The 57,671-nt window shown below is 39.2% G+C and carries 46 protein-coding genes (2 of these 46 only partly in view); 20 read left to right on the forward strand and 26 right to left on the reverse strand.

Annotated elements, in window-relative coordinates; all coding sequences use genetic code 11:
- Positions 1-215, forward strand: the 3' portion of a protein-coding gene (locus FAX86_RS17170) for a serine hydrolase domain-containing protein (RefSeq protein ID WP_144394711.1). It extends 1,198 nt beyond the left edge of the window; 215 of the gene's 1,413 nt are visible here — the last part of the coding sequence; its start codon lies beyond the left edge, outside the window; its stop codon occupies positions 213-215.
- A 322-nt stretch (positions 216-537) separates the two neighbouring features.
- On the opposite strand, the gene FAX86_RS17175 is transcribed toward FAX86_RS17170, so the two are convergent.
- Positions 538-1,689, reverse strand: a complete 1,152-nt coding sequence (locus FAX86_RS17175) for an alpha/beta hydrolase family protein (protein ID WP_144394712.1) — start codon at positions 1,687-1,689, stop codon at positions 538-540.
- 566 nt (positions 1,690-2,255) lie between these two features.
- On the opposite strand from FAX86_RS17175, the gene FAX86_RS17180 reads away from it, so the two are divergent.
- Positions 2,256-3,110 (forward strand): hypothetical protein, encoded by an 855-nt coding sequence (locus tag FAX86_RS17180; protein ID WP_144394713.1) that lies wholly within the window; start codon positions 2,256-2,258, stop codon positions 3,108-3,110.
- Positions 3,111-3,253: 143 nt separating this feature from the next.
- Entirely contained in the window at positions 3,254-3,703 is a 450-nt protein-coding gene (locus tag FAX86_RS17185) for a hypothetical protein (protein WP_144394714.1), read from the forward strand.
- 50 nt (positions 3,704-3,753) lie between these two features.
- Here the strand turns inward: FAX86_RS17185 and FAX86_RS17190 are convergent, their stop codons facing one another.
- A complete protein-coding gene (locus tag FAX86_RS17190; RefSeq protein ID WP_144394715.1) occupies positions 3,754-3,942 on the reverse strand; it encodes a transposase in 189 nt (62 codons plus the stop codon).
- Positions 3,943-4,325: 383 nt separating this feature from the next.
- Here FAX86_RS17190 and FAX86_RS17195 point away from each other — a divergent pair, with 383 nt between their 5' ends.
- Positions 4,326-7,088 carry a TonB-dependent receptor plug domain-containing protein gene (locus FAX86_RS17195; protein ID WP_164503647.1) on the forward strand — a complete coding sequence of 921 codons (2,763 nt, stop codon included), beginning with the start codon at positions 4,326-4,328 and terminating at the stop codon, positions 7,086-7,088.
- 142 nt (positions 7,089-7,230) lie between these two features.
- Here FAX86_RS17195 and FAX86_RS17200 read toward each other — a convergent pair whose 3' ends face one another.
- A complete protein-coding gene (locus tag FAX86_RS17200; protein ID WP_144394717.1) occupies positions 7,231-9,195 on the reverse strand; it encodes a trypsin-like peptidase domain-containing protein in 1,965 nt (654 codons plus the stop codon).
- A 514-nt stretch (positions 9,196-9,709) separates the two neighbouring features.
- On the opposite strand from FAX86_RS17200, the gene FAX86_RS17205 reads away from it, so the two are divergent.
- Positions 9,710-10,267 (forward strand): hypothetical protein, encoded by a 558-nt coding sequence (locus tag FAX86_RS17205; protein WP_144394718.1) that lies wholly within the window; start codon positions 9,710-9,712, stop codon positions 10,265-10,267.
- Between the two features lie 201 nt (positions 10,268-10,468).
- On the opposite strand, the gene FAX86_RS17210 is transcribed toward FAX86_RS17205, so the two are convergent.
- On the reverse strand, positions 10,469-11,941 hold the full coding sequence (locus FAX86_RS17210) for a Ca2+-dependent phosphoinositide-specific phospholipase C (RefSeq protein WP_144394719.1): 1,473 nt from the start codon (positions 11,939-11,941) through the stop codon (positions 10,469-10,471).
- A gap of 371 nt (positions 11,942-12,312) precedes the next feature.
- Here FAX86_RS17210 and FAX86_RS22795 point away from each other — a divergent pair, with 371 nt between their 5' ends.
- Positions 12,313-12,858, forward strand: a complete 546-nt coding sequence (locus tag FAX86_RS22795; RefSeq protein ID WP_144394720.1) for a DUF805 domain-containing protein — start codon at positions 12,313-12,315, stop codon at positions 12,856-12,858.
- A 212-nt stretch (positions 12,859-13,070) separates the two neighbouring features.
- On the opposite strand, the gene FAX86_RS17220 is transcribed toward FAX86_RS22795, so the two are convergent.
- Positions 13,071-14,120, reverse strand: coding sequence for a M23 family metallopeptidase (locus FAX86_RS17220; RefSeq protein ID WP_144394721.1), 1,050 nt, complete (start codon positions 14,118-14,120; stop codon positions 13,071-13,073).
- Positions 14,121-14,305: 185 nt separating this feature from the next.
- On the opposite strand from FAX86_RS17220, the gene FAX86_RS17225 reads away from it, so the two are divergent.
- The 3 genes from FAX86_RS17225 (at position 14,306) to FAX86_RS17235 (ending at position 17,168) form a co-directional block, all read left to right on the forward strand.
- A complete protein-coding gene (locus FAX86_RS17225; RefSeq protein WP_144394722.1) occupies positions 14,306-15,109 on the forward strand; it encodes a helix-turn-helix domain-containing protein in 804 nt (267 codons plus the stop codon).
- A gap of 102 nt (positions 15,110-15,211) precedes the next feature.
- Positions 15,212-16,477 carry a hypothetical protein gene (locus FAX86_RS17230; protein ID WP_144394723.1) on the forward strand — a complete coding sequence of 422 codons (1,266 nt, stop codon included), beginning with the start codon at positions 15,212-15,214 and terminating at the stop codon, positions 16,475-16,477.
- Positions 16,478-16,598: 121 nt separating this feature from the next.
- Positions 16,599-17,168: a hypothetical protein gene (locus FAX86_RS17235; protein WP_144394724.1), complete on the forward strand. Its 570-nt coding sequence runs from the start codon at positions 16,599-16,601 to the stop codon at positions 17,166-17,168.
- Positions 17,169-17,272: 104 nt separating this feature from the next.
- Here FAX86_RS17235 and FAX86_RS17240 read toward each other — a convergent pair whose 3' ends face one another.
- Positions 17,273-18,763: a DUF3466 family protein gene (locus FAX86_RS17240; protein WP_144394725.1), complete on the reverse strand. Its 1,491-nt coding sequence runs from the start codon at positions 18,761-18,763 to the stop codon at positions 17,273-17,275.
- A gap of 952 nt (positions 18,764-19,715) precedes the next feature.
- Positions 19,716-21,539 carry an aryl-sulfate sulfotransferase gene (locus tag FAX86_RS17245; RefSeq protein WP_164503648.1) on the reverse strand — a complete coding sequence of 608 codons (1,824 nt, stop codon included), beginning with the start codon at positions 21,537-21,539 and terminating at the stop codon, positions 19,716-19,718.
- Positions 21,540-22,119: 580 nt separating this feature from the next.
- On the opposite strand from FAX86_RS17245, the gene FAX86_RS17250 reads away from it, so the two are divergent.
- The gene (locus FAX86_RS17250) at positions 22,120-22,680 is read left to right on the forward strand and encodes an inner membrane-spanning protein YciB (RefSeq protein WP_144394727.1); all 561 of its coding nucleotides are present in this window, start codon (positions 22,120-22,122) and stop codon (positions 22,678-22,680) included.
- A gap of 99 nt (positions 22,681-22,779) precedes the next feature.
- Here the strand turns inward: FAX86_RS17250 and FAX86_RS17255 are convergent, their stop codons facing one another.
- Complete coding sequence (locus tag FAX86_RS17255; RefSeq protein WP_144394728.1) at positions 22,780-23,268, reverse strand: outer membrane beta-barrel protein; 489 nt, start codon at positions 23,266-23,268, stop codon at positions 22,780-22,782.
- Between the two features lie 183 nt (positions 23,269-23,451).
- Here FAX86_RS17255 and FAX86_RS22305 point away from each other — a divergent pair, with 183 nt between their 5' ends.
- The gene (locus FAX86_RS22305) at positions 23,452-23,622 is read left to right on the forward strand and encodes a hypothetical protein (RefSeq protein ID WP_164503649.1); all 171 of its coding nucleotides are present in this window, start codon (positions 23,452-23,454) and stop codon (positions 23,620-23,622) included.
- Between the two features lie 163 nt (positions 23,623-23,785).
- Positions 23,786-26,026, forward strand: coding sequence for a fibronectin type III domain-containing protein (locus FAX86_RS17260; RefSeq protein ID WP_144394729.1), 2,241 nt, complete (start codon positions 23,786-23,788; stop codon positions 26,024-26,026).
- A gap of 206 nt (positions 26,027-26,232) precedes the next feature.
- Here the strand turns inward: FAX86_RS17260 and FAX86_RS17265 are convergent, their stop codons facing one another.
- Positions 26,233-27,111 (reverse strand): AraC family transcriptional regulator, encoded by an 879-nt coding sequence (locus FAX86_RS17265; protein WP_164503650.1) that lies wholly within the window; start codon positions 27,109-27,111, stop codon positions 26,233-26,235.
- 158 nt (positions 27,112-27,269) lie between these two features.
- Between FAX86_RS17265 and FAX86_RS17270 the strand changes: the two genes are divergently transcribed.
- The 4 genes from FAX86_RS17270 (at position 27,270) to FAX86_RS17285 (ending at position 30,395) form a co-directional block, all read left to right on the forward strand.
- Positions 27,270-28,184, forward strand: a complete 915-nt coding sequence (locus FAX86_RS17270) for an aldo/keto reductase (RefSeq protein ID WP_205859242.1) — start codon at positions 27,270-27,272, stop codon at positions 28,182-28,184.
- A 51-nt stretch (positions 28,185-28,235) separates the two neighbouring features.
- Positions 28,236-29,213 (forward strand): SDR family NAD(P)-dependent oxidoreductase, encoded by a 978-nt coding sequence (locus FAX86_RS17275; RefSeq protein WP_144394731.1) that lies wholly within the window; start codon positions 28,236-28,238, stop codon positions 29,211-29,213.
- A 242-nt stretch (positions 29,214-29,455) separates the two neighbouring features.
- On the forward strand, positions 29,456-29,899 hold the full coding sequence (locus FAX86_RS17280) for a DUF3592 domain-containing protein (protein WP_144394732.1): 444 nt from the start codon (positions 29,456-29,458) through the stop codon (positions 29,897-29,899).
- Between the two features lie 64 nt (positions 29,900-29,963).
- Positions 29,964-30,395, forward strand: coding sequence for a hypothetical protein (locus FAX86_RS17285; RefSeq protein ID WP_144394733.1), 432 nt, complete (start codon positions 29,964-29,966; stop codon positions 30,393-30,395).
- A gap of 94 nt (positions 30,396-30,489) precedes the next feature.
- On the opposite strand, the gene FAX86_RS17290 is transcribed toward FAX86_RS17285, so the two are convergent.
- A complete protein-coding gene (locus tag FAX86_RS17290) occupies positions 30,490-30,792 on the reverse strand; it encodes a hypothetical protein (RefSeq protein WP_144394734.1) in 303 nt (100 codons plus the stop codon).
- Positions 30,793-31,380: 588 nt separating this feature from the next.
- Here FAX86_RS17290 and FAX86_RS17295 point away from each other — a divergent pair.
- Together FAX86_RS17295 and FAX86_RS17300 are read left to right on the forward strand one after the other, a co-directional pair.
- Positions 31,381-35,679: a hybrid sensor histidine kinase/response regulator transcription factor gene (locus FAX86_RS17295; protein ID WP_144394735.1), complete on the forward strand. Its 4,299-nt coding sequence runs from the start codon at positions 31,381-31,383 to the stop codon at positions 35,677-35,679.
- Between the two features lie 277 nt (positions 35,680-35,956).
- The gene (locus FAX86_RS17300; protein WP_144394736.1) at positions 35,957-39,634 is read left to right on the forward strand and encodes an amino acid adenylation domain-containing protein; all 3,678 of its coding nucleotides are present in this window, start codon (positions 35,957-35,959) and stop codon (positions 39,632-39,634) included.
- 75 nt (positions 39,635-39,709) lie between these two features.
- Here the strand turns inward: FAX86_RS17300 and FAX86_RS17305 are convergent, their stop codons facing one another.
- The 4 genes from FAX86_RS17305 to FAX86_RS22680 all read right to left on the reverse strand — a co-directional run bounded on the left by FAX86_RS17305 (position 39,710) and on the right by FAX86_RS22680 (position 42,969).
- The gene (locus FAX86_RS17305; protein ID WP_144394737.1) at positions 39,710-40,351 is read right to left on the reverse strand and encodes a hypothetical protein; all 642 of its coding nucleotides are present in this window, start codon (positions 40,349-40,351) and stop codon (positions 39,710-39,712) included.
- Between the two features lie 141 nt (positions 40,352-40,492).
- Positions 40,493-41,077 carry a hypothetical protein gene (locus FAX86_RS17310; protein WP_144394738.1) on the reverse strand — a complete coding sequence of 195 codons (585 nt, stop codon included), beginning with the start codon at positions 41,075-41,077 and terminating at the stop codon, positions 40,493-40,495.
- A gap of 68 nt (positions 41,078-41,145) precedes the next feature.
- Entirely contained in the window at positions 41,146-42,393 is a 1,248-nt protein-coding gene (locus tag FAX86_RS17315) for a hypothetical protein (RefSeq protein ID WP_246128647.1), read from the reverse strand.
- A gap of 9 nt (positions 42,394-42,402) precedes the next feature.
- The gene (locus tag FAX86_RS22680) at positions 42,403-42,969 is read right to left on the reverse strand and encodes a hypothetical protein (protein WP_246128648.1); all 567 of its coding nucleotides are present in this window, start codon (positions 42,967-42,969) and stop codon (positions 42,403-42,405) included.
- Positions 42,970-43,226: 257 nt separating this feature from the next.
- Here FAX86_RS22680 and FAX86_RS17320 point away from each other — a divergent pair, with 257 nt between their 5' ends.
- Positions 43,227-43,568 (forward strand): hypothetical protein, encoded by a 342-nt coding sequence (locus FAX86_RS17320; protein ID WP_144394739.1) that lies wholly within the window; start codon positions 43,227-43,229, stop codon positions 43,566-43,568.
- A 202-nt stretch (positions 43,569-43,770) separates the two neighbouring features.
- Here FAX86_RS17320 and FAX86_RS17325 read toward each other — a convergent pair whose 3' ends face one another.
- From FAX86_RS17325 to FAX86_RS17340, 4 genes are read right to left on the reverse strand one after another with little or no spacing between them, the layout of a single operon-like run.
- Positions 43,771-44,262, reverse strand: a complete 492-nt coding sequence (locus FAX86_RS17325; RefSeq protein ID WP_164503651.1) for a hypothetical protein — start codon at positions 44,260-44,262, stop codon at positions 43,771-43,773.
- A 44-nt stretch (positions 44,263-44,306) separates the two neighbouring features.
- Positions 44,307-45,395, reverse strand: a complete 1,089-nt coding sequence (locus FAX86_RS17330; protein WP_144394741.1) for an aromatic ring-hydroxylating oxygenase subunit alpha — start codon at positions 45,393-45,395, stop codon at positions 44,307-44,309.
- A gap of 51 nt (positions 45,396-45,446) precedes the next feature.
- Positions 45,447-46,325: a dimethylarginine dimethylaminohydrolase family protein gene (locus FAX86_RS17335; RefSeq protein WP_205859243.1), complete on the reverse strand. Its 879-nt coding sequence runs from the start codon at positions 46,323-46,325 to the stop codon at positions 45,447-45,449.
- On the reverse strand, positions 46,306-47,682 hold the full coding sequence (locus tag FAX86_RS17340) for an amino acid permease (protein ID WP_144394743.1): 1,377 nt from the start codon (positions 47,680-47,682) through the stop codon (positions 46,306-46,308). Before FAX86_RS17340 ends, FAX86_RS17335 begins: the two co-directional genes overlap by 20 nt.
- A 120-nt stretch (positions 47,683-47,802) precedes the next feature.
- On the opposite strand from FAX86_RS17340, the gene FAX86_RS17345 reads away from it, so the two are divergent.
- The gene (locus FAX86_RS17345) at positions 47,803-48,162 is read left to right on the forward strand and encodes a hypothetical protein (RefSeq protein ID WP_164503652.1); all 360 of its coding nucleotides are present in this window, start codon (positions 47,803-47,805) and stop codon (positions 48,160-48,162) included.
- Positions 48,163-48,430: 268 nt separating this feature from the next.
- Here the strand turns inward: FAX86_RS17345 and FAX86_RS17350 are convergent, their stop codons facing one another.
- The 8 genes from FAX86_RS17350 to FAX86_RS17385 form a co-directional block, all read right to left on the reverse strand.
- Positions 48,431-48,934, reverse strand: a complete 504-nt coding sequence (locus FAX86_RS17350; RefSeq protein ID WP_144394745.1) for a porin family protein — start codon at positions 48,932-48,934, stop codon at positions 48,431-48,433.
- Positions 48,935-49,202: 268 nt separating this feature from the next.
- A complete protein-coding gene (locus tag FAX86_RS17355) occupies positions 49,203-49,817 on the reverse strand; it encodes a class I SAM-dependent methyltransferase (protein ID WP_144394746.1) in 615 nt (204 codons plus the stop codon).
- 160 nt (positions 49,818-49,977) lie between these two features.
- Positions 49,978-51,207 carry a M12 family metallopeptidase gene (locus FAX86_RS17360; protein ID WP_164503653.1) on the reverse strand — a complete coding sequence of 410 codons (1,230 nt, stop codon included), beginning with the start codon at positions 51,205-51,207 and terminating at the stop codon, positions 49,978-49,980.
- Between the two features lie 503 nt (positions 51,208-51,710).
- A complete protein-coding gene (locus FAX86_RS17365; protein ID WP_164503654.1) occupies positions 51,711-52,910 on the reverse strand; it encodes a DUF3570 domain-containing protein in 1,200 nt (399 codons plus the stop codon).
- Positions 52,897-53,103: a DUF4266 domain-containing protein gene (locus FAX86_RS17370; protein ID WP_144394749.1), complete on the reverse strand. Its 207-nt coding sequence runs from the start codon at positions 53,101-53,103 to the stop codon at positions 52,897-52,899. Before FAX86_RS17370 ends, FAX86_RS17365 begins: the two co-directional genes overlap by 14 nt.
- Positions 53,104-53,137: 34 nt before the next feature.
- Entirely contained in the window at positions 53,138-54,466 is a 1,329-nt protein-coding gene (locus FAX86_RS17375; protein ID WP_144394750.1) for a hypothetical protein, read from the reverse strand.
- Positions 54,467-54,469: 3 nt separating this feature from the next.
- Positions 54,470-56,878 carry a hypothetical protein gene (locus FAX86_RS17380; RefSeq protein ID WP_144394751.1) on the reverse strand — a complete coding sequence of 803 codons (2,409 nt, stop codon included), beginning with the start codon at positions 56,876-56,878 and terminating at the stop codon, positions 54,470-54,472.
- 429 nt (positions 56,879-57,307) lie between these two features.
- Positions 57,308-57,671: the end of a hybrid sensor histidine kinase/response regulator transcription factor gene (locus tag FAX86_RS17385; RefSeq protein WP_144394752.1), read on the reverse strand. The gene runs 2,795 nt beyond the window's last position; the window shows 364 of its 3,159 coding nt (coding positions 2,796-3,159); its start codon lies beyond the right edge, outside the window; the stop codon is at positions 57,308-57,310.

The raw sequence follows: 57,671 nt of genomic DNA on the forward strand, positions 1-57,671 counted from the left end.
AGGAACGAGAATGGGGCGATGCTATAAATATTATCGAAACTCTAGATACTTACTTCCCGAAAAATCACCAAGTGCTCGATAGTATGGCTTATATTTATTTCCTCAAAGGCGATAATCAAAAAGCCAAGAAAATATTTAAGCAGGCTCTAATTTATAAACCGGGCTTTAAAAGCAGTTACAATCATTCTGGATATGGTGTTTACAAAGCGAATTAAAAAAAGTTAGACGAAAATACTTTCAATATTTTCAGTCTATTGTTCAAAGGAAATACTGGAAAGCCTAATCGATTTTAAAGAAAGCTTAACTTGTCAGTCTGCTAGAACGGTGAAGTTATGGCCCTTGAGAAAGAAAAGTTAATGCAATTATTTAAGCAATCTATAGTTCAATCTATAATTTAGATTTGGGTCGTAGTGGATTGTGTTCCATCATTAAGTGTATTCGTGAATATAAAAGACTTATAGCAACGTTAGTGAGAAAATTCGAAGACACTGCAGGTTGTTGTAAATTCAAACCTGCAGTGCAAAAACGCTAGTACAATTACTCTTGCTCAAAACTTATAAGTTGTGGGAATCTAACTTCAATATCATCAAACGCTCTTGCTGAATCAGCGTTGCATTGAAGTACTTCCTCAAACGCTGCAGTAGTCGCGTAGTTTATTAATTCCCAACCTTTTTCAGACGGCAAGAATTGATTACCACAACCATCAGTACCTAAACGTTTGAACACGCCGTTAACATCGACACCGTAGCTTTCAACTAATGGAATTAAGCCACCTTGCTCTGCCCCGAGAGAACAAAGTTCGGAGTAAATTAAGTGACCTGTGTTACCAATAGCAACGAATCTTTTTGGCGCTGGTGAAGAAGCGTACCCATCGATTTGTCGTCGATGATTGACGACACCATCCAATTCAGAACCAACGATCATTGACGATTTTAAGTATTCTCCTTCCGAAGAACCGCCAGCAGCTAATGGAATGACTGTTCGAACGCCAGGAACAAACCCAAAAGAACCTGCGACGTTTCCGCCTGCACTATGACCCGATACCCCAATTCTATTGATGTCGATATAACCTTTGAGAAACTCAAGGGGTGCGCGAGTTTCTTGCAGGACATCAATAATGTCAATGGTATCTTGCGGTTGATTTGCATTTTGTACGCTAAGGAAATTCTCTTTTACATCTTTCAATTGAATGTTTGGATTGTCTGCGCTTAAAACAACAAAGCCACGGCTTGCCCAGTGAGTAACAATAGGAAGAGATGCCGTTCTAAATGCGGCTGTACCATGAACCAAAATAATAACCGGATAAGGTCCGTGTGCTGTGTCGAGGGGCAAATCTTCATAGCAATCACAAACCTGATCCAAACCACCATCATCAGGTATCAAAGCCGCGTCTGCATCGGGCAAGAATTGTCTTAAGTCATAAACTGTTGGTTCTTGATTCGCTTCACTACCTGCTGCTGCAGGGTACCAAACTTCAGTTATTAAACCGTCAATTTGGACGGTCTTTGAACCAACAGCCCAAGGCCCTCTTTGGCCAGGATTACTTGGAACATCTAGGAGCTGTGTCTCATCACAATCAAACTCAATCGGAACCGGATCAAGAGCACTAATGTCCGGTGGAGGTTGTGTACAACCAACAAGAAGTCCGCTAATGGATAGTGCCGCAACGGTGTAAAAATGTTTATTCATTATTAGTTAACCTTTTATCTCTAGTTAATATTTTTAAGGTTTAAGATTTATTTCACTAGGCAATTTACAGCAAGATAAAAAACTAAAGTAATGCAAACTCAGGGAAATCACGTGGCCTGGTAAATCTCATTTGTTTTTATTTTATTTGCCCGACTACGGAAAAGGGTGTGGATAATACAAGATTGTTTTTTACCCAACGCTTCAGGAGTAAAGATCGAATTAGCTTTCGGATCAAGCTTTTTTATTCTAATACCTTTGAGAGCAGAAATGATTCACCTCTAGAAGCAAAAGATAATATTTTGCGATTAGAAAATCATAAAAAAATGAGGCAGATAATGTTGAGAAATCGTCTGAAACTAAGAAGAAAATAACTAGAATACCCACACCTTTCTCGCGGTGATATCCTCTAAACTTAAAATTTTTGACTTAATTTTATGGAGTTCTGGATTTTCTTCATCAGAAATAAAGATCATAATTTCTGGTTTGGCCAAACGTTACATTTTGACTGGGTTTTAAACTATCGACTAGTATTTATTTTACAGAAATTTTATGTCTAGAGGTTATCAGTGAAATTAGTAAAGATATTTATACTCTTTCTTATCTTATATGCTCAAGTAGGTGTAGCAAAAGATGCTTTCATAATTTTGTATGGAAATGAAATACAACCTAGAGAAGGGCAGGATGTTTCGTTGGTTTGTTATGATAACAAGGAGTACAAAGTAGAAAAGCTTGAAGCCAAAGGTAAAGTCATTGAAAAAATCGATGTTGAACGATATCGTCCGTGGCTAAAGTTGGCCTATGCTGGAAAGTGTACTGGATTGAAAGCAATTAATGCGAAAGAAGCAGAGTTGGATCCGGATTCACCTTTAAACTCTGGTTATCTTGAGCAAGGGATAAGTCTATATACAAAGGCGATTGATAAATATTCCAGATACGATAAAAGAATGAATGACTTTTATAATGAAGTTAAGTCCGATAAATTTAATCCGAAGTTCGAGTCAGTTACAAATAAGTGGCCTTTAGGAGGTGGTGCGTATTTGATTGAACAGTGTTTTAGTGTTTCTGCAAAAACTAAAAGCGAACCAAGTTGGGGAAGGGATTTTGTCTTTGGTCAGAAGTACAAACGAACCATTCTCGATGGTGATTATCAAAAAGTAATAATGGATACTGACTTAAATTTCACTCCGTACTTTTGCGAGTGTGATGAAAATCCACGTCCTACATGTGAGTATATTGATCGGGTCACTGATATAAATGGTAACGGAAAATACGAAATTCGAGAAGGCTATGAAGTACATGAAGGTATGGCTCTCGATTTACTGGAGTTTAATGGAGAAGACTTATCGTCTATATTTCAAATGTGTACAGGAGACTTTGCTTACCCAAAAAACGACTTTAGCTGTAACCAATCGGCTAACTAAAAAGGTATCTGGAGATCTATATTTTAAATTATGAATATTGTTTTGTTTATTGAGTTGTTTTTTCTATCTATGAGTAGAACTGGTATTTATGAGTTTTTTGGGTTCTTCGCGTTAGTGATTGCAGTATAGTTGAGGAAGAAGCTATGGGATTTATACTAGGCGGGTTTGCAGTAGTCGTTATCGAAAGCTTGGTTATATGCTTAATGTTTATGAACTTAAGAAGAGATGGATTATCACCTTTAATTTTAACGCTCTTATGTGCTCCTCTGATTTCTGTTTTAGCGGCATTAATTGTACTTTTAATACTAAGCTTCGGTGTTAACTCATACGCAGCAGCCTTTGGTGCTGGATTTGCTATTCTAGCTGTAGCCTCAATTTTTACTTTAGTAATTAATGCGTTTTTGACGGTATTTGTATATAAGTCACTGAGCAAACAAGTTGGTAATAAAAAGGAGGCTGGTCCAGGATACAATTGGGTTTGTCAGGCATGTGAGACAGTCAATCCGGGTAATGTTGAAAGATGTAATAATTGTAATTGCCCTGCAGAAGCGACACAAAGAGAAATAGCTCGCTATGCATCATCAAATAATTGATAGGGGTATAAAGATAATCATTGGGACACCAATGTCTGGAACTAAGATGTTTACAATGGATGTTCAAAAGTAATACTAGAACGTCCAAAGTTTTTATTCTCAAGCTCTAATTGCTTTATTCTTTGCTCTGCAGTCAGTGGGCTATCCTTTGTTGGCTTCAACTCTGATGCTTCATATTTCCTTCTCCAGTTATAAAGCATTGTTGAAGTGATATCTAACTCTCGAGCTATCTGCTCCATCGAATTTTCGCGAACTCCCAGTTAACTTAACCGTTTCTAATTTAAACTCTTGAGTAAACTTTCGTCATTGTTTCTTTTTCATTAACACAACCTCTGTAGGATATTCTATCCCATCAATTAATGTGTCCGTTAAATCGGCGAAAGATCAGGCATTAAGTTATTTGAAATGTGAAAAGTTATCCTGACCCTAAAGCCCCGAGTATCTAAGTTGTTTATATATTAATCGCTATTAACTGTGAGAAATGTCACAGAATGTGAATATTCAACAAAGCCATTTAAAAAGTTGTATCACGAGCTCTGATTATGTTCACATAAGCCGATTTATATCGTCTTGGGATTCCAGTTTACTTTTAAAGCACCATATCTCTGGGGAGGGGAAAATAGTGGTCAAAAAAAGACCTTTGCCAGCGGCAACGCATAAAGTTGTACTCGCAACTACAATTGCTTGCTTTACAGTAAGTCATCAAGCGTGGTCATCCGACACAGACGGCGAGCAATTAGACAAGAGCACGTCTGTTATCGTTACTGGTCCGCAGCTTAAACGAACTGAAGACGAACGCTCCACCGCAATCATTTCCTTGACCCGTATGGATATGGAAATCAAAGGACACGCCAATCTTTATGAAGCACTCCAAGGCCTAACTATTGCGACTGGTGAAGCTCAAGGGGAGCTATTTGCCAACAGCTATACCCCCAATGCACAAAGTTTGAACTTGCGAGGGTTTGGACCCGGACGTCAGCTCGTCTTGATCAATGGTCGGCGGATGGCCAACTATCCCACTCCCTATAATAATACCGACAGCTTTTTTAATTTTGCTGCCGTACCCACCAGCGCCGTAGAACGAGTTGATATATTAACTGATGGTGCATCTGCGATTTATGGTTCTGATGCGATTGCAGGAGTTATCAATATTGTTCTGCGTAAAGATATTGATGGCTTTGAAATATCCGCACGAGTAGGCGATACCAAAGATGGCGGTGGAGAATCTTTCCAGTTAAATGGTGCAACCGGTTGGTTAAAACGAGGCTTCAACGCCAATATTGGTTTTGAGTGGGATCGGAGAGAACCACTATTTGGTAAAGACCGTAAAGAACTCGATTCAGTCTTCGATGGTCCCAATCCCTCTGGATTGTTCGAGCGAACCATTCTTAATTATGATAACTTCACCGGCAATTATATCGCCCCCCCCAGTTCAACTTCGTGTGATGCACATCCTGAACTTTCTTATGAGTATCATGAAAATAGAGGATATTATTGCGGTCGCGATGCCGCGGGTGATGAAACTATAAGAAATTATCGAGATAGTAAATCCATTTTTGGACATGTTGATTTAGATATCGGCAACACGACCTTGAGTGCTGATTTAATGTATTTAACGATGCGGGCTAAATCGAATAATTTCCGCATGTGGTGGGGCGCAGATTATTTGGGTAATGATGGTGCGGGCAATTGGAACGGCGAATTTAATTATTTCCAACGAGTATTTAGTCCGAAGGAAACTGGACCTCAAGATGTAAGATATGACGAAAATAACTTGGTATTTTTAGTTTCATTAAATGGAGCATTCAGCCGCTTTGATTATCAAGCCGCTATAAATTATAACCGCTATACCTATGACCGTTACACCCCTCAGTTCATATTTGAAGAGATCAATAACTTTTTCCTCGGGACTAATCTTAACTATCAATTTGGCTACCCTGTCATTGGGTCAGGTGATGTCCCAGCTGGAAATATTTATACTTATTTTACTCCCAATCAATTATCCCCTTTAATTGGTAATCAAGTTGAAAAAAATACTTCAAATGTTTTCTCATCGAGCTTTGAGCTATCGGGAGAATTAATGACACTGAGCACCGGTCCTGTACAGTTTTTCAGTGTGGTTGAATTCAACTCCCAGAGCTATGCGATAAATCCTGATGCTCGCTCACTCAATAATGAATGGTTTGGTGGGGGATTTTCCGGAGGTCGTGGTGATCGTGATCAATTCGCACTTGGCGCAGAATTCTATGTACCGTTAATAAAAGAAAGCCAACTTGGTAATTTAGATTTAACCTTTGCAACTCGCTTCGATGATTATCGTGATGACTCAAACGTCGGCGATGCAAAAACATTTATGCTTGGGTTAGAGTGGAGGCCGCAAGATAACCTTTTACTCAGATCGAGTGCAGGAACCAGCTTCAGAGCCCCCGGTTTACATATGTTATTCGCAGATGAAAGCATATCAACTAGTATAGGTGTTGATTTTGACCAATGTGTCAATGTAGATGGTAACTCTTATGAAGATTGTAATAATACATTAGGTTATTCTGAATATAGTGAATTTTTTAACAGTGAATTTCAAGGCAACTTAGATCTCAAAGAAGAAGACGGTGCAAGTTATAACTTTGGTATCGTGTATGAGCCCACCGAAAATCTTTATTTATCACTAGATTATCACTACATCAAATTAAAAAATATTACAAAACGATTATCTGGCACAGAAATGTTACGATGGGAAGCAGAATGTAATCGCGGCGAGAACTTTTCTACCGGCGCAATCGTTGATCCCAACAGTGAGTTTTGTCAATGGGTATTCAACTCAATAATACGTGGAAGCAGCGATACAAACTCCGACTTCGATGGCGATGTTATTTCGATACAAACACCGCCTTTTAATCTTGCTTTGCGTCGTCAAGCCAGCATTGACTCTACCCTAAAATACCGTTTAAAGACGGATAATTTTGGCCTGTTTTTATTTGATGTTGGCTACACTCATATCTTGAAAACAGAAGTTCAAGACGATAAAACCGATCCAGACACCCTGGATAGAAATTATCGCGATAGCCCGTTAAATCCAGAAATTAGAACCCGCACGAATGCCTCTGTTGCCTGGAACTCTGATTCTTGGTTTTCGTCTTTAGCAATGTTCAGAAAAGGCACTTCCATTAACTTTGCAGGAACTGCTCGTATTCATCCGTGGGTGGTTTGGAATGCGACTCTAGGATATCGGCTCGATCGATTCACCAATATCAGAATGGTTGTCAATAATATCGATAATGAGAAACCTCCGTATGATTCAACCTACGGTGTTTGGCCATTTTTCGATCGAGGTCAATATGATGCTGTGGGTACTGAGTTTTTCTTACAGGTAGATCACAAATTTTAGTTGATGAATTTCTTCAATAAAAGGCCACGTTCTAATAATGTGGTCTTGTTTGTAGTGGTCTAATAATTCTGTAGCAAGAGATGCGTGGTAAACTTTAAAGAAAAAATACCGGGAAATCCATGCCATTTTTTCGAAGAAAATCTTATTGATTAATGTTTTCTAAAACCTCTCGAATCCATTTTTGATGAGCGCCACCAAGTGACATAGCTACATTGTGACTGTTACTTTCGCCTCGAACGTGGACGCCAACAATATTGTCTCCCTGAAATATTGGACTCCCACTGTTACCATCAACCGCATCCATTCCATGCCTGAATGAAAGATCGTTAGCTGAATTCTCATCAAATTCTCTTGAACTATGGAATAATAGTTTGTTCGTACCGTTATTTTGAAGGGACTCTCGAAATGCTACTTGATAGGTCGCTTTTGTCAGTGCTTCCATAATTTTATCTTTATTTTGTACTATTGAAGTAAAGATAGTTCCTGCTTTATCTTCCTCATATTTAGTGATTATTCTAGAGTTATTAATCCTGTCTTTATTGATGATTTCGCGCTCAATATTTTCGATATTTGCACTATCGAATGACTTAATAGTCAATCTGGAGATTATATTATTTTTGGTCTCGACGCCTGTAATCTCGCCCCAAGTTCCATCATTTAAACGAATAGCCATACCTTTCAATTCGCTACCAATGTATTCTTCGTCTATGTATTCTTCTATCGTCATATCCTTTTTTATGATACCCATTGATTCGGGATCTTTGAAAGCTCGACTTTCAACCTGGGATAAAAGTTTAGAGATACTCAGGTTTTCGCCTTGCGGTAAAAAATCACTTAAAGCCTCCGTTATGTCAGTACCGAAACTTTCGTCTAATGCTTTTCTAGCCACATCGATAATGGAATTCCAGGTGCTTAAGTTAATTTCTCGGTTAAGATCGAGTGCATCGAGTCTTTTAGCAAGTTCTTGTACGCGATCACCGGCATCTCCAAATTGCCCTACAATAGATGCGGAGGCTAAGGATGGAAAACCAATCAATTCTAATTTTTTATTTCCGCTCGGTGCACTAAAGCTGATATCTTCAACACCATCTACTGGCGTTTCAAGGAACATGATTGCTAAATCATTATCACCTCTAGTTTCCTCAATTGAGCGTCCTTCTGGTTTGACAGAGCGGGCTACTATATAGGTTTTATCGCCAATAAAAACCTTATCGCTAATATTGCCCTCAATGTTGTGAGCACAAGTTAGAATTGCATTAGGCCTAATTAAGTAACCAGAACCATGACTTGATCGACCATCCGCTAGTTTAATGTCAATTAGGACAGATTGACTGGCGCGGTCTTTTCCTTGCGCTCGATAAGGCTTAAGTCTGTTGCTGATTGGATCATTCGCATTAGTGTCGGCATTCTGACCAGATAGAATGACGCCGCCATAATCACCAAGATTACCTGTTCGAAGTGACGTAGCGATAGCATTGCGGCTGTTTGGGGAGAGAGACTTACTCCTGTATCTCTCTGCTGTTCTGAGAATATTGTTTTTGTCATTAGCGTAAGTTTGAGCGAGTAATAATGCTTTTTCTTTAGAAATACCTTTATTTAATTCTTCCTGATAGGCATCGTGAAATGCAATAGTTTGATAATAGCAGTGCAAATCGAAGCTAAAATTGTTGTTAACTAAAATAACATTAGAAAAGTCTTTACCGGCCAATGAAAAGTGACCTGGCTTACCAATTGTACCAGGAGAGAACTTTTGAAAAGGCAATAATTCTGTACGATGCACCAATGTATTACGTTTCGCTAAAATAAGATCCGCAATATCGCTACGATCATTAATAGTAATGGTACTTCTAGTTGAAGAGCGAGAAACCTGGCTTTGTGAGCGAGTTCGAGTCTTATTATTCACTTGTACAATTGTTTGAGTATCGGACTGTTCGACTTTTGTATTAAGTTTGGGCTGGCGAATAACTTGAGTATTCTCTCTTAGCGAATCTTGCGACCGATTTTTGTCTTGAGTGTCGAGTGCTTGATTTTGACTATCTGACTTTTGTGAATCAGGAATTTTTTTGAGGGGTAGAGTGCGTTTTGTTTTACCTTTTAATGCTAGCATGTAAATAGCTTCCTTATAGTTCATAATTGGAAATTACAACTCTTGACTAGGCAGTTCCGCTGATATCACATATAAGAAAATTCAGGCAAAAAAAAACCGACAATGAAGTCGGTTTTTCTATAAAATAGGCTAATTGTTTTCTTATAACTGTGCTAGTTTGCATTTATTAAGCACTAAATTGTTTCATCTGTCAACATCACAATAAAACACCGCAACACCCATGTCTTAAATTCAGGAGATTGATTTATTTGTAGGCCTGCATTTTTTCTACCTTTAAAATGAACTCCTTTAAGCGAAGATTGATATATATGGGCGTCCTGAAATTGTCGCTAAATAAAGCAAGCTTAATATAGTTCAATATTAATATTCCTACATTCCTGAACGAGTCCTTAACAAAGCCGTCTATTTGGTACGCACGATTCACATCGATTGTATGTATTATTACCAAGATTAAATTACATCAAGTAAATGATAATGCTCGCGAATTTTTAGTTAATCTTGTATAGGGAAACGAATGAAAAAATTATCTATAGCTTCTGTATTAGCCGCTAGTATTGTTGTTGCTGGTTGTTCAGATTCAAATAACAATAATGGATCGACTGATCCATGGTCAAAAATAGCAGGCTCATGGGAATCTTCAATATCTATTGAAGGAATGACATTTACATTGTACGCCTATATTTCAGAAGGTTTAATTAAAAGCTATTCTTTTGAGTCATTTGAAAATTGTTATGAGTATGATGAAGCTGAGCTTACTCATATTTCTGGTAAAGAGTACAGTATTGGCGTTGAGTATGAGTATTTGGATTACTTAGATTTAGCAGAAGATTCAAACATGCCAGTTACTCTTCAGGAAGAAGACTTTCCTCTGATAGGACAAGATAGATATGATTTTACAAAAGAAAATAAAAAGCTCAATGTTGTATGGCACTCCACACTAATCAATGATACGACTTATGATTTAGCTGTGGAAAACGAAATAGTGAGTAATTTCACTAAATCTAGCGTTAAAGAACAAGATTTAGTACCTCTGTGTGACTCGATTGCTAGTAAAAAAGTTAAGTTGAAATAGGCAGGGTGTAAATCTAATCAATATTTATACTTGATTGAATATTGAATTACAATCTGTAGAAATGCTGCTATCCGATATAAATAGGATAGCAGTGCTTTAATACTCTTTGCTTCTTTCTGTTTTGATTGCAAACATCTCTGTAAATTGCTTTATGATTTATTGCTCTAATTGAGCACTACTATTAAAGACAATAACCTTCCCTTAAAAATCGCTTTGCTCCCAGTCCGAAACGGCTTCCAAAATCCATTTTTGATTGGAAGCATTGTTACATGGATAGGTTTGTAATTGTGTACCAATCGTGGTGCTGTACGCAGGAATATCAATGCAATACCCACCGCCATTAGAGAGATTTTTAAAGTCACCTTCTAATCGTATACGCCACTTCTCGGAATCTCCACCATCACAATCCCAGAGGTGTGTTTTCTCCCATTTGTCGGCCTTGCCGCCGTCAACATCAATACAATATTGGTTTGCTTGTCTGGGACGTAGTTGTCCTTCAGCGGTGTAGACAAACTGTTGGTTTTGCTGACCATTACAGGTCCATTGGCTTATGGTGCCGCCATTAGAATAGTTATAGGCATGTACGTCGATACACATTCCATTGAAAACTGATTTCATCATAAAGTAACCCGGTAAACTACGACGTTCGCCTACCAGAGGAATATATTCACTGGCCCACCAGGGTGTATCGTTGGGTTCATCAAGATCCCAACTCAATACAGACGTACCATGCGCAACGCCAATGTAGGTAGCGGCATAATCCGTATTATTAAAATCTCCCGCGCCACCCCATACATGCATGAGTTGTTTGTATTCATTCGCACGATTTGCAGTGACTTGGTAGTGATCGCCGAGTTCGACATTTCCACAGAAGAAATTTTTTGAGTTGGATGAAGAAATACTATCTATTTTTTCTGAGAACCCGTCGGGATCGGCGGTGCCAATATAGGGGCAGAAGAAAGTTGCTTGATCATATTTATCGCGAGACTCCAAAGCCTTTCCCATACGATTGTTTGCATCACTGTAATGACCTCCTGTGAGAATCACAATAATCTTTCCTCTTAGCTCTTCAACTGTTGGCCACCCCATATTTTTCAGGGTTGTACGATAGTCAGAACTAAAGCCGGTATCCAAGTGTTGTATTAAGTCACCGTATGTGTATAACTTGTCGCCGAGGTAGCCTTTAATAAAATCGTCTAACAAAACGAGTTCATCAGATTTCCAGGCAGAGGCGGGGTCCCAGCTGGCTTTCATATCAACCACTATGGCTAAGGGTTCCGAGTTTGGATTTTCATCAAGCCAATTCAAGATATCTGTAAAACAGTGTCCCAGTCGATCATCATCCGCAGCGCTACAATTTTTATTGCCCGCATACATACCGTGACTAACAGAAGGACCTTCATCGTTGTCTTCCCAATCTCCTTTATCGATCACATCGAGCTCTACAGATCGATAACCTTTTTCTAGCCAACTTTTAAGACTACTGCCATAGTCGTAGGTATTATGCGGTTGGATATAATATACCTGGTCAAAACGAAGGTCGTTAGTGACACCATTTGCTTTCCATCCTGGTGAATAAGTATCTGCATAAGTTGGCAACAAGAATATCAATGTGCATATAGAAAAAAATAGATGGCCGAAAGTTTGAATTGTCTTTTGTATTTTTATTTTCATTCGTCAACCTTTTTTAAACGTTAGTGAAATGAATTAAAGCCAATTAAGTTTCAATTGACGTTTTTAGTAAAAAGATCACTCTTGAACTGCCCTCCGGAAAAAGTTGGACTGCCGAAAGGAGGTTCGAAATTACTCTAAAGTTGAAATGTGCAAAAACTATGAAAATTTTGAGCTAAATTATTGACTTAATGAGATTTTAGATATTGATGAAACACTCATTGGGATATCTTTTTGGGATTAAGAGAATTTCTTTTAGCTTTCTCTTTGTTGAACTCTTTAGTACTTAAGTAATTTAGTGTGATGAAGCTTTGAGTAATGTCGACTTTTAGTCTACTTTTTCTAAACGAAGTATAAAATTTATAGTGGGCTCTATGTCTGACGCAAATCCTTACCAATCACCTGATTCAAACCCCAAGTTAAATGGCGACGTGTGTGAAAAAATGGAGTTCTTTAACGTTAGTCAAAGAATTGGTCGGGTGAGATATTTGGCTTATGCCGGTGGTTACTATGGTATTTTCATCATTCCATTCGGGTTAAGCGGCGGTTTTTTGGCGATTCCGAGTTTGGAGATTGTTGGAATGATACTTGCTGTTATTACTTATATAGGTTTGATTGTTGCCTTAGTCATCGTTCAAATACGGCGCTTACATGATCTAGATAAATCTGGTTGGTATTGGCTTATCAATTTGATTCCTGTGATTAATATTATTTTTGCATTATACGTATTATTTGCGCCGGGCACTCAAGGCTCTAATCAATTTGGACCTAAACCATTACCCAATAATGGAGGTACTTGGGCTGCGGCTTTCGTGATTCCTGTCATTACGATAATCGGTATTTTGGCTGCTATTGCTTTACCTGCATACCAGGATTATGCAGATAGAGAAAACACGACTCAAATGGAAAGACAGAGTTAAAAGGACTGGGTCACTTATATTTTAAGTCGCGCCACTTCATATTGATATTTTATTATCAATAGCGTATTTCTGCTCACGCTTTTGGGCTCTGCGAAGTATGTTTAAGATTAGAGTGTAAAGTGACGTATATGCACCCTAATAAAAGATAATTTGAACGAAGACTTAAATTTCTATGGGTGCTCTTTTTTCTAGGGTGTCAAGCTTAAAAGCTATTATACCGGAGAGTATTCGACACGACTTCCTCGAGTAATAATCGCATTTTTATCGACGTATGTATTATCGATTCGTATATTATCAAACTTGATTGGTAAGCCCATAGCGCTGAAAAAGTCTGATGTGTCTTGTAGGTGAAAGTGCAAATGAGGTTCACTTGAATTTCCAGAGTGACCACACAAGCCAATAAGCTCTCCTTGTTTAACTTTATCGCCTTTTTTAAGTGGAATACTTCCTTTAATTAAATGAGCGTAAAAGCCAAACTCTCCCTCTGCATGTTTAATTACGATATGATTTCCTGCAATGCCTCGCGTAAGAAAGTCCATGACCATGTAACCAACAAAAGGCGCATCGCCAATATTGTTGACTACCGAGATGACTTCTCCATCCGCTGCTGCTCGGATCGGTTGCTGATAACAGTAGTAGTCTGATAGTTGATTTCCTTTGCCAGAATGTCGATTGTATTCAGAGTCAGCTTTGACAAAGTCATACGCATAGCGTTGATTTAATACGTCCCAGGAATGTGATGTATTAGGTGTGTGACCACCATGATAGACAAGCCATTCTCCATCGACAGGCAGCCGATAGTTTACTTTAGTCTTATAGTTAGATATTTCTGCGCGCATCGCACTGACTCGGACACTTGTTTTGCTTTGCCCCAAAATCATCCGAAATTGTTGAACCAGTAGGAAAGGGTTGAATAATGTCAATAAAGTTGAACCATAGAAAGTGATGTAAGGTATGGTTTTTCCCAATATTCCCCAGTTCTTATAAGGGCCAGGCAGGGGCCAGCTGTAGGCTGGATGAGGTTCTACACTTCCTTTCTCTGTGCTTTTTTTAATGAATAAGTATTGATACGTTTTTAAAATAACGACATACAACGCACATGCGACAAGCATATCTATCCGCAAAGACCAGTTCTCACCAATGGTTCTTTCTAAAACCATGAATAATCCCACGGATAAGACGACAGGAATTAGCCAATTGAATACTGAAGAACTAACAGGCTTATTACTGTTACTCTGGTCTTTGGGATTGACTTCGGACATTGGTCATCGCTCATTTTCTGGCAGGCGCCTATGGCCACGCTGCTCGGAGGTCATCGTTGAATTAAATTACTGCTTCCTCCTTAAAAAGACAATGATTCGACAGTGGGTATTACCTAGGTATCATGAAGTGATACCTTTGTGGACAAATATATGTCCTTTTTCAAAATATTCGACTAGAATTGAGGATGTTTAAATTCAAATGGGCAAAGACTGTGTCCAGCATTAACCAGAAAACTGTTGAACGATGTCTGAAAGAGATAAAAGTCGCCTTAAAAAATAAAGGGATTAAGTATTCTGATATTGCGGAACGACTTAATCTGTCCAATGTAACGGTGAAGCGCATTTTAAATCAAAGCGATATTGGTTTGGATAGACTAATTACGTTAGCTGATATTGCTGGATTAGATGTTGTACAGTTGATAAAAAACGCCAGAGTATCGCCACAAAAACATTACCTATTTAACGATGTTCAAGATAAAGCATTTTTTGATAATGAACATTTGCTTCATTATTTTTCTGAGCTTTTCTATTTCAAGAAAACACCGGAGCAAATTCAGAGGGAAAATAATCTGACTGATATTTCTACCTATCGTTATTTAAGAAAACTTGAAGATATTGAATTGATTAAGTTACTTCCAGAAAACAAGCTTCATTTTCTATGTAAAGCGCCGCTTGGGTTTTCTGCCAACAGTCTTGTGCTAAAACAAAAAATAACGAATCATATTAAATCTACTTGCGATGCTGTTTTGTCGAAAAATGAAAATGAATATTATTTTATGAGAGTCAAACCTTTGCGTGTGCCGGAGGGATTTTATTTGCAGATGATTGAAGAGCTAAAAAAAGTTGTTGACCGGTATGCAGAGATAGCAGAAGTGGCTTACATATCACAATCTAACCTACCTGAATTTCAAGTAACCATTGTTGGTCATCCTTACAATGCGGAAGGCTCTGAATTTGAACCGATTGTCAATGTTGACTCGTTCAAATAGCGAATGTATTTCGACAATACTATAATAGTACCAAAAGCTATTCTGCTAGTATTTTTGTTAAACAAATCGTATTTCTGGTCAATATACTGAGGATACTAATTAATGTTTAATTCAATAAGGATATCTGTCCTGATAGGACTTATCTTGATTTCTGGATGTGGACCAGAGCAAACCGATGATGAAAGAATATTAGAAGAGATTGATGCGACTTCGGTTCATTTGATGCTTGGTGCAAAAATATTAATCGTTAATCCCAATAATGACGAAGATATTGCTCAGTTAAAGCAAGACCTCATCGAAATACTGGCAACGCAAGAGGGTAACAAGCCTCCTGAACTTTCCGTTACAGAAGTCATTCAACTCGCAAAGATCGCTTTTAAATTAAAAGGCTATGGCGAAGATGAATTAGCCTTGGGTCGAGACTCGACATTAATTTTTATGCCGGCTGCGGGCGATAAAGATGATGCAACGAAACTGACTCCGAAACAGGATCATGGGCTATTTTTAATATTGCTAAACTTGATGAAGCTAAATCCAGCGACTCCCATGCTCATCACGAAAGAACAAATGCTCTATGAGGCATGGATGGCAGACGATGTGAGCTTTGATAACAAAACATTAGACTCAATGCTACGCGCGGCTCAAGTTTCAGCTTTCGCCTCTAATGAGTTTTGTGACTTTGCCAGCCAGCAGGCGCAGTGGTTTAAAGAGAGTAAATTAGGTGTTACCGATGCGAAGCGTGTTATTGCTGAGCTAGCCATTTTTACGACGGCGCTTGGCAGGGCAACAGCACATGCTCCGGCCGCTGCCGCGCAAGTTTTAGCCGTTGTCATGGCGCCAAAAATTATCGAAATATTACCTAATGCCTTACGACTTCTTGCTCATGTTAATACAGCTAAGTGCTATGAGAGTAAAGGTAACGAATCAGCGGCTATGCAACAAAAGGTCTATGCGATTGATACGCTTGAAGCTTTGGGAGCGCCTAACGCGGAGCTTGCTTTATATCGTGCGAGTTTGGCTTACAAATCAGATGATCTAGATGGTGCCGCTAGTCATTTAAAAACAGCAGCGAAGAGCAAGTTAATTGATGAGAGAACTCGACAGGATATGAATAAGCTTGCAGAAAATATCCATGATCCTGAAGATGGGTTAGTCAATAAATACCTCAATAAGTTCGATATAACCTTGGCACTCGTATCTATCGTCAATCAGCGTTTATCCGATGAAGGCGCCTATGATAAATTGAAAAGTTCGAGACAATACCAAAAGCTGAAGTTGATTATTGAGAAGCTCTCATCCAGCTCGAATAATGATGAAGATGAACCGTCGTTGTTAGATCGAGGAAAAAAGCTAATGGACGGTATATAAAGAAAGGAGAGTCGGTAAGTAACGGAATATTGAATCACCACTAACTCTGCATTTAGTGACATGGATTTAAACCCTTAAACAAAAACAATTCGTTAGAGTCTATTTTTAGTTGGAGTTATGTGTGAGGTACAAAGTAGTCATCTTTCTCGGACTGATTTTTTATCAATGTACATTGAGTGCAGATGTCGTCCTTAAGGAAGATCTTTATTATAGAGATGGCGTTACGAAATTTATCAAAGCTAAGCCCAGAAGTTTGAGTCAATTTAGGGCTGAATTAATTCAAAAGTCCAAATCTATTTATTTAGGAGAAGTAACCGCTATCATTGAAGAGCCAGAAAGATTGCCTACAGGAGATCTTAGACTCATAAAACGAGCCTATGTCGAAATCGATAGAGGGTGGAAGAAACCAAAGAAGAAGACCATAAAAATCGATGCAGTGATTAACTTAGAAGGAAAAACAGTCGCAAGTTATGACTATGCATTGAAAGTTAGTCACACTTACCTGTTCTTTGAAAACAGTGTAGGAGTATATTGGATTGTACTGTTAGATAATCCGAAAGATCCCGCCTTGGGTTATAGTTATGACTTCAGGAACACAAGTACATACCAACTAAATGTAAAATATATCAACGATCTAGGAAAGCCTCATTGGTTATATGCTGGTGGAAATTTTATTCTCTCCAAAGATTAATGGAGCTGAATGTTTTCAGTTCAATGCATGCAGCTTAAAATCACCCTCAATCGTTATTGAGGGTGATTTTATCCATATTATGTTTAGTAATTCACAGAGAAAACTTAACTCTGACTTTTTAATTTGATTCTGGCATATCCTATAGTTAAAAGAACAGTGATGAGCCAAAAGAGACTTCCGCCACTTCTTCTTTTGGGCTTTTCGCAACTTTGATTGGCTGGACTGCTTTTGGGGGTTAGTAGTATCGCTCTAGTCGTTGGAAAACCTGTCTCATTCATTTTTATTCCCGTGCCAATGATAGTGCCGTCATTATTGATTTTTCTGGCATCTGCGATCTTCCATCCGGAATTACAGTCGACTAATTCATTTAAATTAATGGGTTGCGGGCGTTCCGCATCAATATCATAAATGAAGGGGGCATATGTGCTGGGGCCTGAAGTAACTTGTGCTGAGCCAACAATCAGATTGTCATCATTAATATCGAAAGCTTGAGAAAACTTTAACTCTTCTTTTAGAAATCCAATCGGTGTGGCTACTCCTGTCTCTAAGCTTGTATAAAAAGCCGTAATAGCAGACAAGTTAGTTTTAGAGTTTGAGGCTCCGACGACAATAGTACTTAAATCATTTATCGAATTAAGACTAACCCAGGTAGCTTCTTCTAATGCATTCACTTCTGTAAGTTCATTTGTGTCGGTGTTTCCTAGTATTCCTTTAGATTCATGTACGTTGACGTTGTATTCTGAATTCATAGCAAAGCAGGATTGTTGTCTGGCATCAGCCGAAATAGCGGAATATCCTACGTAATCACCACGTTCATTGATACTTCGAATACAAGAGAATGACTGATTAAACTGGTCGGAACTAGCTGGCTCAAGAGTCGTTAACAGAGAAATCGATTGGTTTTGTATATCGTAAATGAATCCTCGATCAGAAGTTCTCGAAATATTGTTACAGTCATCTTTTTCTATAATTCTCTGAGTATCGCCGACCAAAAACTGTCGGTTTGAACTTAGAACTCTAGTGGTAGTGAACTCGGCGATGTAGGGATCGAGAGGTAAACCTGGGCGCGTGAAGTTTGGTATTATTTTTAAGCTATTCCCTGAGTCGATGAAGAAGCTTAATAGTCGGTCTACTTTTGCTTTAGTTTCCGACTCAGTGCAAGTGCTTGAATCGGCGTCTGGTTTATTGAAGACAGATAACTCCTCAACTTTAAGACCATATCCAGCAATTAAATTGTCATCATTTATTGTTGTAGCGAGAAGGCGTGCTGTGTTCTTTCCGAAGCCCAAACCTCTGCCCTCGGGCATAATTTTTCGACTTAAGTCATTGTAGTGGACGGGTTGGTTTACGTTGATGTCTTCAATTAATGTGACTCCATCGTCGACTTCTGTTTCAACCGTATGCTTCCCCAAAGATATACCAACTGCGTGACCATTATTATTTAAGTCGTAACCCAATGATTTTGGTTGTTCTCCATTCGCCGTTTCTAAAGCACCAAGCTCTATAACTTCATAGGCAACCGGTAAATTACTGGCTAATGAACTGGTTGATGTTAATATTATCGATATCGAAATAAGCAAGAATGTTTGGTTCATCTTTGATCCTAATGCATGTAGTTAGATTTAAGCGACATCCTTGTCAATATGTACTCCTTAATGAATGCAACGATATGACCGAGACAAAATATTTAAGTTCAAAATAAATGTGAGATGATCCTAAACTTTAAAAGATAGGATATATGTTTTATTGATTTTTTGCGGTAAATGAAGCTCGTTAAGGTTCGAAGCCTACTTAGTCGGAAGAGAGTAAACATCGAAGGTTTAGATTAACGAAAATACATGTCTATGATTAAGCGTAGGTTCAGTTTTCTTGTTAGGTCAGGAGTATTCTTTTGGCATCTATAGGCTAGGCTACATACATAGAAACTAAAGTTTGAAAACTACTCGGAGATTTCTTTTGTAAGCTTTACGAGAAAAACCTCTGCGATCTCAAGTTTATTATTCAGATGCTACAGTCATAAAAACTCTGTATTCACTAGCGACATGTATATACCGGGACGAAAAACTACCATCTAAGCGTAGCTAAAGTCGACATTGATGTTCGCTCAGTTAGTTGGAGCTACAGTTTGGTATGAAATAACGATTTTATTATTCGATTTCTTTAAGTGACACTATAGGTATATGCTCGACAGTCAATTTATCGTATAGGAACTAAAGCTATTAGAACTAACCGACTTGAAACTCCCAATTAAGATGAGCTTAAAGCATTAGTTCTTGAGTTAAGTGCATATAATTTTCCCTAAATTGGTAAAGAGGCTCCTAAAAAAGAGGGAGCATTAATAAAATCTAAATGTGCTAAATCGAATTAATAATAGTTGTTTTGACTTAATTTCTGCGGTTATAAAAAAGGGAAGTCAAGTCTATTTAATCAATCGCACGTTTTAAGTAAGGTGTCTGTTTAATGTCTCGAGTTTTGAAGTGGCCAATTAACAAACAGACACCAATTTAAATATTTAATCTTACTTATAATTGTTTTCGATAGAAATCTTTACGGATTTTTTAGATTGTTAAAGTTAACAATATTGTCCGAATCTGTCCTATAGAGTTGCGCTTTAAATATTTGAGCACAGGAGTAGCCAAACATCGGACTTTCATAACATTCCGCGGTTTGATAGATGTTTGAGCTTGAATCAATCGGTTGATCCAAATACGGAAGCTCTGTATTCCAAATCCAATCTCCGGTGGTCCCTGGTCCGGTGCCTGTATCTGTTCCAGCGGGATCGGTCACTCTCACTCTTCGCAATTCTCGACTATTAGTTTTTGTTAGTAAAACATCGCCGTTAGAAAATCTCTTAGCGCCGCTAGCAAATACTGTAGAGTAGGGGCCGTAAAGAACCTGATATCCATCACCTGTGCCAAGATAGGGAAATGGACTGTATGGCATATTATTTTCGAGAATATAATTTCCGTTTTCATCCAAGGGTAGATTAATGACAATGACTTTAGAGCAGTCTCCAGCAAGACAATCTTCATCGTCAGTATTGCCTGGTCCGGGTGCTTGATTGTTATTATGAATGCGAATGGTATTATCGTTGACCCAGGAGACATCATGTTGTCCTTGTGTTACTTGCCCACAAATATCAGGATCTGTTGCTCCATTGCATTGATAATTTTTCGGGTTGCCCCACCGATAAACCATTTCCTTTGTCGCGCGATCAAAAATGAAAAACTCCCCATACAATAAACTGCTCAATATGATTTCGTCTCTTGATTCGTTATAGGAAATCGAGTTGATATGCAACTGCACAAACTTCGTTCCGCCGCTTCTTGTTGTTGCATCTAAAAGATTAATATTAATGACGCTTGGATCGTCGGTAGCACTACCTAAGTAATTGAGAAGATCGAGTGACCAGACTTCTTCAGTACACCAGGGTTCCTCCGTCGACCACATTTGTCCGAGTGCAAGACATTCTTCTTCAGATTCGGGCCCAAACACGGGGCGTAATTCAAAAACTGTTTCTACCCATAGGAACTCTGCAGAAGAGTTGTTTAGCCAGCCAGCTTGCTCTTCCAATGTCGCACGAGGAACTTTTCGGTGAGCGTAAGTTAAAATATTTCCGTTTGGCATAGGCTCCACATCGTGGTGCAAGCAATATTCGCCTGCAGACAAACCTCCGGAGCCATTGTCTTCGTAATCACATCTGATGTACTGCCAAGCAATTGAGCCGCTGGGGTCTAATAAGCGAAGAACACCATGCGCTCCGGTACCATGTCGCACCGGAGTTGCTTGGCTCGGAAGCACGCCACTTACGGAAGGAAAACCATCGAAGGAAGCGCCTGAAACCAACGCTAATCCCGCTTTGGTCAAATACGCAGGAGAGCCTTCCTGGGCATGCATGTCGTTAGGCCATTGATGAAGAACTTCAATATTGGCCGATCCGCTAACCGAGCCCTCATCAATCGATACTAGGAATATTTGGTTTCTTTCTACTTGTCCACCGACAGAGTCGGTCTCTTGAAAGAAGATTACTTCGCTATAAGTTGCTTCGGTTATTGTAACTGAACTGACCGATGTACCTGTATTTCCTGCCGAGTCAGTTGCGGAGAATGTCACCTGAGTCGTTCCAATAGGAAAAGATGTGGGCGCATCATTATTGATAGTCGTAATGGTTCCGTCTACGTCATCAGTTGCTGTTGCGCTAGTTAAGAAATTTGCGATTTCTGGGTCGCTTGCAGGTATTGCCTCTCCATTACTCGAATGTATTGTTATCGGCGATGGCGCATCAACTTCGGGAGCGGTTATGTCTCTGGTACCTCCACAGGCTACTAATGCGCTAACTAATAAAATTGTGAAATACGCTTTTAAAATCACCTTTAATTCTCCTATCCAGTATGAAAGCCAGGTCAAATATTGCCATTATTAACAAAGGTGATTTCATCTTATCACTTCAATATTTTTGTAAAATCAATATTACAATTCTTTACACTGTAAGAATTAATTCTGTTGCTTTGATAAAAATATAAATTGACTGTTTAGGTAAAAAAACTTTGTTGGTAAAGGTAAGAATGCAAAACCTAAATCATAAAAATACATTACTTTATAAGTAGTTTGGTTTTAATTAGTATCTATGTTTTGATTCTTAATATCTGTTGCTAATTGCGGTTATGAAAATACTTGTTCCATTGGTTATGTTCTAGCGTGCGTAGTTCACTTTTTCAATTTGTTATGTAAAAATGTGGTGGCTGATGCAGTATTAAATCGACATGTTTCTCTTGTATCTCAAATTGAAAAAAAGAAAGAATGTGAAGTAATTAAATTTCTGAAGTTTAGAGGGTAAATGCAATGTGAGTTGTCACTTTTGCTGTTTCAGTTTAGAGTGCTAAGATACGCAAAAGCTTTAGTGATAGATAATAACTAAAAAGATTTTCTAACTTTTGGACCATTTTTACCGATGAAATTTTTACTCGATTTTTTTCCACTGCTTGGCTTTTTTGTCGCATTTAAAACTTACGACATTTACGTTGCGACCGTTTTATTGATGGCTTTGGTTATTATTCAAATGATTGTTACGTGGCTGTTGTACCGAAAGATTGAGAAAATACACGTCATTTCTTCTCTGTTAGCGATATCCGCTGGGGCGTTCACCTTGTTCTTCCAAAATCCAGATTTTTTGAAATGGAAAGTCTCTGTGATTTGTTGGATCCTCTCTGGAGCTATTTGGTTTCGTTTATTTTTATTAAAAAAATTAACTTTAGCTCCGCTTTTTCAAGCATTTTCTGGTGGTTTAAATTCTGTTCCTGATCGCCTTTGGAGTACAATGGATCATATTTGGGCGCTTTACTATACTGGTATTAGTGTGTTGAATTTTCATATCGCCTATACCATGTCGCTGGATACTTGGGTTGATTTCAAAGTTTGGGGATTGCTCATTGGGCAGACAGCCTTGTTAATGCTAAGCATGATTCCGTTGATTCCCTACTTTCGGAAAGCTTCGACAGCCAGTGAGGAATAGATAGTCGTTAGTCAATAATTAGGTGATAGAATTTTTTTAAATGACAGTGAGCTCTAGAGAGAGCTCACTGTTTTTGTGGGAACGAAATAGTTGGAAATGTTAAAAGCTATAAATCCAACCCGCACTGATTGAAGAGCCTTCGGCACCGCTGTTATCAAACAGCTCAGTAAACTCGACATTAACTGCAGACTTTTTGTCAATGGCAATATCCAATCCAAAACCGTAAGAAAAGTCATTGAGTCCCTCAGAACCGCTGCTTCCCTCAAATCCGAATTCGGTACTTGAGTAACCAACCAGACCGTATGGAGTAAACATATCGTTAATTTTATAACGGTAAACGCCAAAAACACTGACTGAACCATCAATACTAATTCCGTCCTCATCACCAATGCCTAAGCCAAAGCGACTTTCTAGCCCAACATTCTCGGTAAACATACGACCATACTTTCCTTCGATTGCATTAAGATCAATGTCTGTGCTTCCTGATTCAACACTAACGCTACGATAACTCACGCCAAAATAATCACCAGCAAAGGCACTTACTGACAGTAAAGATGCTAATGAAAGTCCGATTATTTTTCTATTCATGTTGTACTCCGTTATTTTCCTTTGAATTGAAGTCAGTTCAAAATAACGAATATTCAAGCGTGGTCAACTTTCAAAACTTGACAATGTGATGTAAGTAAACATTTAAATAGGAACTGGTTCAAACTTTAAGAACCTAAAAGGTGGATAAATCCATTGATGACCATTTAATAAAAGATGTATTGCATGATTAAGGCCAAAATTTTCGATTTGCAATGGCAAAGTTCAAAATGGCTCTATAAAAACTTAACAGAAAAGCGACTGCGGCGGCCATTGTTTATTGAAAGCTTGGTGGATTTATTTCTTCTGATTACAGCTATTAATTCAGACTTTACCGATTTAATTATTAACAATTAATGATGCGGTTAATAAAAGTACAAGGATTTGGACAGTAATTAGTCGAGGTTTTGTGAATAAATACCAATATTCGACTAAAGAATATCTTTTTGTTTGTTGATACTGAAGCCCTCGCATAGAATTATCGTTTTAAAGAAACTACTCAATTTTTGAGGAAATGCTTGTGTTGTTTAAGTTGTATAGGGCACTAGAGAAAAATACGCTTATTGCGTTGTTTATGTTTTTGGGGTTTAACGCCATGGCGCGTGGACCAATGTCAAATATTGATGCAAACAGTTCATTTATTGTTTATTACGGTGATGAGTTTTATCTAAATGTTCAAGGCTCTCCTGATACTTGGCAGCTAAATATCGCAACATTAGAAAAACTGTCGGCATTCGATGTGGTTGTTTTGCAACCGAATCAACCTCACATGACACCTGAAGTGATCGCTCAATTAAAAGAACGTGGCGTCGATTATGTTTTGGGTTATATCAGCATTGGCGAAGACTTTATTGATGACGCGGTCGAGTCCCCATTAGCAGGTGGCAGTGGAATGATGCGTTATGATTCGAACACTGGCCAACTCGTTGCAACAACAGATAACAATCTTAGAAGTTTTTATGTTGATGTCGATACGCAAACGGTGACTTATGTTAATGGAACTGTTGATACCGTAACAACGGAAGAGCGTCTAAAACCTGATGGTAAACCTGATTACAACCCTATTTTCAAAGGTTATATGGTAAATCCTAACGATACGTGGCGTTGGGTGATTGATAATATGCGAATAGGAACACAGGATGTTGCAGGAAGAAGTCGTAAAGCTGGTTTAAGACAGCTGGCTGGTATGAGAGATGTAACTCAATTAAGAAATCGCTCAACGAACTTTGGGTTTGATGGATTTTTTCTCGATACTATTGATACTGCGGGTCCATACAATGGCGCCGGTTGGTACCCGTGGACCGTTGATGAAATGCGTGACACCGTAAAATTCATTAGTGATTCTTATCCCGATAAAATTGTTTTTGCGAATCGAGGTGCTTTTTACTTTACAGCGGGACTGAAAAGCCCAGTAACAGAAGAATACTCCATTGATTTTTCAATTCGTCCTTACATCAATGCGTTTTTATTTGAAAGTTTCCGCTATGACAGTGAACCTGGCGATAACGAAGTTGATGGTGTGACCGAGTATTACAATGAGAATCGTTTTAATGTTGCTCCTAAAGTATTGGCTGAAGCGAATCGAGAAGATGGTTTTACAGTATTTAGTTTAGAGTATGAGTCAGGGCGGTCGGGTATCGTTGACGATGCATTTGAAAAAGGCACTGAAATGCTTGGCTTTGTCGGCTATTTGGCATCAGGGAGAGAGCTTAACACGTTCGACTTTGACTTTATTAATAAAATAAATTTGATGACGGACGATCTAACTCCGCCAACTTGGGATACAACAGGCAGTGTTGCTTATAACCAACCGAGTGGCGAGCCGCGTGTGGGGGTGCAAGCGGTTGAAACTGATTTTGAAAATGGAACACTCACAGTTCAGTGGGATATTGCTGTCGATCGATCTTATCCAATAACTTACGACATCGAAGCGAGAGATGAATTAACTGGGCAAATTTTTACTTATTCAAATGTCGACTTTAAACAAGTGAGAGAGTGGAATTACTCGCCTGGGGAGTTTTCTGCCAATGAGTATGTGATAAGTAATCTACCGACAGGCGCTCGTTATAATATTCGAGTGATTGCCAAGGATGCTGTTGGTAATGCCAATGAGGATGATCAAGGACAAAGTGTTTTGTTTTCAGCTATCGAGTCCGTTAGTAATCCGCTTAACAGTGGAGCGATTCAGCTAGACGGCTTGTTGAACGAATGGACTTCGTTGGTTGGATTTGCGAGCGACGCAGACGATGTTGTTGGTGTTAGTCCTGAGGGACACATTTCGGGCAGTGGGAATCAAGCTAACTGGAGAAATATTAAATTAGCACATACCGATAGTACTTTGTATTTGGCTTATGAGAATCAAACGAATATTTATATATCATGGGGTTTTCAACTTTTTCTCGATACCGATCAAAATAAAGATACCGGTTATCAACAAGGACATGCAGGATTATCTTCACTCCCAATTGGCGCTGATTATATGATAGAAGGAGTGAATGTTTATCGGTTTAATCCTGAGGGGACAACCTGGGCTACAATGTGGGAGCTTTCACCAGCGAGTCAAGGTTATCAAGTCGGAAGAATATGGAGTGGAAACACAGGAGAAGTATTTTTTCCTCTAACCTGGATCGGCTCGCCACAAAAGGGTATCGACTTTATTGCCGTGGGTGTTAATGCATTTTATGGTCACCCGAATGAGTTTGACTTTTATCCTGATGACGCCGGCAGTGGCAATTTCTTTCGATATTCTCTAGATAATTAATTTTCTATTTTAGTAATTCAATACTTTCACTAAGAACCGTCTGCATTGTTAGATGTGGACGGCTATTTTACTTTTAAGTACCTTTTTTATTTTTTAATTCAATTTTCGAGAAAAATATGAAAGAAACAGATAGAAAGTTCATTTGCGTTTAAGAAAAACTCGAGTTTTTATACTCCTTAAAACAAGCGTAAAGCATTCTTATATTTTTAAGGATGGCTTTTACCATCAACACGTGGGTTCACATTAAATTTACGTGTGTACTCTCGACTAAACTGACTCGGACTTTCATAACCGACTTGATAGGCTGCATTAGTTACACTCTCTCTATCAACCCGTATGAGTTTTCTTGCTTCTAATAACCGCAACTCTTTTTGATACTGCAGTGGCGTTGAGCCCGTGACGGTTTTGAAATGTTGATGAAAAGACGATGCACTCATACCGACTGATTTTGCTAAGTTAGGAACATTGATAGTTTCGTTGAATTGATTTCGGATAAGTTTAAGCGACTTAGCAATGTGACTGGCATGACTGTCAACTTTTAGCAAATCTCTTAACATGCCGCCACTAGGTTCCAGTAATAAACGGAAGTGGATTTCCTTGAGTATTTGATGAAAAAGAATGACGTATTCTGCTTCGTTTTGCGTCGATTTAACGAGTCGGTAAAAAGCATCGATTAACAGTGGTGACGCCGTGGCGACTTCCATGGCATTTGAGCCTGCCATGGTTTGAGTGAGCTCGCCAACTTGCTCATAGAGTCCACGGAATATATTGATATTTAAGCTGAGGACGAGCGCGACATACGGATTTTTATTATCGGCCTGGACGATTCTGGAAGAAACTGGCAGATCATGGCTGACAACCAGAAACTCTCCCTTGGCGAAGGTAAACTTAGAATCTCCCGTCACAAGTTCTTTTGCTCCTTGTAGAATTAGGCATATCACCGGCTCGTAGAGCGTTGCATCTAGCTGGGACGTTTCGTACGCATTAATGATGGAAAACCCCTCGCTTTCCTTTGATAAGGGCGTAAATTGTTGATTTATATCCATTAAACTTAACGATAGTTCAATCAGTTGCTGCATAGACATGTTCATTTCTCCTCTGAGCTTATGTTAGCTGAAATAGAGCGTGATTCAATAATAACTCTTACTCTTTAGAGAAATTGGCAAGTATTCTGTAGTTATTGGCAAGTCTCCTAAGGCCAAATCTCGTACATTAACTCTCGTCAACAAAACAGGAGATCGAGATGAATTCAATGACAATCAAAAACGACCAGCTTGAAATGCCTTTAGTCGGTTTTGGAACCTTTTACATTGCTAATGAAGATGCAGAAACAACAGTTTCTCAAGCGTTAGAAGCCGGTTATCGACACATAGATACTGCACAGGTATATGGTAATGAAGTTGGGGTTGGTAATGCGATTCAAAAAGCATTTAAAAATAACTTATTGAAACGTGAAGAACTGTTCGTTACTACCAAAGTTTGGCCAGGAAATATTGCGTGGGAAGATCCAGAAAAAAATTATGACGATACGGTGATGGCGCTTAATGAAAGCTTGGAAAAGCTACAGTTAGATTATGTGGATCTGTACCTGATACACGCTCCTTTCGCGAAAGAGCGATTAGCACAATGGCAAGCTTTGGTGGACTTGAAAGAAAGTGGGAAAATTAAGCACATTGGAGTCAGTAATTATAACGAACAACATTTTGAGGAGATTAAAGCCGCAGGTTTGCCTTTACCGGAAGTGAACCAAATTGAGCTGCACCCTTGGTCACAAAAAACGGAACTCCGCTCATATATGAAAAGCAATTCTATTTTACCGATCGCTTACAGCAGTTTAGCGCCATTATCTTCTTGGCGAACAGCAACAGGACAACAAAGTTCTAAAACCGATCAAATGGCTGCTCAAGGAGAAAAAGACAATCAATTGTTTTCCAGTATCGCTGCCAATCATAACGTGTCTGAAGCTCAAGTTTTATTGCGGTGGGCTGTGCAACTGGAAGTACCAGTGATACCGAAAAGTGTTCAGATTGAGCGAATGAAAAAAAATATTGATTTGTTTTCTTTTTCGTTAACGAAACAGGAAATGGAAGAGCTCAACGCACTAAACAAAGGTCGAGGTTTGGCTTGGCAGTATGGCGATCCAATCGAGTTTCAATAATTTTGAGTATGATTGAATGAATACAATGGATAACTCTTGGAGACAATTATTATGAGTAAAGAAATTCAACAAGGTCGGCGCGCCTTTTTAACCAAAGCCGCAGTGGCTTCCGCATCGCTTACCGGTGGTATGTTAATGGCAGGTGCTGCAAATGCTAACTCTGTAACCGCCGCGTCAGATGCTAATAAAACGAGTTCAAAATCCTACGATGGGAAAACCGCTTTTGTTACTGGAGGTGCCCGTGGTATTGGATTGGCAACAGCAGAAATGTTTGCTGCGAATGGAGCAAATGTCGTTATATTTGACATTGCATCGGGCTCCATTAAAGGTGTGCAATATCCCGTTGCATCGGAGGCCGACTTAAGTATCGCAAAAAACAAGATTGAGAGTTATGGTGTTAACTGTCTTGTTTATAAAGGTGATGTTAGAGACAGAGACGCGCAATCAAAAGCGATGAAGGAAACCGTAAATCGATTTGGCTCACTTGATTTTGTTGTCGCGAATGCGGGCGTCACTCAAATCGGTGAGTTAGAAAAGTTTACCGATCAACAAGTTGATGCTGTCATTGATATTAATGTCGGTGGTGTTGTAAAAACCACTCAAGCAGCCATGCCATATATGCAACAACAAAAATCTGGCAGAATTGTTTATATCAGTTCAATTTTGGGACGGCAAGGCGATAAAGACTGGCCCGTTTATAGTGCCAGTAAATGGGCAGTAATAGGATTCGCAAAGAGTACCGCTCACTTGCTAGGTAAAGATGGCATCACCTGTAATGTTATTTGTCCTGGCTTGGTTAACACACATTTGGTCAATAATCCTCAAATTTTGGGAGCCTGGTTACCCAATTCGCCCAATTGGGAGTCGGTAAACAATTGGCTAAAGAATAATAACACCATTCCGATGGGCGCTTACGAACCCGAAGATATTGCCGCAGTGGTTAAATTGTTTTGTGAGCCTGCAACCAAAACGGTCACCGGTGAAATATTCGATATTGCGCAAGGAGCAGCGGCAAAAGCATTAGGGTAGTGTTTTTTCTTGTGCTTTTATCAACCGTTTTCTTATTCTTAAATATTGAATTCTGATGGTAAATTGCATCCTTGCTGTTACCATTAGAGTTCTGCTTTCTTTTCAGACTACCAACGACACTTCCTGCTAAAATAATCTGGAATTAGATATATACTATTTCTAGTGTATGTATATTAATGTAATGACCTGACAGAATATACTGAAGGTTTAAAGTCCGAATTACCGATAGAGTTGAATTAAATATGGTACTGAGACGAATCAAGCTATTGCAAATAGGATTAGTCAGTTTCATTGGTCTGTATATTCTCTTTGGTATCTCATCTTTGCTTTGGAGTGAAACCGAAGGGCGCGTTTTAGATGAGTCCAAAGTGAACCATTCTTATAAAGAGAGGTATATGGGGAAGGGCGCTTATCGTCCCGCTGGTTCCTATAATGTACAAAACATGACTTACGAATACACCGTTAACAATAGAAAATATACAAACAGCATGCTCTGTATCTGTCTACCTGTAGGTATCAATTATCAGATAAATAGTGATAGAGTAACTGTATATTACTTACCGTTTTCGCCTGGTATCGCTGTTGTCTCTCCTGGACCTTACTTTACGGTACCTGTCATATTGGGTGTGATAGCTCTCGGTTTAAGTGCAGTATCGAGCTTTTTGCAAAAATTTCAGATAAAATAGATCAACGATTCAAGAAAGTGTCAAAGAGTATTAAACACGCAATAAAGAGTTTAGAAATAATCTTATGAGCAATAAAAAACACATTGAAGAGATTACGGTTGAAGATTTACAAGCACATCGCTGGTGCTTTTATCAAAGCGAAAATGATGATCAAAACCTCATTGAATACGTAATTTCTGAGGAACACCCTGAATTTTCAGAAGAGGGGATCGAACTTGAACTCGCTGAATTCCACTTTGCCAATGGTAAAGTCGCGTTAGGTCTTTATGATGGATTTGAGGCCTTTAATATTATGACACCAACCGACTGGTATTCTTTTTGGTATGGTGTAGAAAAGCCAGAGCAAGAAGATGTTTTACGGTTACAAAGTTATTTAAAGCAGGAGGAATTAGAGCTTCCTGTAAAAGCGATTGCCAAGTGGTCAAAGATTGAAAGGACATACCATGGTATTCAATATATTAATTCAGAGGGTGAAGCTGAAGAAATTCGGATCTGAAAAGACACATCAAATTGTCTGAGGTAATTACATGAAAAGAATATCGATGTACATGAGTATATCAATATTCTTATTTATTTTTTTGATATTTAGTTTATTTTTTTAATTTAATATCTGTTGTGTAGGTGATGTTTGATGAAGCAATGGTATCAGTGCATATTTTTGAGTCTTTTGTTTTAATTTTAAAAACGTCGTTTACACTATTTGATTGATTGGAATCGCAAATTGCTTTGGCAATAAAACATCCTGCAATACAAGGGGCTACGGGACCACCAAGATCACCTTGTACCATGAAACAAATATCTGTACATACCTCAAACTTATCTTGGCAACTACGTGCTTGTGCATTGTTAGAGAAAGACACCATCAGGAAAAAGCTAAATATTAAGTATTTCATTGTAAAAATCCTCTCGTTATTTATATTTTTTATTTTTAGTGAACAGCATATGCATAAAGTTCACGTTATTAAAAATACATGATTATCGCTATTGATTCTAAAGTAATTATTTACATCAAAAATCGATTGATATTTGGATTCGTCTTAATACTTGAAATATCAAAAGTGAAATTATAAGTGAGAATGTAGTGATATGTTCCGTTTCGTAATCGATTTGAATTCTTTAACAATGAATTGAGCGACTTTAATATTCCTAGAGTTATACAGCTAAGAAAAATGGCAGTGATAATCTGTGGATTCATAATGTACGTTAACATTTTATTAAACGTTCAATAATGAACTGGACTCATTAAAATGAAGTTTGATTATCTATTTTTGAGACTCTACAACATCAAGTAAAAGTGGATAGGTATATTTTTTGAATTGTTAAGTTATAAAAGGTTCGACCTGTATCGTCCTGTGACTATTAAAATCCCCATATTATTGTTAGTTATTATACAATATCGCAATCTAAGAACGTATTTAATTAGGTCTATGTAGCACCACGGTATCACTCTGGTGCAAATTTGAGCTTTTTGCAGCATCATTATGTCTAAAATAAAACCAATAATTATCTTAATGCTCACTGTCGCTTTTGAAATCAGCTTTGCTGAATGCATCGGAGACTGTGTTGGCAATAAGCAACCAAAAGGATTGACGAGTACGGTCGATTTTCGTCCATCACTGCAGTTTCAGCATTATGGCGTTGAACATGGTTTATCAAATATTAGTATTGGTGAACGTTCAATTCTAAGAGACAGGCAAGGCTTTCTTTGGATTGCAACGCAAGACGGTCTTAATCGTTACGATGGTCACCAGTTTAAACATTTTTTTCATGATCCAAATAATGATAATTCGATTTCGAATAATATTACCGGTGCTCTTTTTGAAGATGACAAAGGATTGATTTGGATTGGAACTTGGGGTGGAGGGATTAACCGTTTTGATCCGGTTTCGGAAAAGTTTACTCGCTATAAGTTAGACACATTGAGTCAACCCAACTTTCGTCGCAATTACATTTCTGATATTACACAAGATAACAATGGCACAATTTGGGCCGGAACACAGAATGGTTTGGTCTTTAAAAAAGCGTCACAAGATGAGTTCGAACCTTATATTCATTCGATAAATGGTGAAATACCGCTAGCGTCCATTGATGTTAGAGTCTTGCATTACGACAGTCACAATTACCTTTGGGTCGGGACTCGTGATGAAGGTATCGTTCGAATAAATTTAACCAATCATCAACACGACTACTTTACGCAAAGCTCACCCAATCCCTTCAAACTCCATCATAATGACATTCAAGATATATACGAGGATCATCAATCTAACATCTGGATTAGCACCAGTTCTGGCTTGAGCTATTTCGACGTTTCAAAACAACATATAAACTGGCCCTTTGGAGAGTTTGAACGTCATCCTTTGAATCATGAACTCGTTAGAAAAATTACCGGAGATGCTGAGGGTAACTTATGGATAACCACGTTATTTGGTTTATTCCAGGTCGATAGTCGTACATTAGAATTTAAACTTTATCGGCACGATCCAAGTGATATTACCAGCTTAAGCAGTCACGATGTTAATACTATATACCGAGATAACGAAGGCAATATATGGCTTGGTTTTCAGGAAAATGGACTTGACCGTTTTCACCCGGCTCAACAACATTTTAATTTTCACAAAAGTTTTTATCAGAATTATAAAGGTTCTAATAACTTACCTGTCAGCACATTACTGTTGGATAACCATCAATCGCTCTGGATTGGAACACCTGGGAATGGGTTGTATCGAAAACGAGAGGGCGATAACGATAGTGATGTTGTGCAATACAATGTAGCGACGGGTAGTTTAAGTGACAATCAAATCAGTAGTTTGTTTCTCGATAGCGGCAATAATGTTTGGGTTGGCACGTTTGGTGGTGGGTTGAATCGGTACGATGACGAAACGGATTCATTGAGTACTTTTAGTTTTGACCGGAATGTCGAGAATAGTTTAAGCAATAACTACGTGCACTCTATGGCTCAAGATTCCTCGGGGGCTTTGTGGGTGGGCACTTCTCAAGGGCTTAATCGGCTCGATGAAGATGGTACATCGTTTACTCGCTTTTTTTCGCGAAACAGCAAACCACACAGTCATAGAGGACAAAGCATTCAAAGTATTGAGCCTGATAAAAATGGAAATCTTTGGCTGGGTACTAAAGAAGGATTGTTCTACTTTCATACCAAAACCTACGAGTATAAACAGTTTGTTCACGTTAAAGATCAAACGGACAGTTTGAGTAATAACTGGGTTGTTGCCATTTATCTTGATAAACAAGAGCGACTTTGGATTGGTACGGCGGGTGGGGGATTAAATTTATTTGATCCAATGACCCAAAAGTTTGAACGATTTGGCTTAAAAGAAGGTTTGCCCAGTGGGATTGTGTACGATATTTTTCAAGACTCTGAAGGAATAATGTGGATAAGTACCGCCAATGGATTGGTGTCTTTTGATTACTCAAGCAATCGATTTTTACGTTACACGACACTGCAAGGACTGCAGGATAACAATTTTAATGTAGGAGCTTTTCAAGCAACAAACGGCGAACTATTTTTTGGTGGTCCTAAGGGATTTAATCGATTTTTCCCAGAACAAATTAAGGCTCAAGAAGAACAACAAGAGAGTAAGGTTGTCTTAACCGATTTTTTACTTTTTAATAAATCGGTATCTGTTGCATCAACTGATATCTCTTTCAATACAACGGGTGAACAATCTTCGGTTTTGAAACGCTCCATTTTTAGCACTGAAAAAATAGTGTTAGATCACACTCACAATTTATTTGGCTTCGAATTCTCAGACTTGAACTTTAATCATTCTAAACAGGGATTTATTTACCGACTAAAAGGATGGGATGAAAATTGGGTGATGACTGATTCAAATAAACGTTATGCAACTTATACCAATATTCCCCCGGGAGACTATGAGTTTCAAGTTATGACTGTTTCTGAATCAACAGGAGCGACAATTCTTCCCACGTCGGTTGGCATTGTGATTAATGCAGCACCTTGGAAGACGTATTGGGCTTATACACTATATAGCTTGTTGGCCTTATCGATGATCGCTACTTTTTATTGGCTGGTGTTAAGAAAGAAGGCCGCTGAAGAGGAAACTCGAATTGCGACAGAAATAGCAGCAACCAAAGAACAATTATTGGCGAATGTTTCTCACGAGTTTCGTACACCTTTGACTTTAATATTGGGACCCGTTCGTACATTATTAGAGCAAGTGAATAATGAAACATCGGTAAAATTGTTGAATCATATCGAAGAAAATGGAAAACGATTGTTATCAATGGTTGAACAATTATTGGATATGGCAAAAATTTCCTGGAGTCATGAAGATGATTTAAAGCCGCTGTCATTGGTCACAGCATGTCGGTCAATCGTTCATTCTTTCCAACCCGTAGCAAATCAAAAGCAAATAAAACTCGACCTATTTACGACGCTCGAGAATGAATGCTTCGTTGATATCTCTGCTGATAATCTGGAAACATTACTGATAAACCTCTTGTCAAATGCGATTAAATATACACCACCTAAAGGCACGATAACAATTTCAATAGAAGAAACATCGGATATGGTCGTGATTAAAGTGAGCGATACGGGTTACGGAATTGACCCAAGAGATCAGCGCCGAATTTTTGACCGCTTTACTCGTGTCGAGCACACTCAGCATATCGCGCCGGGTGCTGGTATTGGTTTGTCTTTGGTTAAGACAATTGTAAAACGCTCGGGCGGAACGATTTCGGTTTGCAGTAAACTCAATAAAGGCAGTGAGTTTAAAGTGACTCTCCCTCGATCGAAAAAAATTGAGGCGTTCAAATCTAATGGTCAGTTTGTCACGAGTTATTCCGTGACGCGTTCTATTGAAGATTTAACGTCGAATTTGAACATGGTGCGTGCAAAAGATCGGACTTTTCAAGGTGTCGTTCATTCTAGTAATCGAGTTTCAAAAGAAAACCAAGCGATCGAGCGAACGCTGTTAAATTGTGATAAGCCGAGCCTATTGGTCGTTGAAGACAACTTTGAAATGCGAAGTTATATTTGTGATTTGTTAAAAGATGACTTTGACGTTTTGCAGGCCAGTGATGGTGATCAGGGATTGACATTGGCAAAGCAGGAATGTCCCGATTTAATTATTGCTGATGTGATGATGCCTCGTTTGGATGGTTTCCAGATGCTTAATAAAATACGCAATGAATTAATTACCAGTCACATTCCAGTCATATTATTAACGGCGAAAGGCGACCAACAAAGTCGATTAAAAGGGCTCTCGGCTTTAGCCGATGATTATTTGACCAAGCCCTTTGTGCCAAAGGAACTTATGACTCGTATTCATAACTTGCTTATTATTCGAGAAATACTAAAAGTACGTTTCAGAAATACAGTTTGTGGCCAAGCGGAAAAATCGGCAGGTCATCGCACGTCAAATACGGCACCTGAAAGTAAGGCGTTTACTGAAAAAGAGTTGCAGTTTTATCGAAAGTTTGAAAAGTATATTGCTCAGCGATATCACGAAACAGGATTGGTGCTTTCTATGGTTGCCAAAGAATTGGCGATGAGTGATAGACAATTTCAGAGAAAACTGAGTGCTTTAGGCATGGGATTTTCTGAATTTCTGAAATCGTATCGATTGGAACAGGCTTCGCAAATGTTAAAAGCACAAGAAAAAATTACGAGTATTTGTGAGAAGGTTGGTTTTAGCTCCAGTACCTATTTTGCTCGATGCTTCAAAGCCAAATACGGCTGTTCACCTTCACAATATCGAGACGATCATCAAGTTAAAACAGAAGTGGATTCTGTGTGACAATTAATTCTTTAAGGAATTATCTCCTTGGGGTCTTATTCCCGATGTGCTTATTTCAACACTTAATTTGACACTTATTGAGTACGATAATCTCAGTTGGCGCAATATTTTAGCCTGTGGCGTATTTTTACTAGTCAAAATGGCGCCAATATTTCATACATACGACATCTTAATACTAACTCTGCTTTTCCATGACTCCTTATTATCCGCGCTAACTGATCGACCTTTGTTTAGCTCAGGTCATTAATCTACCCAGCGACAATAAAAGGAAAAACAGATGGATTCATTGAATAGCAGTAAGATTGAAACTGTTTGCGAATTAATCGAAAAGCATTGGTTACAACATCCCGAAAAAGTTGCCATTGTCGACGGAGAGACAGACGTCGATTACGAGCGTTTAGTTAAAAGATCCCATTCGATTGCGATTGAAATTAAAAGAAGAGGTATAGCGCATGGTTCATTAGTAGGTGTTTGTATGAATCGTTCGTGGGAACTGATAGCAACTTTGCTGGGCGTTATGCGAGCAGGGTGTGCCTACCTTCCTTTAGACCCAGCTTATCCTCAAGATCGTGTGCAATATATGCTGGATAATTCACAAGCGGCGGCTTCGATTGTCGATACCACAGATTCTGCTAAATTATGCGAAGATTCGCCACAAGTCCTTTGGCTCGACAAAATAAAAGATACTGTGAATGAATCCGAATTAGAGTTTTTGAACAGTTCAACTCAACCCTCTGCCAACGATCTGGCTTATATTATTTATACTTCAGGTTCTACTGGACGACCTAAAGGCGTGGCGATTGAGCACCACAGTGTTGTGACAATGACGCAGGCAGTTAGAGAGTTATTTGATGATGATGATTTAAACGGTGTTCTTGCTGCGGCTTCTATTTGTTTCGACACGTCAGTGATGGAAATATTTGGTACTTTATCATTAGGCGGTACCGTTATTCTTGCTAAAAATGCGCTGCAGTTACCTCATCTTCCTGCTTTAGATCGAGTAAGAACTTGCGTGATGGTGGCATCATCAATGCAGACTTTATTGGCAACCGAATTTTCGGTTTTTCAGTCACAAGAAAAGCACATTCAATTACCAACTGCCATTCGTTGTCTTGTTTTTGGTGGAGAAGCCTTGAAGCGTTCGTTAGTTGATCAAATACACGCCTGTAACTCAGAGATTAGAGTTTTTAATGCTTATGGACCAACGGAAGATACCGTGTTTTCAACGATTACTGAAATTAAACCCGGTACTCAAGTCGTGACGATTGGCCAATCGGTGAAGGACTCACGAGCATACATTTTAGACAATGCTATGCAACCCGTGACGAAAGGAGCTGAAGGTGAGCTCTATCTATCTGGAAACAAACTGGCACGGGGTTATTTATTTGATGAAAAGTTGACAAAAGAGCGATTTATTGAAAAGGAACCCAGTGAATTAATTCCTGAAACTAGATTGTATAAAACCGGCGATCTATGTCGTGAGACGAATGATGGGAAAATTGAATTTATTGGTCGAGTGGATCAACAAGTCAAAATAAGAGGTTTTCGAATTGAGTTAGAAGAAATTGAATCGACGCTCGAATCAATGCCGGGTGTGGATGCTGCTGCCGCTGCTGCGATTGATGGCGGTATCGGTCAAAAGATTCTTGCTGTGTTTGTTGTTTGCCATGATGCAAAAGTAACTGACAATTCAATTAAAGATTATCTAATGCACCGATTACCAAAGTATATGGTTCCTCAAGTCGTAAATTTTCTTAAAGAACTTCCGGTTTTACCCAATGATAAGCTCGATCGGAAAAAATTGATAAGCCTGGACGTTGGTATAACCAAAAACTCGAGTGTGAATGAACTTTCTTCTAATGACAAAAAATCAAACGAACTTATGCAGCAGCTTTTCGGTAATAACATTGAAAAGCAAGCGACCCTGCTGTCTATTATTCAACGTGAAATAGCTTCAATACTTAATGTGCATGATGCAAAAGAACTATCGCCCGAGGAAACGTTTAGCAGTTTGGGAATTGATTCTCTTACCTCTTTAGAGTTGGCGTGTCGTTTAACCAATTTAATTGGGCGGGATTTACCATCGAATATAATCTATGAATACCCAACGCCCAATGCATTGGTAGATTATATTATTGATAGATTAGAAAATAACTTCGACAGTCAAAATCCCGAAAATTCACATCGAAATCAATCGGTGAACAAAGCGACCAATACACTTGCCAGTTTTCAGAGCAATATTCAATCCAGCCATCCAACTTTTCAAGCGGCAAAAGCGAATGCCTGGAGCGCCACTGATAAAAGTGTATTTGTGCAAGAAGTTATGACAATGGTGAATAGCCAACGAAGAAATCCATACAGTAAGGTCATTCGTACCGGGAGCTCGTCGAGAGGACTGGTGAGCGATATGTATAATGATGAAGAGCAAGAAGCCATCATATGGACCACCAATTTATATCTAGGTTTAAATCGTGATGAAACGGTGATTGAAAACGCGGTGTCAGCGGTTAAAGAATTTGGAACGGGAATGGGCACCTCTGCTGCAGCTTCTGGGCTCACAGATTTACATCTTGAGTTTGAAAAGGAGTTTGCAGAATTAACGGGCAAACCAAGCGCGTGTTTATTTCCCACCGGATACACTGCAAATGTTGGCGCGGTTGCCGGATTGTTGGGTAAAGATGATGTGGTGGTTATTGATCAATTGTGCCACGCTTCCATTGTTGATGGCGCGAGACTTTGCGGAGCAACCATTCGAACCTTTCAACACAATAATGCTGCGGATCTGGAAGCCGTTCTAGAATCGGAAGCTTCACCATATCGTACCATCTTAGTTGTATTGGAAGGCGTTTACAGTATGGGAGAGGGTGCAGCTCCGGTCGCTGACATTTTACACACGGCAAAAAAATACAATGCGCTTACTTTAGTCGATGAAGCACATTCATTTGGTTTTTATGGTGAAGGAGGTGCGGGTATTTGTGCGGAACAAGGCGTTACCGAGCAGGCTGACTTTATCATGACCACACTGAGTAAAGCCTTAGGTAGTTTAGGTGGTGTTGTATCGGCAAAACAAGAATATGTTGATTTATTACGCTCCTCATCAAGAGCTTTTATCTTTCAAGCGTCGGTCAGCCCGGCCGATATTGCCGCGGCATTAACGTCACTTCGTCGATTAAAATCGGATGAAGGATTAAGAAAAAGGCTGTGGGAAACAACGCGCTATATGCGTCAACGCTTTGAAGAAGCGGGGTACGATCTGGGCACTGGCGATGGGCCGATCGTAACACCGCATTTTGGTGATAAAGATAAGCTGTTTGCCATTGTTCAAGCATTGTATAAACGGGGTATTCAAACGTCTGCGGTAACTTATCCAATTGTTGAAAATGGTCGCGGTCGGTTACGACTTATTTGTTCGGCCGCTCATACAAAAGATGACGTTGATAAAACACTTGCTGCTTTAATCGAGGCTGAGCGTGAAGTCGACGCCATGTTAGAAACAACTAAAGCTCAATTAAAACCGGTAACTAAATATCCGACTCGTGAACTGAAAGAAAAAGTAGAGCAATGGACAATCAATTTTTCTAAGTATCTTAAGCAAGTGATACGTGCAGAGCTAACAGAGAATTCGAATCGATTTATACCTGACTTAGCGATTACGATTAAAGTATCGGAGCAGTGTGAGTCTTTTACTATTGTTATTAATGACGGTAAGGTTGCATTAAGTAATCAAGAAGGAACTGATCTGCCAACGTGCACATTGCTTCTTTCTGATGAGGAAGCCGTAAATGCATTGTCTTTATCCGATGTTCAAAGCTTACTAAAGAGTATCGGTAAAGGTGCGGTCACATTAAATGGTCAAACAGAACCCTTTATCTGGTTTATTGCAAAGATGGTCGAACAAAGAAAATTAAGAATGGAAGAAAACACTCCGAGAAGCGAATTGGCTGCTGCTAGTTAGTTCATTTTAATCAGAAAAAATATCCTGTTCACCGGAATTAAGGTGAACAGGTTGTTCGACTGAAATAGTCTATTGCTATTTTGCCAATTTATCGTGGATCCAGACTGCTTGAGCGGCTTTACCTACTCGATAACTAGCCAAGTCATTTTTTAAACAATTTTTTTTGCCATGCCCCTCATCTCGATACTTTATGAGATTATTCTCGTCCAAAATTAAATGAGTTACTTCGTGAGCTGTTGTGTTGATTAGCAAGGATGAGTCGATGATTTCATCTTTGTTAGCTAAATCTATTCGCGAGGGATCGATTGCCATTCTCTTGTTTATAGCATCCGTTAAACCAATTGCTTGCCAAGGCTTTTTGGGATAGACAGAAACTTTAACGCTGAGTGCTCTTAAGTCGGATAACAATTCTTTTCCAGATGTTTTCTCGATGGTTTCTCCATCACATGAGGATACCCAACTTTGGCTAAGAATAATTTTTTCAAATTTCTTATTATTTAAAAATATATCTTGTACATCTGAAAATGCTTCTTTTACAGAGTTCAACCGCTTTTGAGATGTTTCGTTTGTGGTAAAGTTTTGAACTCCAAGAGTATAGGCATTTGAGTAGTTATTTACTCTATGAAAGTGATGGTTGCTTGGGTCTTTATACCCATACCAAGAACAACCTGAAATGGATAATACCATAATAACTATGATGAGTGGTTTCATCTTCATAAATAGCTTCCTTGTAACGGTTATTTCTAATCAAATATATGAGTTAGCTTAGTAAAATTCTACTTGCGTACAATATTTCAATGTGTTTTCTTGAAAGTGCTTTGTAACTAGATCAACTAATATATTAATTTTTAATCCCCGTCATTTATGCCCCCATGGCGCATTGGGAGTTTCTATTGTATTGGTTAAATCAAAATCAACGCGAAACTCACGACCTTCACGAATCAAGCGATAACTAAAGGTATTGGGATAGAGAAATATTTGCCAAATATTCGTGTTGGATTGTGGAATTCCTTGCTCAGTAAACATTTCTTGTGTTGGTGCATCGGCAGGAAATGATTGCGCATTAGGCCAACCCGCATCAAGTGTGTGGCCACCGTACATTGTGAGCTTATCGATACTGCCGTCTTTGTGGCGATGGTCGTGCTTTAATGATAAACCCGAACCAGTTTTTGTAATGACCCACGTTCTTGAAGAATCGTCACCAACATGAAATGGAATTTTAACCTGCGACTTATTGCACTCTCTAATGTGCATGACTAACTTCATATCCGAAAAGTCTTTACTATTTGCTGTATCAACCGTAACTTTTCCAGAGAAGGCTTTTCCACACAAAGTCGTTAACTGATTAAAAAAATCATCCTGTGCTTGAGTTGAGAGTATTAACGGATCGTTGCCGAATGCGTTAAACGTCAGTAGTAAAGTGATGTAGCGGAAAACTCTCATTCTAGATCCTGTTCTTGTATTAATGTGCAATAGTAATATTTTCTTTAATATTGATCGTTCTGTATTGTTTAATGTGGTCGTAACACAGCATTTTTTCCTGGACGTCGTTTCTTTTCATCGGCGGGAATAAGAGTGAATCCAGAGTCTTCACATGACACAATCCAATCGCCGCCGCCGCCAACATAAGAAGAGTTTTTGTTAGTACTGGATATTTCCTTGGGACCATCTGAATTCGGTCCTTCAACTGTCCCCAAAAAGTTAATGTTCTTAATATCAATTTTTAATACCTCATCTTCGAATTCCCATTTTCCAGTATGAGTAAACACTCGATATGTCACTTTTGTTTTATCATTTTGTATTGTGTGCGGATCGTCGATTTGAAATTTTCCATCGGCAGCGAAGGTGACGGTTGGTCCCGATCCTATATAACTGACACGACCACCATCCATTTCAAAAAGTTGCTTGGTGGCATCTCTGAAACGGAATCGATCTTTGGTATCGGCGGACTCAATCATTTGTTTCGCTTTATTTAAGTTTTCAAGTTGGTCGGGCGGTATCATTCCTTTAAATTGATCCATCGCCTCTAATGCTCCTTTAAAAGAGTCTTCCGCATCGGAATCGGCCGTAGCGACTTCTTTCCAACGTCCAACGTGGCACCCACAAGCAATATTACTGTTCGTGAGAGAAAGCTTTACATCAAGATTGTTACCGCTGGGCATAATCGCAACAAGGTACATAGGTGAAGTTGGCGAATTAATTTCAGTATTACTTGTTATTCTGATCCATTCACCCGATGAATTGAGATAGGCGACCTGTGCACCGTGAGGCTCTATTTTAATTGGCGATTCGCCATCAAGAGGAAAACGTAACTCTCTCAGTTGAACGGACAATGGCGGTCCTTGAATACTCGCTCCACAGGAGTCAGACAAATCCAAGGGTTCAACTGCGGCCTGATGAGGCAAAGGACGTCCGTCGGGCATAGTAATTATTTCCGCAGCTTGCGCAATTGCCCAATCTAGCCAACGCTCAGGTGGCAGTATCTGGGCAGCGCGACTTGGACGTTTTAAGTATTGACGTCCTCCCATGCCTAAAGAAATCCCCCAACTTGTATCAAACATTTGTTCGCCCCAAAAAAAGAATGGCTGTGCGTCGTAGCTGTGTTGAGTCAAAGAGCATTCTTTTTGCCGGTTAAAAAACTGTTCTATCTTATGGTCGCGTTCGGTAGTGCCTGTCACGACTTTGTGTGCTGCCCATTCGGCAGAACCTTCGACCCACCAAAGTTGATTCATGGATTGTACGTACGCATCATTTTGCATGGTATGCATCTATTCATGGGCCAAGACAAAGCGGTTGATACGTTCTCCCTCAATCATGTGCGGACGAACAACGACTATACATAATCCTTTGGGTAATCGAACGGCTAAATCACCATCTTCAGCGCCGAAATTAGAAATATCATGTTTTTCATCTTTTGCTGCGCAACTGGTAAATGCTAGAGTTTCACCAAGTAGATCCAGATCACTTTCAATTAATAAAACGGCACGGTCAGGCGGTGTCTCGAAATGGCCTTGCAGGTTTTCAATGCGAGGTTTCATGATTCGCAAGCGCTCAAGCAGGCGATCGGGAGTGAATCGATCGTCGCGTTTTCTAATACGGAATATCTTTTGCTCTCCAATTTGAAAACCAACCTCCTGGAGACGCCCCATATTGGCGATTTCTTGCATGTGAGCATCCCAAGCCCCGGGAGGAGTGGGGTCGCTGGATGAAATCGTACAAACTGCGTAAGCAGAGGGAACAATAAATACGATTCCAAGCAGTTGGAATAGGCATTTAAAGCAGTTATTCCAGCTTTTTTGCTGAAAAATTTGCATTATAACTATTACTGCAGACATGACATTTTTCTTTCTATCCATCGAATAACCAGCCTTTTATTTGTTTTCTGTGTCTGACTTTCTGTGAGTATATTATTTTCTGGATGACTAAGCGAATTAGTAAGGACCGGAGTGAAAAGTTGCATTTATTCAGAGAGATCTTCTCTCAAAGAGAGAAATTGACTGACTCGACGTGAATTGTACCGGTTGTATTGATACCGATTAACTTAGTAAACTTCTCTCGTTTGATGCACTACAAAATTATTTAAGGACAAAAAATGGAAAGTTTAATGATGACTTTGCCGAGAGGATTTGCCGATTTCTACTCAATGTTTGCCATTGGCATTTTAGGGTTTTGGGTTTTAGTTCATATTATATTTGCCATTGCAGTATATATTGATGCTAGCCAAAAGAAGACACAATTAGTTGGCCCTTTATTATGGGCGCTAGTAACATTACTTGGCGGTGTACTTTTTGTTGGTATTTATTGGTTCGTGAATCGTTTTTCAATAAAAGTAGACGCCAATGAACTAAAAGAGCTTATTGAACAAACCAATCGTGCGAAAGCCAGTCAAAAGGTTGATGAGAAACTGAATAGTTTTAAAAATAGATTTAAATAATTAACTTTTTCGGTGTATCTATTTTTCAACTTATAAATTCCACCGATAGAAAATCAGTTTCAAGTGTAACAGGCGTTAAATGATAAACGCCTGTTATCTAAAAGAGCTAGATGGAAAATGGCAAGAGCGTTTGGATTAATTACTAGTTTTAGGAGCCTACTAACAAGTTATTCAAAGCTCTATTGTTTCATAGGGTTTTACGTCAGTTAGGAGGAGCAATGTAGCCTTTTTTAATGATATTAAGCAGTTTCGTTAATCGGTTAAACTGTTTGGCTTCGACCTTGATATTATAATCGTCATTGATATACAAAGTGACAGATTTTTTTGCCCTAGATAGTCTCTCTATTTGATTTTCGTTTAAGGTGAAGCGAAAAACATTGCTATTTAGTACAAATGATTTTTGATCATCTATAGTTACTTGCATGTTGTCGTTGAAATTTTCAGTATGCTCCATGTACAAAATCCATGTGTTTTTATTAATATTCGAGTACAAGATAGATGCGCTATTTAACATGGGATGATCGATCGGTAGAGAGATGCTCAAAGAACAATCCATAAGTCGTTTTCTGGGATCGTCATATAGACATTGAATGTTTCTACTTTCGTTATTCCAAATTCTCTTTGGGTACTCTTTACTGAATAAGTATGTTGGAAAAATAAATATAAATAAAATAGCGAAGTTAAGAACTTTCATGAATACTTTTTTACCCTATCGTTTATTAAAAAATAGCATTTAAGTTAAGAGTGCTTAGAGCATGAGCGATACGCTTTTCGCAATAGTTCTTGATAGTGCCAAACGCCTTGTTCGCGTTTTACACAAAGTCTACCTTGGTGGTACACACCAGACTCTAGACCTTTTTGTACCTGCTCACATATAGTGATGTCTTCATCTTGAACTTCATCACTGAACGATAGATCTTCGGCAATCATCTTTTGGGTTACTTCAGAATCAGGATTCGTGTAATAGTAATCGAAAATCACTTTACATTGATTGGCAGACGTAGGAAGAATAATATTCACTTGGCACCGGCCTGGTAAGATATTGAACATCAAGTTCGGATAAACACAAAAATAGTGTGCAGAACCTTCCCCATAGAAACTGGCTTGATTTTCTAATGGGCTGTGTTGATACGAATACCAATCAAAAAGTTCAGTCGTATAACTTTTATAATCGAGCATCTTGTTTAGCCCAGGATGAACGTGGGGCAGGTGATATCCCTCAAGATAGTTATCCATATAGGTTTTCCAGTTACAAGCAATGTTATATTCATCGCGATGATGAAACACCATCTTATTTAAATCAATGGGCTTGATTATGTTTTCAATTCCTCCAAGATATTCCTTCAATGGCTTGGGGGATAAGTTTAGATTAACAAAAATATAGCCTTGCCAAAGATCAATGTTTACTTTGTCGAGGTGAATGTCGCAAGTATTGAAGTTGGGCGTGTCGGCCATTTCGGGAGCCGTGCGAAGTTGTCCATCAAGTTTATAAGTCCAACCGTGATATTTACAACTGAATAATTTTATATTGCCTTGTTGTAAAACTAATGGGCCAGCTCGGTGTTTGCACACATTATAAAATGCTTTCAGTTCACTTTGATGATCTTTTACAACAACGATAGGGCGGTTGGCTATGGTGACTAACAACGTATCACCATTTTCAGGAACTTGAGAAATGTGCCCAACACACTGCCAACTATTAGCAAAAATAGCTTGTTGATCCAGTTGATAGGCTTGGTCTGTACAATAGAGCTCTGCCGGTAAAGTAATGGCATCGTCCAGAGTGGTTTCTTTAAAATACTTTTGCAATTGATTTAAGTCTTGCATTTTTTTATCCAAAAAAGCATAAATACTGAAGTGTACCTTTATTAAATACTATTAACTTTTCTCTCGCTCTAATGGGCGCGTCAGGCACGTTGGACCGCCGCAGCCTTTTTCACAAATGTCTTTACCACTGAAAGTATGAACTTCGGCTCCCGCATCAAGTAATCGTTGGCGAGTGATTGGGTTACCCTCAACCGCAACACAAACACCGGGAGCTACCGCTAAAACATTGCAGCCTTGACTGTCGTATTCTTCTTCGGGTACTTCAACCAGTCGATAACCTGAGTCGAGTAAATAATTTCGAAAAGGTACAGGCATGAGAGGCGAGTAAACCACGGCCAAATCATCAGCGATAGGACTGATGATTGACATCAAGTGAAACACATCGCTTGGACCGCGAAAATGTGGTAATGGAACTTCGATAAAATCATTGACCGAAGATGAGACCATTTCTCTGAGCTGTGAAATACCTGCAGGGTTCGTTCGATAGCCGTTGGCAACGGCGATGACATTATTATTAAGCCAGGTGACGTCACCACCTTCAACTGAGCCTGGTGCTGTAATTTCGCCAAGAACGGTTAAGTTTTGTTGTTGATAAAAACGTTTATGATGTTGCGGTTCCGATTGCCGGTTGTCTTTGCCCATCGTGCACAAAATCATTCCTTTGTCCGTCGCCAAAGCATTATCTCTCGGATACAAACTATCGAGGGTCGTATCTTCTGATGAGGGTAGAAAAGTCAGTTCAATACCAAATTTACTTAAAAGTTCGCAAAATAAATCGTATTCTCGAATGGCATTGTCTCGGTCGGGCTTGCCAAGAAAGTTTAATGCCTGCCACTCTTTCTCAATTTGTTGCTTGTCACGAAAAGCATCTTTGGCGTGTTTTAACAATATCCGCTTTATCTTTCCAGAATCAGTTTGCATTGTGGTCATCGATAATCTCACTTGAAGGATCATTTTTCATTTTAAGTGCAGTATAAACAGGTATACCTGTCATCATTAATAAGAAGCCCCAGTACACTGCTTCTTGTCCGGCTCCGGCGAGTGCCCAGAGTGAAAATAAAAACGCGACTATAATTGCGAAAATTGAGAAGGATTTCAATCGTTCTTTTCGGTTCGATTGAAATCGAAATGCAGCAGCAGAGCAAAATAAGTAAGGAACGATGATTGATGTTGTTGATAATAAGATCGCAAAGTTAAATACATTGATTAATGTTTTGCTCGTCGTGGTTAAAATAAGAAGCGAAGTTAAGCAAGCCGAAATAAGAATACCTAGGCTTGGCGACTGCTTTTTGTTTTGCCGGGCAAACCATTTTGGAAAGAGATTATCTCGAGCTGCAGCCATGGGCATCTGACCACCCATTAAAATTAATCCGTTGAGTGCTCCGAGTGTACTAATCAGAGCAATAAAGGTCATAGTTATACCAGCCCAGGAGCCCCAAAGCCGAGTGGCTGCATCAGCAAATGGGCCATCTGATGTTGCGAGTTCTGAAGGTGGGATGACTCCCATAACGACAATGACGCCTAACGCATAAATTAAAGCGACAACGAAGACGCCAATGAGTGTTGCTCGAGGGATTGTTTTATGCGGTTCTTTAATGCTATCAGCAGGAATACTCGCAGACTCGACTCCGAGGAAAGCCCATAACCAAAGGGCTGCTGCGGCCATAATACTGGCGCTTAGGTTATTGGTGCTTTGAGCAAGAGGATCTGAGTTGGATAGCGGTAAATTAACTGTATCAAAAACAAAGTGCGAGGGTTCGATAAACCAGAGGCCTGTTAATGCAAATAAAATAAGCGGAATCGCTTTTAGTAAGGTCGTAATGAGTTGCGTTATACCGGCTTCTTTGACGCCCGAAATATTGATAATGGTAAACAGCCAGACAAAACTCAGTCCAAGACCTGTCGCGAGCAAAGTGGATTCACCAAGTGCCGGTATTAAAAGTTTGCAATAAGAGACGGCGGCCATTGCAATCGCTGCATTACCTGTCCAAATTGAAATCCAATAACCCCAGGCGACGAGAAATGCCGGAAACTCACCAATGCCAACTCTCGTATAATGGTAGGGACCACCAAGTCCCGGATGCCAATGGCTTAGTTTGGCAAATACCCAGGCCAAACAGATGGCGCCGAGTGCGGCAAGTAGCCATCCCAACAGGCTGACACCACCGTATTTAGCAAGAGAAGTCGGTAGAAGAAAGATGCCTGACCCAATCATTGTGCCAATCACGAGCGAACTTGTAATCGCCAGGCCAAATGAGCGAGGTGATTTATTATTATTTGAGTTCATAACGTCTCCTTCTGCTCAGTTTGCGTTTTGCTAACGAACAAATCAAGCGCTGTGTTATTATTCTATCGGCTATGAGCTTGATATTTTCAACATTTAGTTTTGGAGTTAATAAATTTAGATATGACGTCGAACAGCGACTCTGTAGTTTTAAAAGCAATCTTCGGAATAGGATCTATCCTATTGATCATTTTCTTATCTTTCCTCAATTCAGTAGAAAACAAAAGTTTTGCTGAAGAAGCGAGTAAAGCTTTAGTCACTGACAATAAGGGTTTTGCATTGCACACAACCGTTTTTAATAATGAAACCTCAACGATTATGTTAACGTTTGATACTGATAGTTCAACAATACCATTTGAGGAGAAAGTTGAGGGACTGGAATTGCGTGTATGTCGTGCTTTGAATCTTATGACCCCTAAAAATGCATTGTACCTAGTCGTCAAAAGTAAAAAGAAAGGTGATTTAATTTACAGTAAAAATTAACTTAGAGAAAATTTCTAATAAAGTTTTTGATTAAAATATAAGTACTTAAATTAGCTGAGCTTAATAGTAATTTAAAGTTTTATATGTTTTGAACAACTTTATCTTATTTTTTCTTAGAGAGAAGGGGCTGTATTGTTTTAATTAAAAAATATAATCACGAAACTTTTATAATTAACGGAGAATATTAAATTTGTTCGAATTTTTGAGTTGGTTTATTACTCTTAGTAGAGAATAAAAAAGGAGGGAATTACCTCCTTTTTTGGCAATCTTAAAATTTAAAAGTGACGCCTGCGCTGATAGTAGTTGCTTCCAGGTCATCTTTGTCAATTAACCGTGCCCACTCAAGATTAAAAGCAGTGGAGTCTGACATTTTAATATCGAACCCTAAACCATAAGAAAGGTCGCTTTCGCTTTCTGATACAGAAAAGCCAGAACCTTTAGCACTTACTTTTCCTTTGGTGAAACCAACTAGTCCATAAAGGTCGAATGAACTTTTCGGCATAAATCGATAAACTCCATAGACGCCATACATATTATCGAGCTCGGCCTTAACATCAGTGAAGAAGTCAAGTTCATCATCAGAAAGTCCTAGACCTAGTCGCCCTTCAACCACAATATTATTAGTAATGTGCTTTCCATATTTGAAGGATAATGCGGTAGGTTTAGCCGAATCTACATCGACAATTGCGTAATTAGCCCCAACGTAGTCATCGGCAAACGCAGATGCTGATAACGCAGATGATAAGATTAAAGTTGATAATTTGAATTTCATAATTAAACTCCATATTAAAAGCGTATTTGCTCAAGGCGTCTGAATTAAATCATAGAATTGAATATTTCGTAAGTACTTGTTCTCATTTTTAAATTTAAATTCTAATTGGCGATTAAAAGTTGATAAAAATTAGTTGTTGGTTAAAAGAGAAAATATCGTGGCGCGATGTTGCTGGTGAATGAACCTATCAATTATATTGTATATCTGAAGCTATCTGGATGATTATTTCTATTATGTGGTCGTAGGACTTGTCTAAGTTTTGTTGAGTTTATTTTTCTGCAGTTAGCCAAAGAAAAGTTTCTCCTGCAATTGTCTTTTTATCACAAGAGTCGACGTTGAATGCCAAACTTTCAAGAAGGGCAACGAGATTTTCTGGTTTATCATGACTATAAAATAATTGTTCACCCATAAATTCTTTATAACCATCAAATTCTCCCGATCCCGTGTATTCTTGTGTTGCATAAGTGAAAAGACATTTTCCTTTAGGTTTTAACCATTGGTGAATGTTGGAAAATAGATCTGGATGCTGAGCTCTGGGAATATGGAAAAGGCTATAAATTGCAGTGATCGCATCAAATTTCTCAGACTCAAAAGTTACCTCTGAAATATCGGAAACCAGTGTTTGCATTTCGGGGACCTGTTTATTGGCCAGAGCTATCATTTTTTCTGAGAAGTCGACACCAGTAACGTGCCAGCTTTTATCGACAAAAGATCTTGCGAGTGGAACTCCCGCACCACAACCTAAATCGAGTAATGAACCTGCCTCACAATTTAGCTTTGTTTGAAACTCAGCAATCACATCGTCAATATTAAATGCATCTCTGGCGGTATCGTAAGATTCAGCAAATCGATCGTAGACTTCTGAAAGTGATTGTTTATCCATATAAAAACCATATTAAATCTTAGTTAAGCAGAGAAAGATATCTTCATTATTGGTTCTATTAATTTATATTACACCGTAATTGAAGTGATGCGTTCAATAATATCTCAATATTAAACAAGTCTACTCCCCAAATTATTTAGGGAGTAGGAGGATCAAACTTCTACTTCTGAAGATTAAATGTGTAACTTCCACGTCCTTGTGCTGAATAGATACTGAAATAGTAATAGCCAGAGCTTGCATTGAAGCTTAATGATTCATTTGAATTACCAGACGTTGAGCGCCTTACTTCTTGCCACTCAGAGCCATTCCAACGATAAAGGAATAGATCGAAGTTAGCATTGTTGGGTCCTCGTAGTGTCGCTCTTAATCGACCGCCACTATACTGAAACCAATTGCCATTAGGCTGAATATCATAATCACCGGTGCCGGAAAGATTACCTCGATAAGTTTCGCCATTATTATTGTCATCGTCTCCATCATCACCGCCACCATTACTACCATAAATTGCTGCGGTTGCCGCAATATCGCCAGACGACAAACTGAAATACTTACCAAGGTTACGTGTGTCAACACCGCCTTGTTTTGGCCAAATGGTTGCTTGTCCATTGGTGCTAAAAGCGGTTGTGGGATAATGCATAATTGAGCGGTAATCGTATCTACCATGATCACGGCCCTCTCGAGAATTTATTTTGTTAAAATTATATTCCATACCACGTTGAATATTATTCCAATAAATAGTCACGTAGCTGTCGCGATCGGTTCGGGTTTGTTCATGAAAAAAGCCTAAAGCATGGCCTAATTCATGCACTGCTGCACCACGACCACAGGCGTCGGCTAGATTAACAATTTGTCGACCGCCTTGCCGTCCAACCATCGAACTGCATCCACTACCATTTTGCACAAGAATATAATCTCGTTGATTGCTTCGACGAACAAAGCGGACATTTGTTTTTGAGTTCCAATGATTGATGGCGTAATTAATAGCTTGTCTTGCTTGACTGCCCAGATTTGAGGCTAATTGATACGGCACAATGCCGTTATTCCATTTGTAGCCCGAAGAAGGATAACGAGTTGCAGCGGATGGACCTTCAAACTCAGGAGGCGCCTCTTGGCCAGTCACAATTTTTAGTCCAAATTGTTTTAATTTTTTCGTTTCACCAAGAATCATATCGCCAGAGTAGGCAACACCATCAACGTCAACGGCCAGGATGACTTCACCGGTATCTGTAGTGATTTCAAATAACTCTCTATCTTCACTACTAAACCCAAAGAGCGAATCTTTTGATAGATGGGGCGTTAACATTTGAGAGTCGGTCTCATTTTCTTTTGCGTTTACTGAATAGCTAATAGAAAGAGCTAGTGTGAAAATTAAGAATTTGTTGAAGAGCATATTTCTTCCTCGTCGAAGTGGTCGGTGTAAAAGGTGAAGGACAGGATGCCTTTTACTCATTCAAAAAATAAACTTGGACGCTAAATTCTTGGTTTTCAATTGTGATTTGCAATTTATCGGTAAGTAATATAATTAAGTGAAAATTGTTAAATGGGTGCGAGATATTTAATTCCTCAAATGAGGCAAACATAACTTATAATAAATTGGTTTTATGGCGTAACGGGCGTAACCATCATTGTTGTAAGGGCTCATTCTTCGAGAATTAGAGGGAGTATATTCCAAAAGAAAAGGGGCAGAGTTTGCCCCCCAAAAATAACTGTCATTTATATAGTAAATGATGCAGCTGGAAATTTTTAAATTACGATATGTTTTTTCGTCTTGACGACTTAATGACACTAAGTCGAAACCTTTTAATAAACACTTAATCAGTGTTACGCTTAAGGCAAGAGTGTATTACCTTAAGCGTAACCTGAGACGCTTGTGAATCGAAAATCCTTTTTCTATTAGAAAGTTAAATTGAAACCTACTGAAACCAAGTTGAAGTTTAAAAGTCCTGGGTTGGCTTCTTCTGCTTTCGCTAATCCGATATCGGCACCACTTTGGTATTGTTCTGCACTAATTGTAAAACTCCAATCTTTAAATGCTTTATTAAGCTTTAGTCCATAAGTGACAGCCCCATATTCGGACAATCGATAATCTGTCGAGTGAAACTGATCGTCTCGTGCCTGCTCATAGAATATTTGATAAAAATAGGCCGAAGTTTGGTCATACAATCGAATTGAAGGAACGAGTTGCAGACTTTCCGTGATATTTTGATACCAGGCGACTTTAAGGGTGTTCGAACGGATTTCCCAGTCATCGTCGTACAACCGGTAGTCAAAATGAAAAGCACCATCTAATGCGTCACTGAAGTAACGAATTTGAAACGCGGCAGTTGTCGCAATACGCTTGTCGGGTCGGCTATCTGCAATAATATTGCTACCACTTGAACCAATAGAAACCACTTTGTAAGGGTCCGAAAGAAATCCGCTTTTTGTTGCGTAACCCAAATTAAATTTCATTAACATGTTTTTATTAATGATGGGCGTGTAGCTGTATAAAATGCTACTCGACTGTTTTTCTTCAGGTTCTGTTATTCGAGTGTTAAATGTATCATTGGTTAATGTTGGTGCAATTTCATCATCAGAAGCATCGATCGATAGAGTGTGCGTAGACATTTTGTCTTCGGTATCGAAGCTGTAAGATAATGCGAAACTAACAGAGTCGTAGTCATCTTCTGTCGATGTTGCTAGTGTCGTCCCTAAACTATGTTGTCCATCAACGTATTTTATACCTAACGAACCATCGGTGCGTGTATCTTCGATCGATGCACCACTCATTACCTGAACAATTTCACCATCGACATCAGGAAAGGTAAACCAAGGAGATGCGCCTGACATCGTTTCATGTTGTGCATTAACTTCAAACTCGACATAGCCCGAAACAGGAACAATTAATTGAAATTGATTCACTTTAATTTCATAGCGATCTTTTTCTGCGTTAAACAATAACGATTTATCGGCAGAATCTTCAGAATATAAATGGTAGCGAAAGCCAAACTGTACGTCCTGTGAAATTTGATCCGCAGACGAGTGTGCAGACATTAATGCCGAAGCGGCCGTCGTGAATGCTAATAAAGCTTGATTCTCTTTAGTTACAGCCACAACCGCCTCCCGTTCCTGAGTTTCCGCCGGAAGAGGCTTCTTTGCTAAAATATACATGGCGATGGAAAGCGGCCATCATTCTATCGGGTTCAATTTGCATTTCTAATTTTGACAGTCGACCACGCTCATAGGGCTTTACCGTAGAGCATCCCGTTACCAACAAGAATACAACACATAAACAAATTGATTTCATCGAGTAACTACTCCTACTCTTGTAAAATATTTTCTTAAACTAGTGACACTGCGGGAACGTCTCTCACACGCTCTTCAAGTCGATCATCAGGTACGCCTGCGGCTTTGAGAACGCTTTTGGCGTAGCAGGCTAATGAGTCATCGACAGACACATTAGGATTTTCTGTACCGCCAGTTGATGAGTTTATCGGCATAGATACTCCTTTGGAGATATTGGGGTCAATGCCACCAATAACTTTTCTAGAAAGGTGGCCCCCAAATAATAAGCCTGTTGATAAAGAGCCATTGTGGTTTCTTCCATTGGCTCGCTTATTCATACTGCGACCAAATACAGAGATAGTCGCATATAGAAGCTGATTCCAAACATCCATGCTGTTTGCGAAGTCATAAAAGTCGCGATACGCTTCCATCATGTCCAGTGTCCGTTCTGCTTCTACCGTCATCGCATCGGAGATATGATTGTCGCCAGACAATTGATAACTCACAACGGCAGCGGGTGCGAGATTAAGTTTTGCAATAATACATGCCATACGCATTTGACTGGCGTAACTGTCGTCATTGATTTCGGAGACTTCGTTAAGAAGTTTGCTCGCTACTTCGTCGGCTTGTTGTTGAGTCAAGGCATATTCATCAAGAAAACGTTTTTGATTTGGAGTGCCATTGGTTTTTATATTTTGATAAACAGCGTCTATCAAATGGTTTCTTGCTGCACTAAACATTTCACGCGGTACTTCTGAATTGATACTACTAGTAACTAACTCTTTAATAACGGTTGGTGTGTATGTATTTAAAGGCGAACCTTTATAAGTTGCAGAACCTGATAATACAATGGGTTTATCAATGACACATCCCATCGCAATTGCATTTTCTTGCGCAATAGCAGAGACCAACTCTTCTTCACCTCGACCAATAAAGCCTTTAATGGCACCACCAGCCGTTTTCGCCGACGGGAACTGAGGATGGATACCCAGTTTAGTTCGGTGATGAAAAAAGGCCATGTTATCTTGCATGGATCCGAGTGCCTCAAAAATTCGTGCGATACGAACGGGATTTTGTCCATCTAAAAAGTTGGTGGTCAATGCCATATCTTCAGATGTGTAAGTTGTTCCCGCTATGGTTTTTACATAATCAGTACTGTTTTTAGTTGGGTGCATAAAGTCCGGAGAATCAAATGATCCTGGGCCACAACCATTAACCGCTTCTCCGGCACCCGATTGCGCGATAATCGCAAACTTACGTAAAGGATCGCGAACAAAAGTACTGCCTGCCGTTAAGAATGCCGGTGACAGACCGGTGAGTAATGAATTGATCGATAAGCTCATCGCCGAGGATGCAGCACCGATTAAAAAATTTCTTCTATTCATCGTTTATATTCCTAGTGAAGTTAACGAAGGATTCTGACAAGCTAAAGTGAATATGTTTTCCATAGCTGCTTGGTCGGTTAATCCTAATCCACAAGAGGGCTGTTCCTCAGATAACGCATCGTTAAATTGAGCTTCAGTCGAACAAATGGATGATGATTCTTTAAATACATTGTACAGTTGGCTCAAGCTTTCGTTGGCATCGGTATATCGCTGCGTTTGCTTTGGATAACCCAGAATATGTTCTACCATCAACGAAATTGTCTCTGTCGCAGTACTTGCCGCTCTAGGAAAGGTTCGACTGTTGTTGCCGATGATATTAATTAAATCAGCACTACAAAGATTTTTAACGGAAATACTCGAGAACGAAGAAATGGAGCTTGGTAATGTGAATCCTGTTGCACCTCGTTGTGCTGTTCCTTTGGGAATGCCTCGAGCAAGATTGATATTCTTCCCACAAAAATCGGTAAATGCATCAATATCATCGAGTTGACGACTACGACGAACTTCTCGCAAGCGAACTTTCATTGCCTGGCAGAAATGATCTCGGCGAGAAATGCTGACTTGTGCACCCGGAAAGCTATTCTCACTTTCTGAGTAAGTATGTGTCATCATTTTTGAAGAGAAAAATTCTTTGAAAAGTTTATCTAATTTGTAGCCTGATTGAGAAAATACTGAGGCAATACGAACCAATTCCGGATCTTGTTTAAAGCACTTAATACTGCTGGCCCATTGACAGACTTTTAACGTCCAGCCCATCGCAAAGTCGGGGTGTTTTGCCATGGATTCAACCAGTGAAAATAAATCATTTCCTGGTGTGTTTACTCCTTGAAAACTAAAGTAAGGAGATGGAAAAGTTTCCAGTGTATATTTGGGGCTATTGGGTTTTGGATCGTAACCAAAGTAGTTTGCAGCCTCTTCAATATAATGCGCTACGGATTCTTCACTATTGGGTCTGAATCGGTGATGTTCATAATCGAAGTGCATTTCAAAAGCACTTTTCATTGGATCAAGATTTTTATGACATCCCATACAATCCGATCCCTCTGGAATTTGATCCGTATCGATACCAGGGTGTGGATGATTTTCAGGAATCGTGGGATCTCCCATGGTAAAGGTTTGCCCAAGAGTAATTATTAAGCATTGATTGACTAGGGCTCGAAACTTATTATCGGCATTGGTTTGCCACATTTGCAAAAATGCAGGTGAAGTACATATTGTACGAGGTGTTCTTAATTTGATGTTTCCTCCATCAGGTACAGAGCGTAAAACTGAAACATTAGTTCCATCAATAAAACCATCGTGTATTTGCATTTCGGTTGAATTGGGACGATAAAGAAGCTCGACGGTTCGCCAATCATTGGTATCGGATTCGATTAAATTGACCGCCGCAGCTTTAAGATTGTTGATCGCACTGTTCTTATTAAAGTTACCAGACTTGGAACGCATTGGCGGATTATCGAGCATCTTATACACGAGTAACATTGCCGTCGTGACTTCATGCCTTGTGGTCCAAAATAGTGAACGGAAGTCGGCACGATCTTTATAGACTCTTTCCGCCGTGCGAATCAGGCTTTCTTTCATATTGGCCACGGTTGGCGCCGAAATTCTTGTGCCAGTGTTACGCAATTGTTGTCGATAATTTTTATCCGCTGGATCTTGTTGTAGAGCTAACTCAAAAAAGCTACGTCGCTTTGCTGTAAAGTCGTCACTTTCAACCCACTGGCTCACCAGGTTCTCAAAATTACTTTGCACCAATCGACCTTGATCGTCAGTCGTTTCCAGTAATTCTTCATCGGTCACAGCTGAGCCGATGAGTAAATATTTTGTTCGACTTAATACTTCAAATGCATCGGCAGGAACTGCGATATCGGAGCTGATAAATTCGGATGAGTCGTCACCATCTTCTCCCACATCAAAATCATCGCCGTCTTCGTAGTTGTCTATAATGGCTTGAACCCAGGTTTTAAGTGTTGCGTATTCTTCTGCAGAAACTCCGTTGCTGCCGAGTGGCATTTTGGCAATACAGTTAACCTCGCTGTTGTGTGGGGTAACCAATTTTAGTAAGAGTGAATCCTCCGCATTTTCAGGATTCACCAAGACTTCGCCAAAGCAATCTTCTGACTCTGAAGGTACCAAAACAAGTCGTTGGGTAAACGCATCGAGAGAACCCGATTCCAGATTTAAACGACCTTCGCGACCATCCTGGGCACTGTGACAACTGGCGCAACGAGGTTTAAGGATCGCCAGTGCATCTTCATGAATGCTGGGATCGTCGGGATTAGGATTTCCTGTATCCGAATCTTCACCTTCGGTTTCTCCACCCGAACAGCCGATAAGACTGAAGATGAAGACACCTATTAACACTTTTTTTATGATTCTCAACTGAGGTTCCAGGGATTTAAAGAGAGGCATCAAGTACTCCTACGAAGAACGTAAACCTAATGATTAATTAGCCAGATTTTGAAAGCGTGAAATTATCAGGTTGGCTAAAAATTAGCTTGCCCAACGCCGTCAAATGCTTTGCCAAAAATGACAGTGATGCAATAACACATTGAATTTTAATAAGAAAATTCGAGGCCTTTTAGCGAGGTGTTTGTTTGTAATTGTGAGACAGATCTCAGTTGATTAGAGTCTTATGAACTGAAAAGCTGTTTTCTAGTTGAGATATAACAATGAAATGACTTGGATATTTTGGTTAGAACTGGTGGTTGCTCATTGTTTGAATGCTTTTGCAATTCAATTAATGAGTAAAAACAGGGGCTGTAATGATTTGAATTTCGAAGCACAAGTGTTAGAAAAATGAATTTCTCCATCATCTTATTTGTAACCGGCCCCTTATTGTTATTCAGGACTTGAGACTGTTGTACTTTTATTCTTGTCCTGACTGGGCGGAGTACCATGATAGTCCGCATAAGCACGACTAAATGCCGATAAGCTGATAAAACCAACGGCATAAGCGGCTTCACTGACGGAAACATTGCCGCGAAGTAATAACTGTCGTGCTGTCTCTAATCTGCGAGTTTTTATGAATTGAGTCGGCGAACAATCTAACCATTTCTTGCATTGTCGGAGTAATTTACTGGCAGAGATATTCATTAACTCCGCGAGTTGACTGACACTGAAATTTTCTTCAGACATGTTTTTATCGACAATTTGACGTATTGAAGTGATAAATTTTTGGTCGCTCGTTTGATAATTTTGGGGC

It is taken from the genome of Pleionea sediminis, from assembly GCF_007570825.1.
GTDB classification, from domain to species: domain Bacteria; phylum Pseudomonadota; class Gammaproteobacteria; order Enterobacterales; family Kangiellaceae; genus Pleionea; species Pleionea sediminis.

Bases quoted from the DNA above. Each gene is read 5' to 3' on its own strand.
- FAX86_RS17175 (WP_144394712.1), bottom strand. From the start codon at position 1,689: ATGAATAAACATTTTTACACCGTTGCGGCACTATCCATTAGCGGACTT.
- FAX86_RS17185 (WP_144394714.1), top strand. From the start codon at position 3,254: ATGGGATTTATACTAGGCGGGTTTGCAGTAGTCGTTATCGAAAGCTTG.
- FAX86_RS17190 (WP_144394715.1), bottom strand. From the start codon at position 3,942: ATGGAGCAGATAGCTCGAGAGTTAGATATCACTTCAACAATGCTTTAT.
- FAX86_RS17200 (WP_144394717.1), bottom strand. From the start codon at position 9,195: ATGCTAGCATTAAAAGGTAAAACAAAACGCACTCTACCCCTCAAAAAA.
- FAX86_RS17205 (WP_144394718.1), top strand. From the start codon at position 9,710: ATGAAAAAATTATCTATAGCTTCTGTATTAGCCGCTAGTATTGTTGTT.
- FAX86_RS17210 (WP_144394719.1), bottom strand. From the start codon at position 11,941: ATGAAAATAAAAATACAAAAGACAATTCAAACTTTCGGCCATCTATTT.
- FAX86_RS22795 (WP_144394720.1), top strand. From the start codon at position 12,313: ATGTCTGACGCAAATCCTTACCAATCACCTGATTCAAACCCCAAGTTA.
- FAX86_RS17220 (WP_144394721.1), bottom strand. From the start codon at position 14,120: ATGTCCGAAGTCAATCCCAAAGACCAGAGTAACAGTAATAAGCCTGTT.
- FAX86_RS17225 (WP_144394722.1), top strand. From the start codon at position 14,306: ATGTTTAAATTCAAATGGGCAAAGACTGTGTCCAGCATTAACCAGAAA.
- FAX86_RS17230 (WP_144394723.1), top strand. From the start codon at position 15,212: ATGTTTAATTCAATAAGGATATCTGTCCTGATAGGACTTATCTTGATT.
- FAX86_RS17240 (WP_144394725.1), bottom strand. From the start codon at position 18,763: ATGAACCAAACATTCTTGCTTATTTCGATATCGATAATATTAACATCA.
- FAX86_RS17250 (WP_144394727.1), top strand. From the start codon at position 22,120: ATGAAATTTTTACTCGATTTTTTTCCACTGCTTGGCTTTTTTGTCGCA.
- FAX86_RS17255 (WP_144394728.1), bottom strand. From the start codon at position 23,268: ATGAATAGAAAAATAATCGGACTTTCATTAGCATCTTTACTGTCAGTA.
- FAX86_RS22305 (WP_164503649.1), top strand. From the start codon at position 23,452: ATGATTAAGGCCAAAATTTTCGATTTGCAATGGCAAAGTTCAAAATGG.
- FAX86_RS17265 (WP_164503650.1), bottom strand. From the start codon at position 27,111: ATGTCTATGCAGCAACTGATTGAACTATCGTTAAGTTTAATGGATATA.
- FAX86_RS17270 (WP_205859242.1), top strand. From the start codon at position 27,270: ATGAATTCAATGACAATCAAAAACGACCAGCTTGAAATGCCTTTAGTC.
- FAX86_RS17275 (WP_144394731.1), top strand. From the start codon at position 28,236: ATGAGTAAAGAAATTCAACAAGGTCGGCGCGCCTTTTTAACCAAAGCC.
- FAX86_RS17280 (WP_144394732.1), top strand. From the start codon at position 29,456: ATGGTACTGAGACGAATCAAGCTATTGCAAATAGGATTAGTCAGTTTC.
- FAX86_RS17285 (WP_144394733.1), top strand. From the start codon at position 29,964: ATGAGCAATAAAAAACACATTGAAGAGATTACGGTTGAAGATTTACAA.
- FAX86_RS17290 (WP_144394734.1), bottom strand. From the start codon at position 30,792: ATGAAATACTTAATATTTAGCTTTTTCCTGATGGTGTCTTTCTCTAAC.
- FAX86_RS17295 (WP_144394735.1), top strand. From the start codon at position 31,381: ATGTCTAAAATAAAACCAATAATTATCTTAATGCTCACTGTCGCTTTT.
- FAX86_RS17300 (WP_144394736.1), top strand. From the start codon at position 35,957: ATGGATTCATTGAATAGCAGTAAGATTGAAACTGTTTGCGAATTAATC.
- FAX86_RS17305 (WP_144394737.1), bottom strand. From the start codon at position 40,351: ATGAAGATGAAACCACTCATCATAGTTATTATGGTATTATCCATTTCA.
- FAX86_RS17310 (WP_144394738.1), bottom strand. From the start codon at position 41,077: ATGAGAGTTTTCCGCTACATCACTTTACTACTGACGTTTAACGCATTC.
- FAX86_RS17315 (WP_246128647.1), bottom strand. From the start codon at position 42,393: ATGCAAAATGATGCGTACGTACAATCCATGAATCAACTTTGGTGGGTC.
- FAX86_RS22680 (WP_246128648.1), bottom strand. From the start codon at position 42,969: ATGTCTGCAGTAATAGTTATAATGCAAATTTTTCAGCAAAAAAGCTGG.
- FAX86_RS17320 (WP_144394739.1), top strand. From the start codon at position 43,227: ATGGAAAGTTTAATGATGACTTTGCCGAGAGGATTTGCCGATTTCTAC.
- FAX86_RS17325 (WP_164503651.1), bottom strand. From the start codon at position 44,262: ATGAAAGTTCTTAACTTCGCTATTTTATTTATATTTATTTTTCCAACA.
- FAX86_RS17330 (WP_144394741.1), bottom strand. From the start codon at position 45,395: ATGCAAGACTTAAATCAATTGCAAAAGTATTTTAAAGAAACCACTCTG.
- FAX86_RS17335 (WP_205859243.1), bottom strand. From the start codon at position 46,325: ATGACCACAATGCAAACTGATTCTGGAAAGATAAAGCGGATATTGTTA.
- FAX86_RS17340 (WP_144394743.1), bottom strand. From the start codon at position 47,682: ATGAACTCAAATAATAATAAATCACCTCGCTCATTTGGCCTGGCGATT.
- FAX86_RS17345 (WP_164503652.1), top strand. From the start codon at position 47,803: ATGACGTCGAACAGCGACTCTGTAGTTTTAAAAGCAATCTTCGGAATA.
- FAX86_RS17350 (WP_144394745.1), bottom strand. From the start codon at position 48,934: ATGAAATTCAAATTATCAACTTTAATCTTATCATCTGCGTTATCAGCA.
- FAX86_RS17355 (WP_144394746.1), bottom strand. From the start codon at position 49,817: ATGGATAAACAATCACTTTCAGAAGTCTACGATCGATTTGCTGAATCT.
- FAX86_RS17360 (WP_164503653.1), bottom strand. From the start codon at position 51,207: ATGCTCTTCAACAAATTCTTAATTTTCACACTAGCTCTTTCTATTAGC.
- FAX86_RS17370 (WP_144394749.1), bottom strand. From the start codon at position 53,103: ATGAAATCAATTTGTTTATGTGTTGTATTCTTGTTGGTAACGGGATGC.
- FAX86_RS17375 (WP_144394750.1), bottom strand. From the start codon at position 54,466: ATGAATAGAAGAAATTTTTTAATCGGTGCTGCATCCTCGGCGATGAGC.
- FAX86_RS17380 (WP_144394751.1), bottom strand. From the start codon at position 56,878: ATGCCTCTCTTTAAATCCCTGGAACCTCAGTTGAGAATCATAAAAAAA.